The organism is Sphingomonas cynarae, assembly GCF_039537815.1.
In the GTDB taxonomy this organism is placed as follows: domain Bacteria; phylum Pseudomonadota; class Alphaproteobacteria; order Sphingomonadales; family Sphingomonadaceae; genus Sphingomonas; species Sphingomonas cynarae.
Window position 1 is genome coordinate 1 of record NZ_BAABBF010000014.1, and the last position, 49220, is coordinate 49220.

At 65.5% G+C, this 49220-nt stretch carries 38 protein-coding genes; 16 read left to right on the forward strand and 22 right to left on the reverse strand.

All coding sequences use genetic code 11. From position 1 onward, the window contains the following. Positions 1–424: penicillin acylase family protein (locus ABD719_RS18120; protein WP_344694766.1), on the forward strand; the 424-nt coding region annotated here is incomplete at its 5' end. Between the two features lie 82 nt (positions 425–506). Here the strand turns inward: ABD719_RS18120 and ABD719_RS18125 are convergent. From ABD719_RS18125 to ABD719_RS18150, 6 genes are all read right to left on the reverse strand, one after another. Further along, complete coding sequence (locus ABD719_RS18125; protein WP_344694767.1) at positions 507–1616, reverse strand: acetate/propionate family kinase; 1110 nt, start codon at positions 1614–1616, stop codon at positions 507–509. After that, entirely contained in the window at positions 1604–4018 is a 2415-nt protein-coding gene (locus ABD719_RS18130; RefSeq protein ID WP_344694768.1) for a phosphoketolase family protein, read from the reverse strand. The genes ABD719_RS18125 and ABD719_RS18130 overlap by 13 nt, the downstream gene beginning before the upstream one ends. Positions 4019–4020: 2 nt before the next feature. After that, entirely contained in the window at positions 4021–4191 is a 171-nt protein-coding gene (locus ABD719_RS18135; protein WP_344694769.1) for a hypothetical protein, read from the reverse strand. Between the two features lie 319 nt (positions 4192–4510). After that, entirely contained in the window at positions 4511–6919 is a 2409-nt protein-coding gene (locus ABD719_RS18140; RefSeq protein WP_425567217.1) for a glycoside hydrolase family 3 N-terminal domain-containing protein, read from the reverse strand. Positions 6920–7141: 222 nt separating this feature from the next. After that, positions 7142–8722 carry an MGH1-like glycoside hydrolase domain-containing protein gene (locus ABD719_RS18145; protein ID WP_344694771.1) on the reverse strand — a complete coding sequence of 527 codons (1581 nt, stop codon included), beginning with the start codon at positions 8720–8722 and terminating at the stop codon, positions 7142–7144. Next, positions 8719–10386: a glycoside hydrolase family 43 protein gene (locus ABD719_RS18150; protein ID WP_344694772.1), complete on the reverse strand. Its 1668-nt coding sequence runs from the start codon at positions 10384–10386 to the stop codon at positions 8719–8721. Before ABD719_RS18150 ends, ABD719_RS18145 begins: the two co-directional genes overlap by 4 nt. Positions 10387–10598: 212 nt before the next feature. Here ABD719_RS18150 and ABD719_RS18155 point away from each other — a divergent pair, with 212 nt between their 5' ends. After that, the gene (locus tag ABD719_RS18155; RefSeq protein WP_344694773.1) at positions 10599–13724 is read left to right on the forward strand and encodes a TonB-dependent receptor domain-containing protein; all 3126 of its coding nucleotides are present in this window, start codon (positions 10599–10601) and stop codon (positions 13722–13724) included. 47 nt (positions 13725–13771) lie between these two features. Next, complete coding sequence (locus ABD719_RS18160; protein ID WP_344694774.1) at positions 13772–15337, forward strand: rhamnogalacturonidase; 1566 nt, start codon at positions 13772–13774, stop codon at positions 15335–15337. Here ABD719_RS18160 and ABD719_RS18165 read toward each other — a convergent pair. Beyond that, complete coding sequence (locus tag ABD719_RS18165; protein WP_344694775.1) at positions 15334–16461, reverse strand: endo-1,4-beta-xylanase; 1128 nt, start codon at positions 16459–16461, stop codon at positions 15334–15336. The genes ABD719_RS18160 and ABD719_RS18165 overlap by 4 nt on opposite strands. A 118-nt stretch (positions 16462–16579) precedes the next feature. Here ABD719_RS18165 and ABD719_RS18170 point away from each other — a divergent pair, with 118 nt between their 5' ends. The 3 genes from ABD719_RS18170 to xylB are packed head-to-tail and all read left to right on the forward strand — an operon-like array spanning position 16580 to position 19733. Then, a complete protein-coding gene (locus tag ABD719_RS18170; RefSeq protein ID WP_344694776.1) occupies positions 16580–17785 on the forward strand; it encodes a polysaccharide deacetylase family protein in 1206 nt (401 codons plus the stop codon). A gap of 26 nt (positions 17786–17811) precedes the next feature. After that, complete coding sequence (locus ABD719_RS18175; protein ID WP_425567220.1) at positions 17812–18954, forward strand: fumarylacetoacetate hydrolase family protein; 1143 nt, start codon at positions 17812–17814, stop codon at positions 18952–18954. A gap of 8 nt (positions 18955–18962) precedes the next feature. Continuing rightward, the gene (gene xylB, locus ABD719_RS18180; RefSeq protein WP_344694777.1) at positions 18963–19733 is read left to right on the forward strand and encodes a D-xylose 1-dehydrogenase; all 771 of its coding nucleotides are present in this window, start codon (positions 18963–18965) and stop codon (positions 19731–19733) included. 39 nt (positions 19734–19772) lie between these two features. Here the strand turns inward: xylB and ABD719_RS18185 are convergent, their stop codons facing one another. Together ABD719_RS18185 and ABD719_RS18190 are read right to left on the reverse strand one after the other, a co-directional pair. Further along, entirely contained in the window at positions 19773–21194 is a 1422-nt protein-coding gene (locus ABD719_RS18185) for a sugar porter family MFS transporter (RefSeq protein WP_344694809.1), read from the reverse strand. Positions 21195–21240: 46 nt separating this feature from the next. After that, positions 21241–23022 (reverse strand): IlvD/Edd family dehydratase, encoded by a 1782-nt coding sequence (locus ABD719_RS18190; RefSeq protein WP_344694778.1) that lies wholly within the window; start codon positions 23020–23022, stop codon positions 21241–21243. A 574-nt stretch (positions 23023–23596) separates the two neighbouring features. Between ABD719_RS18190 and ABD719_RS18195 the strand changes: the two genes are divergently transcribed. After that, positions 23597–24622 carry a DNA N-6-adenine-methyltransferase gene (locus ABD719_RS18195; RefSeq protein WP_344694779.1) on the forward strand — a complete coding sequence of 342 codons (1026 nt, stop codon included), beginning with the start codon at positions 23597–23599 and terminating at the stop codon, positions 24620–24622. 45 nt (positions 24623–24667) lie between these two features. On the opposite strand, the gene ABD719_RS18200 is transcribed toward ABD719_RS18195, so the two are convergent. The 3 genes from ABD719_RS18200 to ABD719_RS18210 form a co-directional block, all read right to left on the reverse strand. Beyond that, complete coding sequence (locus ABD719_RS18200) at positions 24668–25168, reverse strand: hypothetical protein (RefSeq protein ID WP_344694780.1); 501 nt, start codon at positions 25166–25168, stop codon at positions 24668–24670. 55 nt (positions 25169–25223) lie between these two features. Continuing rightward, positions 25224–25742 (reverse strand): hypothetical protein, encoded by a 519-nt coding sequence (locus tag ABD719_RS18205; protein ID WP_344694781.1) that lies wholly within the window; start codon positions 25740–25742, stop codon positions 25224–25226. Positions 25743–25850: 108 nt separating this feature from the next. Then, positions 25851–26126 (reverse strand): hypothetical protein, encoded by a 276-nt coding sequence (locus ABD719_RS18210; RefSeq protein WP_344694782.1) that lies wholly within the window; start codon positions 26124–26126, stop codon positions 25851–25853. A gap of 406 nt (positions 26127–26532) precedes the next feature. Here ABD719_RS18210 and ABD719_RS18215 point away from each other — a divergent pair, with 406 nt between their 5' ends. Together ABD719_RS18215 and ABD719_RS18220 are read left to right on the forward strand one after the other, a co-directional pair. Further along, positions 26533–28797 (forward strand): S8 family serine peptidase, encoded by a 2265-nt coding sequence (locus ABD719_RS18215; protein WP_344694783.1) that lies wholly within the window; start codon positions 26533–26535, stop codon positions 28795–28797. 133 nt (positions 28798–28930) lie between these two features. Beyond that, positions 28931–29599, forward strand: coding sequence for a hypothetical protein (locus ABD719_RS18220; protein WP_344694784.1), 669 nt, complete (start codon positions 28931–28933; stop codon positions 29597–29599). Between the two features lie 57 nt (positions 29600–29656). Here the strand turns inward: ABD719_RS18220 and ABD719_RS18225 are convergent, their stop codons facing one another. The 5 genes from ABD719_RS18225 to ABD719_RS18245 form a co-directional block, all read right to left on the reverse strand. Continuing rightward, positions 29657–30298, reverse strand: coding sequence for a hypothetical protein (locus ABD719_RS18225; protein ID WP_344694785.1), 642 nt, complete (start codon positions 30296–30298; stop codon positions 29657–29659). Between the two features lie 97 nt (positions 30299–30395). After that, positions 30396–32615, reverse strand: coding sequence for a relaxase/mobilization nuclease domain-containing protein (locus ABD719_RS18230; RefSeq protein WP_344694787.1), 2220 nt, complete (start codon positions 32613–32615; stop codon positions 30396–30398). Beyond that, positions 32612–32989, reverse strand: a complete 378-nt coding sequence (locus ABD719_RS18235) for a hypothetical protein (protein ID WP_344694789.1) — start codon at positions 32987–32989, stop codon at positions 32612–32614. The genes ABD719_RS18230 and ABD719_RS18235 overlap by 4 nt, the downstream gene beginning before the upstream one ends. A gap of 171 nt (positions 32990–33160) precedes the next feature. Next, positions 33161–34951, reverse strand: a complete 1791-nt coding sequence (locus ABD719_RS18240) for an ABC transporter ATP-binding protein (protein WP_344694790.1) — start codon at positions 34949–34951, stop codon at positions 33161–33163. A 232-nt stretch (positions 34952–35183) separates the two neighbouring features. Then, positions 35184–36092 carry a LysR family transcriptional regulator gene (locus ABD719_RS18245; RefSeq protein WP_344694792.1) on the reverse strand — a complete coding sequence of 303 codons (909 nt, stop codon included), beginning with the start codon at positions 36090–36092 and terminating at the stop codon, positions 35184–35186. 89 nt (positions 36093–36181) lie between these two features. Here ABD719_RS18245 and ABD719_RS18250 point away from each other — a divergent pair, with 89 nt between their 5' ends. Continuing rightward, a complete protein-coding gene (locus ABD719_RS18250; protein WP_344694793.1) occupies positions 36182–37216 on the forward strand; it encodes an aldo/keto reductase in 1035 nt (344 codons plus the stop codon). Between the two features lie 17 nt (positions 37217–37233). After that, positions 37234–38397 (forward strand): MFS transporter, encoded by a 1164-nt coding sequence (locus tag ABD719_RS18255; protein ID WP_344694794.1) that lies wholly within the window; start codon positions 37234–37236, stop codon positions 38395–38397. Between the two features lie 204 nt (positions 38398–38601). Here the strand turns inward: ABD719_RS18255 and ABD719_RS18260 are convergent, their stop codons facing one another. After that, positions 38602–39222: a class I SAM-dependent methyltransferase gene (locus ABD719_RS18260; RefSeq protein ID WP_344694796.1), complete on the reverse strand. Its 621-nt coding sequence runs from the start codon at positions 39220–39222 to the stop codon at positions 38602–38604. Continuing rightward, positions 39219–39623 carry a VOC family protein gene (locus ABD719_RS18265; protein WP_344694798.1) on the reverse strand — a complete coding sequence of 135 codons (405 nt, stop codon included), beginning with the start codon at positions 39621–39623 and terminating at the stop codon, positions 39219–39221. Before ABD719_RS18265 ends, ABD719_RS18260 begins: the two co-directional genes overlap by 4 nt. 341 nt (positions 39624–39964) lie before the next feature. On the opposite strand from ABD719_RS18265, the gene ABD719_RS18270 reads away from it, so the two are divergent. After that, the gene (locus tag ABD719_RS18270; RefSeq protein WP_344694799.1) at positions 39965–42007 is read left to right on the forward strand and encodes a hypothetical protein; all 2043 of its coding nucleotides are present in this window, start codon (positions 39965–39967) and stop codon (positions 42005–42007) included. 180 nt (positions 42008–42187) lie between these two features. Beyond that, positions 42188–42472: a hypothetical protein gene (locus ABD719_RS18275; RefSeq protein WP_344694800.1), complete on the forward strand. Its 285-nt coding sequence runs from the start codon at positions 42188–42190 to the stop codon at positions 42470–42472. Here ABD719_RS18275 and ABD719_RS18280 read toward each other — a convergent pair. Then, positions 42469–43599 carry a GGDEF domain-containing protein gene (locus tag ABD719_RS18280; RefSeq protein WP_344694802.1) on the reverse strand — a complete coding sequence of 377 codons (1131 nt, stop codon included), beginning with the start codon at positions 43597–43599 and terminating at the stop codon, positions 42469–42471. The genes ABD719_RS18275 and ABD719_RS18280 overlap by 4 nt on opposite strands. A 481-nt stretch (positions 43600–44080) precedes the next feature. Here ABD719_RS18280 and ABD719_RS18285 point away from each other — a divergent pair, with 481 nt between their 5' ends. From ABD719_RS18285 to ABD719_RS18295, 3 genes are all read left to right on the forward strand, one after another. Beyond that, positions 44081–44341: a hypothetical protein gene (locus ABD719_RS18285; RefSeq protein WP_344694803.1), complete on the forward strand. Its 261-nt coding sequence runs from the start codon at positions 44081–44083 to the stop codon at positions 44339–44341. Positions 44342–44557: 216 nt separating this feature from the next. Beyond that, the gene (locus ABD719_RS18290; protein WP_344694804.1) at positions 44558–45556 is read left to right on the forward strand and encodes an alpha/beta fold hydrolase; all 999 of its coding nucleotides are present in this window, start codon (positions 44558–44560) and stop codon (positions 45554–45556) included. Positions 45557–45630: 74 nt separating this feature from the next. Continuing rightward, the gene (locus tag ABD719_RS18295) at positions 45631–46605 is read left to right on the forward strand and encodes a serine hydrolase domain-containing protein (RefSeq protein WP_344694805.1); all 975 of its coding nucleotides are present in this window, start codon (positions 45631–45633) and stop codon (positions 46603–46605) included. Between the two features lie 470 nt (positions 46606–47075). Here the strand turns inward: ABD719_RS18295 and ABD719_RS18300 are convergent, their stop codons facing one another. Both ABD719_RS18300 and ABD719_RS18305 read right to left on the reverse strand, forming a co-directional pair. Next, positions 47076–48287, reverse strand: coding sequence for a hypothetical protein (locus ABD719_RS18300; protein ID WP_344694806.1), 1212 nt, complete (start codon positions 48285–48287; stop codon positions 47076–47078). A 1-nt stretch (position 48288) separates the two neighbouring features. Then, positions 48289–48723, reverse strand: a complete 435-nt coding sequence (locus ABD719_RS18305) for a hypothetical protein (protein WP_344694807.1) — start codon at positions 48721–48723, stop codon at positions 48289–48291. Positions 48724–49220: the final 497 nt, after the last annotated feature.

The window sequence follows — 49220 nt, forward strand, 5'->3', positions numbered from 1 at the left end:
GGCGGTCGGGCAACTGACGCGCGATTTCGGCAGCTGGAATACGCCATGGAACGCGATCAACCGCTTCCAGCGGCTCGACGGTGCCATCCGACCGCACTTCGACGACGCGAAGCCGTCGACGCCGGTGTCCTTCACCTCGGCGCAGTGGGGTAGCCTCGCCTCTTTCGGCGCGAAGACGTGGCCGGGAACGAAGCGCTATTATGGCACCAGCGGCAACAGCTTCGTCGCGGTGGTCGAGTTCGGCCCGCGCGTGAGGGCGATGGCCGTAATGGCGGGCGGGCAGAGTGGTAATCAGGCCTCATTGCACTTTGCTGACCAGATCGACCGCTACGCCACTGGTCGCCTTCGGCCTGTCTACTTTTATCCCGACGAACTCGCTGGTCACGTCGAGCGGGTCTATCGTCCCGGTGGCGACGCTCCTTGATCGCCGGCGACTGCGTTGAAAGCACGCGCGACTGGTTGGACCCAGAAGCGGCCGGTCTACCCGATTTACCGCCTTCCCAACTTCAGCCATTCGGTAATCGGCGCGCTGAGACCGGCAGGTGATGCCACGCCGCCGTATCATGCGCCACGCCCGCCCGCATAAGCGCCGACGCATTCCACGCGATCTGCTCTTCCTCGTTGGGCGAGCAGGCTCTGACGTTTCCCGCATCCGCGCCCTGCGCGACCCCGGCCCAGGCAAGATCGGCGCATATCGCGTTCCGCGTCTCGGCATCATGCTCGCCGATGCCACCGCTGAAGACGAGTAGATCGAGGCCGCCCAAGCTGGCGATCATCGCCGCGATCTGCTTGGCGACCGATCGGCAGAAGATGTCGATGGCGAGCCGGGCGTCGGGAAGTGCGGGTGCCAACCGTCGAAGTATCTGCAGATCGCCGCTCCGGTCCGAGATGCCTAGGAGGCCAGACTCGCGATCGAGCAATTCCTCCAGCCGGCCAGCCGTCATCCCGTGCTCGCGCAGCAGGAACAGCAGCAGGCCCGGATCAAGGTCGCCGCTGCGGGTGGCCATCACGACGCCCCCCGAGGGCGTCAGCCCCATCGAGGTGTCGACCGATGCGCCGTCCAGAACCGCCGTCACGCTTGCCCCGCTGCCGAGATGAGCGATCACCAGCCGCTTGGGCAGGTCGGCGCCGAACTGGCGCACGATCGACTGGCAGGACAGGCCGTGAAAGCCGTAACGCCTGACCCCTGCGGCCTGAAGCGCCCTGGGAACGGGCAGGACGGCGGCGATCGCCGGCAGGTGTTCGTGGAAGCCCGTGTCGAAACAGGCGATCTGCAGCGTGCCTGGGTAGCGGCGCCGCGCCGCCGCGATCAGGTCCAGCGCGACCGGCCCATGCAGGGGCGCAAACGCGCATGCCGCCCTGAGGTTGGAGAGAACACGGTCGTCGATCAGGGTCGGCCGGAACAGCGTTGGCCCGCCGTGCACGATGCGGTGGCCGATCGCATTGGGACGCGCTCCGCCCAGCTTCGCTGCGATCTCGTCGAAGCCGGCGGTGTGATTGGGTCTACTTTCGACCGCGCCGGACACCACTGTTTCCGCCCGGCACTCCCCAACGACGAACGCACCGTATTTCAGTGACGACGACCCGCCGTTGATCGCCAGAATCAACGTTTCCATCGCCAGTCCCGGACCTCAGGCAAATCGTCTCCCTCTTCGGCCACGTAGAGTTTGTGACGCTCCATCATCGCCCAGTAGCGGGCGGTCTCTGCGGGCACGCGATTCTTCAGCCGCGGCACGCGCTCGATCGCGTCGAGTGCGAGCCGGTATCGATCCAGGTCGTTCATGACGACCATGTCGAACGGCGTCGTCGTCGTCCCCTCGCCCTTGTAGCCGCGGACGTGAAAGTTGTGGTGGCCGTGGCGGGCGTAGGCCAACCGATGCACCAGCGAGGGATAGCCGTGGAAGGCGAAGATAACCGGCCGGTCGGTGGTGAACATTGCGTCGAACGCGCGATCGTCCAGCCCGTGCGGGTGTTCCGACTGAGGTTGCAGCACCATGAGATCGACGACGTTGACCACCCGGACCCGGATGTCAGGCACATACTCCCGCAATAGGGTCGCCGCCGCGAGCGTCTCGAGCGTCGGCACATCGCCCGCGCAGGCCAGCACCACGTCGGGCTCGCCGGCGTCGCTCGCCCAATCCCAGATGCCGGCACCGATCGTGCAGTGGCGCACCGCTTCGTCGATCGTCAGCCACTGCCATTCGGGCTGCTTGCCGGCGACGATCACGTTCACATAGTTGCGGCTGCGCAGGCAGTGATCGGCAACCGACAACAGACAGTTGGCATCGGGCGGGAGATAGATGCGGGCAACCTCCGCCGTCCTGTTTGCCACATGGTCAAGGAATCCCGGATCCTGGTGCGACGAACCGTTGTGATCCTGCCGCCAGACGTGCGACGTCAGCAGGTAGTTAAGTGACGCGATCGGCTTGCGCCACGGGATCGCGCGCGTGGTCTTCAGCCACTTCGCATGTTGGTTCACCATCGAATCGACGATGTGGACGAACGCCTCGTAGCATGAGAACAGGCCGTGGCGGCCGGTGAGGAGATAGCCTTCCAACCAGCCCTGGCAGAGATGCTCGCTCAGCACCTCCATGACGCGGCCGTCCTGGGCAAGGTCGGTGTCATTCGGTCCGACTTCCGCCATCCACGTCTTGCCGGTCACGTTGTACACCGCCTGCAGGCGGTTCGAGGCGGTCTCGTCGGGGCCGAATAGCCGCATGTTCGACGCACCCAGGTTAAGGGCCATCGCCTCCTTCAGGTAGCTGCCGAGCGTCGCCGTGGCGGCCGCTCTAACGGCACCCGGCGCAGCGAGCGCAACCGCGTGCGACCGAAAATCAGGCAGCGCGAGCGCCCGCATCAGCTCGCCGCCATTGGCATGGGGGTTGGAGCCCATCCGGCTGTGCCCGGTCGGTGCCAGCGAGGCGAAATCTTCGCGGAACTTGCCGGCGGCGTCGAACAGCTCCTCCGCTTTGTAGCTCCTCAGCCAATCTTCCAGTTGCACGAGGTGCTCAGGATCGGCGAAGTCGGCGATCGGCACCTGATGCGCGCGCCAGGTGCCCTCGACCGGCTTGCCGTCAACGATCTTCGGCCCGGTCCACCCCTTGGGCGTGCGCAGCACGATCATCGGCCAGCGAGGCCGCAACCCGCTTGGCGTGGCCGACCGGGCCTCGCGCTGGATCGTGCGGATATGGTCGAGCACCGTGTCGAGCGCCCCCGCCAGCTGCTGGTGGACGAGCATCGGGTCATCACCTTCGACGAAGAACGGCTCGTGACCGTATCCGCGCAGCAGGCTGGCAAGCTCCTCGTCGCCGATCCGGGCGAGCACGGTCGGGTTGGCAATCTTGAAGCCGTTGAGGTGCAGGATCGGCAGCACCGCGCCGTCGCGCGCGGGATTGAGGAACTTGTTGCTGTGCCAGCTCGCTGCCAGCGCCCCCGTCTCCGCCTCGCCGTCGCCGATCACGCAGCCGACGATCAGGTCCGGATTATCGAACGCGGCACCGTAAGCGTGGGCAAGCGAATAGCCAAGCTCGCCACCTTCATGGATCGAACCCGGCGTCTCCGGCGCGACATGACTCGGGATGCCGCCAGGCCAGGAGAACTGGCGGAACAGCCGCTCCATGCCGCCACGGCTACGTTCGATGGCGGGGTAGCGCTCGGTGTACGACCCTTCGAGATAGGTATTCGCGACGATACCGGGGCCGCCATGGCCGGGGCCGATGATCGCGATCATGTCGAGGTCGTGCTCGACGATGAGCCGGTTAAGATGGACGTAGATTAGGTTCAGCCCCGGCGTGGTGCCCCAATGGCCGAGCAGCCGGGGCTTGATGTCGGCCATCGTCAGCGGGCGTTCCAGTAGCGGGTTGGCGCGCAGATATATTTGGCCGACTGAGAGGTAGTTCGCCGCCCGCCAATAGCCGTGCATCCGCTGCAGCAAATCCGGCGACAGGGGCGACGCCTTTGCCACGCGGATGTCTACATGAGGATCGGCGAAGGGCGGGCGTTGCAGCAGCGCATCCATGCTCAAACGACCTCGCCGTCGACCAGCGGTTCAGCGGGGCGCGCTTGGCCGGCCGCCGAATGTAGGTCGGCCAGTTTGTTATGAATGATGCGTTCGACGTTGCTGGCCGACTGATCGGCCATCTGCCGCTCGTTGCGTGCGCGCGCCAAATGATTGCTGCGGATAATCGGCATGACCGTCTCCCAAATCAAAGCGGGAGCGCTAGCGGTCTCTCAGCCGTCGCGGTGCCCAGGGCGGAAGCGACGATGAACCTCATTACCACGTCGTCGCTGTGTGGACTAACGATCTCTGAGCCTGCGAACTGGCGGACAGCTCGGTCGCTGGCGAAACGACCCACAATCAGACGTTCACGCCCCCTTCTCCGCTGCCCAACTCCAGACGCCTGTTCATCTCCACGTTATGACGGTGGCTCCTTACGCAGAGGGGGCCAGGGCCAGGATCGATACGCTCCAAAATCTCGAATCCTAGTTGGCGCGAGGAGAACGATATGGATCAGTGAACCGTCAGCGTCGTCGTATTTAGCGCGGCTGAACTGTTGCCTGCGCTGATCGTGAACGTGCCCGGTTCGACGACCCGCTGCATCGCGACGTTCCATAAAGAGAAGTCGGCAGTCTTCAGGTCGAATGTGACCGTCCGCTTTTCACCTGGTTGCAACGTTACACGCTGGAAGTGCTTGAGTTCGAGCACTGGCCGGGTGACTGTCGCTTCATCGTCGTGAACATAAAGCTGGACGACCTCGTCACCGGCACGTTGACCAGTGTTAGCGACGTCGACCGCCACGCGCACCGTCTCGTTGCGGCCAATCGTCGACCGGGCCAGCCGCGGAGCGCCAACATCGAAGCTAGTGTAGGACAGGCCGTAGCCGAATGGATAGAGCGGGGCGGTGGTGTCAAACAAATAGCCGCGCCGCGCTGTCGGCTTGTGGTTGTAAAAAATCGGCAACTGGCCTTCGCTACGCGGAACCGACACGGGCAGCTTGCCGCCGGGGTTGGCTCGGCCGAGCACGATGTCGGCGACAGCGTTGCCGGTTTCCTGGCCCAGATACCAGCCCTCGATAATTGCGGGGGCGTTTGCATCCAGATAGGTAGCGGCAAGCGGACTGCCGTTGAGCAATACTACCACCACCGGCTTGCCGATCGCAAACAGGCGGCGGGCCAATTCATTTTGGTCACCGATCAGGTCGAGCTTCTGCCGGTCGCCGAGATGCTGGTCGGCCCAAGCCTCGCGGCTAAGCTGTTCATTCTGGCCCAGCACCAGCAGAATCGTGTCAGCCTGCGCCGCCTTGGCGACCGCTTCCTCGATCAGCGGCGCGTTTTCGGTCGGCGCGACCAGTTCGACCTTGTCAGCGGCCCATTGGCGATTGCGGGTCAGGCGGACGCCCTCTGCATAATCGACCAGGAAACGGCCCCGCGCGGCCTGCTGCATTCCTTCCAAGACACTCACAACATGCTTTGGCACGTCCGAATATCCACCGATCGGGGTGTCGCGGGCATGGGTACCGACGACCAACATCCGACCGACCCTAGCCGCGTCGAGCGGGAGAAGGTTATTTTGGTTCTTGAGCAGTACCACCGAACGGACAGCGGCTTCGCGGGCCAGCGCGATCGCATCGGGCGTAGCGGTCTTGGCGTCGGCGGTGCGGGCATCGGCATACGGGTTTTCGAATAGCCCCATCCGGAATTTCATGGTCAGGATGCGGCGTACCGCCTTGTCGACCTGTTCCTGCGGCACCTGTCCGGACCTGACCATCTGTGCCAGCGTCGTCCAGCCCTCAGCATCGGGAAGCTCCATGTCGACCCCGGCATCGAGCGCGCGGCGGCCGGCGGCGGCCATGTCAGTGCCATACAGCTTGTGGCGGGTATTCAGTTCCTTGATCGCGAAATAGTCGCTGACCACTGAGCCCTGATAGCCCCATTCGCGGCGCAGCACGTCATCGAGCAACCACTTGTTAGCGTGGCTAGGGATGCCGTCAATCTCATTGTACGACGCCATCACCGCCTGCACCGGCAGTTCCTTCACCGTGCGTTCGAACGGCGGGAAGAAGATTTCGCGCAGTGTCCGTTCGGATATGTTAGCCGGGCCAACATTGGTGCCGTTCTCTGGTTGGCCATGGCCGGTCATGTGCTTCAGCGTGACCATCACTTTGTCGCGCTTGAGTGGTAGGGTGGCGCCTTGGAACCCGCGGATCGCGGCCAGACCCATTTCACTGACCAGCACTGGATCCTCGCCATAGGTTTCCTCGATCCGGCCCCAGCGTGGGTCGCGGGCGACGTCCACTACGGGGGCGAGCGCCAGATTGGCGCCACGGGCGCGCATTTCGCGGGCAGCGACGCTAAACACGCGTTCAACCAATGCAGGGTCCCACGATGATGCTAGCGCGATTGACTGTGGGAAGCTGGTGGCGCCACGTGCGACATAGCCATGCAATGCCTCCTCATGCATAATCATCGGGATGCCAAGCCTAGTCTGTTCAACTGCCCAGCGCTGTGCGGCATTGACATAGTCGGCGGTTTCCCGCGCAGTGCGGTTGACCGCGTCGGCAACGGCGCCGGCGGCGTTGTTGCTGGTGGTGACGCCACGCTTGTCCGAGGGACGGGTGATCTGGCCAAGACCATTGGGAAAAACGCGCGATGCCTTCGACCCGGAAAAATTGCCACTCGCATCCTGGATGCTGCCCTTCTTTTCCCAGACGCCGATCATCTGGGCGACCTTTTCCTCCAGCGTCATGCGGTGCAGCAGGTCCTCGACCCGGATCGCGACTGGCTGCGAGGCGTCCTTGTACGGGGCAAATTTGGCCGGAGCGGGCCGATTGGGGCTGGTCTGCGCCACGAGAGTGCCAGTCGCTGCAGTCACTAGTAGACAGGCCAGCACTAGGCGAACAGGCTTAGCCCGCTGATTCATGATTTTTCTCCCATGCGATGCGGCATACGATCCGACTACCGCCCACATGTGGTAGCGCTATAATCTATCTCGTGATGTGATATCCGTCAACGCATCGCCCCTTTTAACTTGATTAGTTCGGCGTCAGTGGCACGACCCACTGCCGGCCATTTGCCGTGGCCCTTCTCCAAAATCAGACGTTCATTCATGTAAACTTATCAGTGAGTACCCTGCTTAGTTTTGTCAGGCGGGCTCAGGCGGCAGATCACGATTGGCGACGATGTCGAGCCGGCGGGGCGGACGCCCCGGCAGTCGCAGCGTCGGTCGTTGGCGTGTCGTTTCGATCCCGCGCAGCGACAGTAGTTGCCCGTCCGCAGCAGTGACGAGGCGTACCGCACCGCCGTTGACCCGTGCGACGGTCTTTCCTGCCAACGTCAGCGTAGCGCCCTCGCCATCATAATCGATCGTAGCCAGCCAGCCGTTGTCCATAGTCCGGGCAAGCCGTGTGCCGCGCGCGGCGGCATGGTGCGGACGAACGTTCCAGTGGATCGTCGCCCCCTCCTGCCGCACTCCGACCAGTCGCCAAGTATAATCCACCATCACCAGCGCGGCGGGCGAATAGCCGGCCTGGTCCGCCTGCGTGAACCGCCCGGTCAGGGGATCGAGCTGCTGGCGCATCGACGGATCGGCTTGGATCGCGTCGCACCACGCGTTCATCATCGTCGTGAAGTCAGCAGATCGACGGTAATGATCAAACCACCGTCCCGCCCGCAGCGCCGTCAGCGCCTGCGACGCGCCGCCCCAGCTGTTGGCGGGGATCGGCCGCACGAACCCCGGATCGTCGAGTGCAATCGAGGTCAGCGGCACTGTCGCCCAGAACGCCTTCGGATTGCCGAGCTGGCGTTGCCAGATCGTATCAAACATAGCTTGGTCGACGACGTGTTCGCCACAGACCCGGCTGATCACGTCGCTGCGCACGCGCACGAACGCTTCCTGTGGATCGCGGTCGTAGAACGCAGCGTCGCCGGCATCATAGAGGCGGGTGAGGATCAGGTGACGGATCACGTCGGCACGCTCCTCCCACCGATCGGCCTCGGTCGCCTTGCCCAGCGCACGCGCCATCGCGGCGAGCGCCCGGCGGCCGCCGAACACCGTCGCAGACAGGTCGGGGCACAGCCGCGGCAGCGCCGGCAGCGGATGATGCACGGCAGCGTTCTTGTTCGGGCATTGGTTGGGCAGCCCGGCCCAGCGCGGGCTGTTGTCGTGGCCGGTATCGTACGTGCAAAACCCCTCGATCAAGCCGGTACCGCGCGTGTTCCGGAAACGGACCAGCCAATCGTCCCATGCCGAACAGGCCCGATAGGCCTGAGCCAACAGCGCGTCGTCTCCCGTCGCGCGCGCCAATTCCCACGCCGTTGCGGCGATCGGCACGACCATCTGAATTTGGCCGAAGCCAGTTTCAATGATCTTGTTATTCGCGGGCATTTGGCCGTTCGCACGTTGCAGGTCAAAGAAGGTAGTATGGCTGTTCCGCGCGACATCGGGCCGCCAATGCCGATAGACGAGCGCCTCGTGAGGTCCGCATTCCTGCCAAATACCTTGATAGGTCGCCCCTTCGATTAGTACCGGCGCATCGACATAGGGCATGACACGGACATTGGTGGCGAGAACCGCCAGCGCCTTGTCGTAGGCCACCTGCCAACGCGAATTGGCGGTGGCGAAGGTGGGTGCCGGTCCCGCCGGGGCCGCGGCGGATACGGCGTGGGGCAGCGCGACGACCGCGGCGGTCGCTGTCGATCCGGCAAGGAAATGGCGGCGGTTCATCGGCTGCTTCCGGTGGGTGGCGGGGTGTCGACGGTGACGCGGTCGATATCTACCGATCCCCCCGGCATCCCGCGGGTGAAGGTGAACAGCGCCGGCCGCGACCCTTTCCACCATGAGAAACGCGCTAGCGCAACGGCGCTCCCGATCGGCGCGAAGGTCCGGCCGTCGGTGCTATAGCTATAGGCCACGCGCTGATCAGGGGTCACGACCGCCCGCAGGTCGATCTGGTCGCCGGTGAACACCGGGCCAACCTTCTCTGCCCCCTCGACGGCCAGCGTGACGCGAGTAACGCCACCGGTGCGGACCAGCCCAACCCAGCTCGGGCGGACGCCGAACAGCGAAAGGCCAGCGCGTTGCCCGTCCGCCATGGCGAGGGGATCGAGGCGTGCGGTGATCCGGCTCGACGGGCCCTGCAGTATCTGGGTCAGAGTGTTACGTGCGGTGACGAGATGCTCGGCCCGCCCGGCAATGAGACGGAGGTGGCCGGGCCTAACGGATAGGCTCCATGCCCGGTCATCGGGATTGTGATTCCATTCCCATTGCGGCCCCAGCGTCCGTGCCGTGAAATCATCGGATGCCTGGATGTGATAGCGCGAGCCCGTGCCCGTGTCGGGGACGGCATGTCGAGCGACCGGCTGACCTGCGGTCGATCTGGGGATCGGATCGCCGATCAGCGGCCAGCCGTCGACCCAACGCAACGGTTGTAGATGCGTGATCCGCCCGAACGCGCCGGTGGAATTGAAATGCAGGAACCACCCCTGCCCCGACGGCGTCTCCACCCACCCGCCCTGATGCGGCCCCTGCAAGGCCGTCGCGCCCTGTTGCAGCACTACGCGTTGCTGATAAGGGCCACGGATGTCGCGGGCACGTAGCGCCGCCTGAGCGCCCTTCTCCACCCCGCCGAAGGGAGCGAGGATGTAGTACCAGCCCTCCCGCTTGTATAGCTTCGGCCCCTCCAAGATCGGCAGGTTTATCTTGTCCTCGACGATGGTAGTGCCGGCATCAAGCACCCGACTACCGTCCGCGCTCATCCTGTGCAGGATGAGCGGTCCGGCGCCGTGGCGCGAATGGACCAGCCAGGCCGTGCCGTCGTCGTCCCAGAACGGGCACGGGTCTTCCAGCAGCGGTTGGTCAATCACCTTCACCGGCGCGGTCCACGGCCCCGCCGCCGCGGCGGCGGTCGCCATGAATATGCCCTCGTCCGGTGTCGCCCAATAGACGTAGAAGCGGCCGCTATGGTGCCGTATGGACGGTGCCCAGACACCACCGGCATAGCGCGTGCCACCTACCGGTTTTGAGGTCGAGTCAGTCAGCGTGTGCGGTCCTGGCATGTCATATTGCGGCGCGAACGGCAGTCGCGGCAGGACATGGCTTAGGATGCGCCAATGGACGAGATCGCGTGAATGCAGCACCGGGATGCCGGGCGAAAAATGAAAGCTGGAGGCGACCAGGTAATAGTCCCTGCCGACGCGGATGACGTCGGGATCGGAATAGTCCGCGAACAGCACCGGATTGGTATAGGTCGCCAGCGATGCCGGAACGGCAGCGGTCACGGGCATGGCGATCACCACGAGCGCCAGCAACCTGATGGGTATCGCCGACCCGACCCTGGGGTAACGATCGAACCAATGCCGTGCCACGGCGACGATCGTGGATTTGCCCATGCATCTCTCCGTGTCGGCCTCCCCGCTAATCAGGAAGACTGACGTGATTCGGGTCTGATCAGCACTGCGCCTTAGCAGGAACTGATCGTCCCAATTTCTATTGACCGTCAGTGATAACGGTATCATACGAAAGTCACAAGAGCGGGCCATCCCGCCGAACGTAAGCAGAAGCCATCATTGCGATAGCGACGATGAACAAGAGGGAGGATAGCATGAAAGCCACGATCCATAAGCGCCGCCTACTCACAGGCACCATCCTTACCGCCATCGTCGGAACAACCCTTACGGCGACTGCCGCTGCACAGACGGCACCACAGCCTGGCGCTGTGCCAGCGCTGGCACAGACTGCTGAGTCGACGGAGTCGGAGGCACAGACCGCCAATCCTCCTGAGGGCGAGGACATCGTCGTTACCGGATCGCGCATTGCCCGCAACGGATTCGATGCCTCGACCCCGGTCAGCGTGATCGGTGCGGACGACATCAAGCTGTCAGGCAATGTCAATGTCGAGCGCACTCTGGCGCAGATCCCGCAAGCGGTAGGCTCCCAACTAGGTGGAGCCACGTCGAACACGGTGCCGGGCGGCTATGCCGACGTTAATCTGCGCGGCTTTGGGTCGCAGCGGAACCTCGTCCTCGTCAACGGCCGGCGCTTCGCGATCTTCGGGCCGGAGCAGGTTGTCGATCTCAACACCATTCCCTCCACGCTCGTGCAGCGGACCGAAATCGTCACGGGCGGTTCGTCCGCGGTGTACGGATCGGATGCGATCACCGGTGTGGTGAACTTCATCATCCGCGACGATTTCGAGGGCGTGGAGGGACGTGCGCAGCTCAATATGGATCGACCGACCGGCACCCCGACCTATAATTTCGACCTGACGCTCGGTGGAAACTTCGCGGACAATCGCGGCAATCTCGTGGTGTCGGGCAACTACCTCAAGCGAGGTGCGATCACGCGGGGTGAGCGCGGGAGCTTCGCCTACGATTCGCTGGTCGACGGTTGCGTAGTGCGAGGCAGCGGCAGTGCCAACGGTGCGGGCACGCCCTTCACTCAGACCGGTACCAACGGCTGCGTCACGGCCGGCGGCGAGCTGGGCTTCATCAGAAGCGGCAGTGGGGACATTCCCAATGGCCGCTTCTCCGGCATCCCGGCGGCGGGCGGCGGCAACGCGGCGCTTAACGCCGCCTATGCTGCGGCGGGGCTCTCGGGTCTGGGTAGCCGAGGCTTCACCTTCAATGACGCCGGCACTGCCGCACGGCCAGCCCTGACCCCTCAGGACGATTTCAACCTAGGGCCGTTCAACTACCTCATCCAGCCGCAGGAGCGGTGGATGATAAACAGCTTTGGTCACTACGACTTCACGGACAGCATTACCGGTTATACCGAGCTGCATTACAGCAACAACGTGGTCGATGCCCAACTCGCGCCGACCAACATCGGCACGACTACGCTGTTCGACGTCAACAATCCCTATCTGACCCTCGCGCTGCGCGACGTGTTCCGCCAGCTCGACCTCAGGGAGACGGGCGTCACGACCGTCACGGCTGGCACCGCGACACTGACCAACCGTCCCGGCGACGGGTTGGCCGCCATCACCGCCGGCCGCCGCTACGTCGAGGTCGGCCCGCGCCTGGCGACCGAGCGGCGCAACGTGTTCCGCGGCGCCTGGGGCGTGCGTGGCACGCTGGGCGACGTATCGGAGAACTTCCTCACCGATCTCAAATACGACGTCTACTATACCTATGCCCGCAGCGAGGACACGTTGCTGCTCCGGAACGCCATCTCGCGCAGCCGGCTGCAGGCGGCCTTGTTGCCGGTGAACGGCGCGGCCCCGATCTGCAACATCTTCGGCGCAAACATAACCGACGCCTGCGCCTCGGCGATCCGGATCAGCGCCACCAACTCTACGCTGGCGACCCAGCAGGTGGCACAAGGCAGCCTGACCGGCACGCTGTTCAAGCTGCCCGCCGGCCCGGTCGGGTTCTCCTATGGCTATGAATGGCGCAAAACGAGCGCGCAGTTCACGCCGGACAGCTTCCTCGCATCGGGCGACGTCGCCGGCTTCAACCCTGGCCTCCCGACCCGCGGCTCGACCACCGTAAAGGAAGTGTTCGGGGAGATCCGCGTGCCGATCATCCACGACACGCCCTTCATCGAAAGTCTCGTCGCCAACGGCGCGTTCCGCTACTCCAGCTACAATCTATCGGGCGTCGGCGGCCAGTGGACCTATCTGGGCGGGGCCGACTGGAAGGTGAACCGCGACATCGCCTTTCGCGGCCAGTATCAGCGCGCCATCCGTGCACCGTCCGTGGCGGAGCTGTACGGCGGCACCAGCCGCGTGGTCGGCGTGACCACCGATCCCTGCTCCAACCGCGCGGCGGTAGCGCAGCAGACCGCGGCAGTTCGCGCCCTCTGCATCGCGACCGGCGTGCCGGCGGGACAGGTGTTCAGCTCCCAGGTACAGCCAAATAACATCTTTGCGGCGGATTTCGGTGGCAACCCCAATCTTGGCGCGGAGAAGTCGGACACCTACACCGCAGGTGTCGTCGTCACCCCCACTGCTGTGCCCCGCCTGTATCTCAGCATCGACTACTTCAACGTCGGACTGAAAGGCGCGATCTCGGCGCTGGGGGGCGGTGCCCAAAACACGCTCAACCTCTGCTACAATGTCCTCCAAGACACGAGCAGCGAGTTCTGCCGCGCTATCAACCGTAATCCTGCGACGGGCGAGATCAACGATCCGTTCGTGCTGAAGGTACTCAACGCCAATACCGGTGAACTGAAGACCTCGGGTATAGACTTTGCCGCGCGCTACTCGATCAATCTCGGTTTCGGTCTGCCCGGCTTCGGCGAGTCGAGCCGCCTCGATTTTGGCACCAACTATAGCTGGCTGGCCGAGTTCAACTCGGTGCCAGTCGCGGCGCTGCCGCAGATAGAAAACAAGTGCGCCGGTTCGTTTGGCACAACATGCGGCCAGCCGCTGCCGCAGTGGCGGGGCACGTCGCGGATAACGTGGACCACGGGTGATCTCGGTCTGTCGCTGCGCCATCGTTACATCGGCCCGGTGACCACCGACCGCTACACGCTGCCGCTGCGCCAAGGCTCGGCGACGACGCCGACGCTCGACAGCCTGGTCTATCCCAAGCTCGGCGACGAGAACTACTTCGACCTATCGTTCAATTATGATGTCGCCAAAGGCGTGCAGGTGTTCGGCGGGGCGAACAACGTGTTCAACAACAATCCGCCCATCACCACCCAAGGGCCGAGCGCCAACACCTTCTCAGCAACCTACGACGTGCTGGGCACCGAATTCTTTCTTGGTGCGACGCTGAAGTTCTAAGTAGCAACCGTCGCCCCGTCCTGTCCGTCGACCAAGGAACCGCTGTCATGCCCCCTGCCATCACCGATCGTCGCGCCTTGGTCACGGGGGGCGTGGCATTGGCGGCGATGGCAGCGGTGCCGGCCTATGGCGCGGGCGAAGGCTGGACGAGCGTCGGCCGCTACGGGGCGAAGGGCAACGGCGTCGCGATCGATTCCGATGCGATCAACCGTGCGATCGACGACGTCGCGAAGCGGGGCGGCGGTACGGTGTACGTGCCCGCCGGCACCTACGCCTGCTACACGATCCGGCTTAGGAGCCGGATCACGCTGTATCTGGAAAACGGTGCCGTCCTGCTGGCCGCCGCCCCTACCCCTGCCCGCGGCTACGACCTTGCCGAACCGATCGACCCGGCGATCGCGGGGTATCAGGATTTCGGCCACAGTCACTGGCGCAACAGCCTGCTTCATGGCGAGGGGTTGCACGACGTGACGATCGCCGGGCCGGGACTGATCTGGGGCAAGGGGCTGGGGCGCGGCGACGGCAAGGACAACTGGCTGTCCGATCCCAACGGGCCCGGCACCGCCAACAAGGCGATCGGGCTGAAGAACTGCCGAGGCGTGACGCTGCGCGATTTCCGCATGCTTGAGGGCGGCTGGTTCGCGATCCTGGCGACCGGCGTTGACAACCTGACGATCGACAACCTGTTGATCGACACGAACCGCGACGGCATCGACATTGATTGCTGCCGCAACGTGCGGGTCAGTAACTGCACCGTCAACGCGCCGTGGGACGATGCGATCTGCCCCAAGAGCAGCTATGCGCTCGGCGAGGCACGGATCACCGAGAACGTCACGATCACCGGCTGCGTCGTGATGGGGAATTATCAGGTCGGCTCCGTCCTTGACGGCAGCTGGCGGCGGATGCCGCCCGAATTCGCACCCCGGATACACGGCCGGATCAAATGCGGCACGGAAAGCAATGGTGGTTTCCGCAACGTCGCGATCACCAACTGCGTGTTTGAGGACAGTCGCGGCCTTGCCTTCGAGACGGTCGACGGCGGTGTGATCGAGGAGGTCGCCGTCTCCAACATCACGATGCGCGGCATCGTCGACGCCCCAATATTCTTGCGGCTGGGCAAGCGGATGCGCGGTCCCGCCGGACGGCCGATCGGATCGCTGCGTCGCGTCGCGATTGACAATGTCGTCAGCGCCGGCGCGACGATGCTGCCCTCGGTGATTGCCGGATTGGCGGACCACCCGATCGAGGACGTGCGGATTTCCGACAGTCATTTTCATCATGTCGGCGGGGCGGCCGCAGCGATGGCGGCGCGACGCCCTCCCGAAAACGAGCTGGGCTATCCGGAGGCGACGATGTTCGGCGACCTACCCGCGACCGGTTTCTTCGTGCGTCACGCCCGTGGCCTGTCGATGCGCGGGGTGGAGGTGGTGACCGCTGCACCCGATCAACGACCGGCGATCCGGCTGGAGGATGTCACCGATGTCGAATTCGCCGGGATGCGCCTGCCCCGTGGTGTTGGCTATTCGCTCGACCGGGTCAGCGACTTCGCCAGCACGGGCGCGCGGGGGCGCGACGACCGCCGGATCGCCGGCCCATTTACGGGTGCTATCTAGGCGCGGGCGGGTGTCCGCGGTGCCGCGGCGGCGAAGGCGGCCGCGATCGCGTCGCGCATAGGCTTGGGCGCGAAATCGGCATCATAGGGCAAGGGGCGTTTCGGCAGGCCATCGGGCCTCGGCCGCAACGGCTGCAGCCAACTATACCGGTCGCTCAATCCCCAGCACATCACCGTCCGGCACTGTGGATAGGACAGCATCACGTCGAGATAGGCACGGGTGTGCGCCGCGACCTGCCGGTCGCGCGGGCCGATCGCACTGGGCAACGGATTGTCGTGAACATCCAGTTCGGTGACTAGCAGGTCGAGACCCATCCCTGTCACCTCGTTCAGGAAGCGCCGCCAGGCTGCCTCGTCAACCGCGCCCAGACCGGTGGGGGCCTCGCTGTACTTGCTGCCGAGATGGCTCTGGATGCCCAGCGCGGTCACCGGTGTGCCACGTCTGCGCATCCCATCCAGCAGCCGCAACACGGCATCGCGGTGGCGACCGTCGTCCGTCCGCCAGCTCATGAAATCATTATATACCAGTTCCGCCCCTGGTGCCGCGGCGCGGGCGGTGTGGAAAGCGAGATCGATCGTCGCCTCCGCCCCCAGCGGCTTCGACAGAACAGTGTCACGCAGCAGACCGGTATCGGGATCGATCGCCTCGTTGACCACGTCGAAGCTGTCGATCGCCGGAGCATAGCGCCGGGCGACCGTGTCGACATGCTCCACCAGCAGGCGTGTCGCCTCCGCCCGTGGATTGGCACCATAATCATGGATGCGGGTCCATTCCGGCATCCAGCGCTCGAAATGCCACAACAGGGTATGCCCCCGGATGCCTTTCCGATTACTTCGGGCCCAGTCGACGATCGCATCCGCCGCACGGAAATCGAACCGACGAGCATTGGGGCGCAACGCTTGCCACTTCATTTCGACTTCCGGCACCACCAGCCCGCATTGCGCGGCATTAAGCTGGCGATAGCCGGGGTCGGCGAAGTTGCCGATGCCGATCGTGCTGCCGAAACGGATACCCTTAGCGCGCGCCGATGCCGCCAACGACCGGGAGGATGCGGCGCCGACGCCGGTTGCGGCACCAAGTGCGACCGCCCCGCCGCCCGCCATCAATGTCCGTCGATCGATCATTATTTTCTCCCGGTCGTTGCTGTCACCCGCGCTGTGCTTGAGCCCCAGCCAAACGACAAGCTTGCGATATCCAATTCTAACACGCTACTGATAGCGCTAACTAGGGGGGGGGGGGATCATGACGTCGCGCTGGCTGCAGAGATGGGCAATGGCGGCGTTGCTTTTGGCGGGACTAGTGCCGAAGTTTGGCGCCATTGCCGATGCCCGTGCGCGGTCTCGCGCTTCGCCGACGTCCCACTGGCTCGCGAGATTGGGGAGCACGCAGATCATCCCGCACAAAGCCAACGTTATGCCGGAAAACCCCGCGTCGCGGGTGGCGTTGCGGCATTTCGACGCAATGTTCGATTTCGACTGGCGCTTCCGCTACCCCGTCCAGCCTAGCCAACACGCCTCCGCGCCTGACTCCGTCTACCACCTCCATCTGTCGGATGTAGATTACCGGATGATAGGCAAGGCCGTGCCGCTGACCCTGTTCGGCGAAGTGGACAACGGCACCGTCCGATCCGCGTTACCCACGATCGCGCTGACGTTCGACGACATTCCCGCCCATGGTCTGCTGCCATCCGGAGAGACGCGGGTCGGCATCATCCGGAAAATTGCCACCGCCCTGAAGCGCGCTGGGGCCCCAGCCTTCGGTTTCCTTAACGCCGGGTTCGGGCTCAACGACCCTACCGCCACGGCGGCTACCGCGGCATGGCGCGCCGCCGGCCTGCCGCTAGGCAACCACGGCTATTCGCATTACGATCTCGACCGGGTCGGCGCGGCCGCGTTCGCCGCCGACGTCGCGCGCAACGAAGCGCCGCTCGTCGCCGCGGCCGGTGAAGCGGACTGGCACTGGTTCCGCTATCCCTTCCTGTCCGAGGGACAGTCGCCCGCCATGCGCGACGCAGCCCGGGCCGATCTCAAAGCACGGGGCTACCGGATCGCAGCTGTCACGATGGGGTTCGACGACTTCAAATGGAACGAGCCCTATGCCACTTGCACCGCACGCGGTGACCGGCGGGGTATCTCCGCACTTGAGAAGAGTTTCCTTGCCGATGCCCGCACCGCCGCCCAGAATGCACGGACGCGTGCCCATGCAGTAGCGGGTCGCGACATTCCCTATGTGCTATTGATGCACGTCGGCGCGTTCGATGCGCATATGCTGCCCCTGCTGCTCGACCTTTATCGGCGGATGGGCTTCCGGTTCGTGACCCTGCCGGCGGCGCAGGCCGACCCGTTCTACGCCGCCGCGAACGACCTGTCGCTGCCAGGGCCGACGCCCTCGCTCGCCGGGCCGGCCACCCTTCCTCTTTCCGGCCCCGCGCCCGGCCTGTGTTCCTGATTTCGGAGACCCATCACGTGACGCTCATCTTCGACCCCGCCGACGCGCTTGGCGGCGACTGGCGGACCGGCCGCTGGCTTGGCCGGATCGATTTCGGCGACGGGCCCTCCCCCGTCATGGTCGTCGACGGCATCGTCCATGACATGAGCGGCATCGCCCCGACCGTCGCGGCGTTGGTGGCACACAGCCTCCCCGATGTCGGGACGGGGCGTGCGGTCGGCGATCTCGCCGGACTGGGCCTGTCGGTCGACGGCACGCCACGCCTGCTCAGCCCGATCGATCTGCAATGCGTGAAGGCCGCCGGCGTCACCTTTGCGGTTTCGGCGCTGGAGCGGGTGATTGAGGAGCGCGCACGCGGCGATGCCGGCGCTGCCGCCACCGTACGCGAGCGGCTGGAGGCACGTGTCGGCGGTGGCCTCGCCCGCGTAGTGCCGGGTACCGACGAGGCCGCGGCGCTGAAGACGGCGCTGATCGACGAGGGGCTATGGTCGCAATATCTGGAGGTCGCGATCGGCCCGGATGCGGAAATCTTCACCAAGGCGCCGGTGCTCGCGACGGTCGGCTGGGGCGCGCCAGTGGGCGTACGGTCGGATTCGACCTGGAACAACCCGGAGCCAGAGGTCGTGCTGTTGGTCGACACCGCCGGCCACCCGATCGGCGCGACGCTGGGCAACGACGTGAACCTGCGCGATTTTGAGGGTCGCTCTGCGCTGCTGCTGGGCAAGGCCAAGGATAACAACGCCTCCTGCTCGCTCGGCGCGTTCGTTCGCCTGTTCGACGATCGCTTCACGATGGACGATGTCCGCGCTGCCGAGGTCGATCTGCGGATCGAGGGCGAGGACGGCTATGTCCTCGACGGCAACAGCCATATGAACCAGATTAGCCGCGACCCTGAGGAACTGGTGCGGCAGGCGCTCAGCGAACATCAATATCCCGACGGTTTCGTCCTGTTCCTAGGCACACTGTTCGCGCCGACCAAGGATCGCGACGATGTCGGTCGCGGGTTCACCCACAAGGTCGGTGACACCGTCTCGATCGCCTCGCCCCGGCTCGGCCGCCTCGTCAATCCCGTCACCACCTCGAGAGACGCCGCACCCTGGGCGTTCGGCGTCGTCGCGCTGATGCGCAACCTCGCCGGCCGCGGCCTGCTGTCGGCACCCGCACGATGAAAGAATCCATGCAACAGACTTCCTCCGCAACGACCTATCCTTCGCTGCGTGGCAAGCGCGTGATCGTCACCGGCGGCGGATCGGGGATCGGTGCCGGTCTGGTCCAGGGGTTCGTGGCGCAGGGCGCACGGGTCGCCTTCGTCGACGTGGCAGAAGCCGATGCGCAGGCGCTGGTCAACCAGCTGTCGGCAGCCGCGATCCCGCCCGTGTTCTGCCGGCTCGACCTGACCGATCTGGATGCCTTGCAGGAAACGTTCGCGGCGCTGATCGAGAAACTGGGCGGCGTCGACATCCTAGTCAACAATGCCGCCAACGACGACCGTCATCGTATCGAAGAGGTCACGCCCGCCTATTGGGATGAGCGGATGAACGTGAACCTGCGCCACCTGTTCTTCGCCGCACAGGCGGTGGTGCCGACGATGAAGGCAGCGGGCGGCGGTGCGATCATCAACTTCGGGTCTGTCAGCTGGCATCTCGGCCTGCCAGACCTCATCCTGTACCAGACTTCGAAGGCGGCAATCGAAGGGCTGACGCGCAGCCTTGCTCGTGATCTTGGCCGGTCGAACATCCGCGTCAACGCGATCGTGCCGGGGAACGTCCAGACGCCGCGGCAGGAGAAATGGTACACGCCCGAGGGCGAGGCGGAGATCGTCGCGGCGCAGTGCCTGGACGGGCGCATCCAGCCTGCGGACATCGCGGCAATGGCGATGTTCCTCGCCTCCGACGATGCCCGGATGTGCACCGGGCACAATTACTGGGTCGATGCCGGCTGGCGATAGGCGATGACGGGGGCGGCGTGTTCCCGCCCCCGTTTCGGTTCAGCCTGCCATATCTTCCAGTTCGCGGCCCCGTGTTTCGTTCACCATCGCCTTCACGAAGAAGAACGACACCGCCGCGAAGAATGCATAACCGAAATAGGTGACCGACAGTCCGGGCGATACCACCAGTGCCGGAAAGCTGACCGAGATCGCGGCATTGGCGATCCACTGCGCGAAGCCCGACACCGCCAGTCCCGATCCGCGAATCTGGTTGGGGAACATCTCGCCCAGCATCACCCACATCACCGGGCCCCAGCTGGCGTTGAAGAAGATGACGTAGAGGTTCGCCGCGACCAGCGCGATCAGGCCATTGTTGCCCGGCAGGCTCACGGCCCCGTCCGCCCCCGTAACCGTGGTCGAGAACGCGTATGCGACCGTTGCCAGCGTCACCGCCATGCCGGCCGATCCCACCAGCAGTAGCGGCTTGCGACCGATCCGATCAACGGTGGCGATCGTGAACAGGCACGCCGCGATCGACAGCACGCCGGACAGAATGTTGATTTGAAGGGCGTTGTCTTCGGTGAAACCCACAGCTTCCCATAGCACTGCGCCGTAATAGAAGACGACGTTGATGCCGACGAACTGCTGAAATACCGCCAGGCCGATCCCCGCCCACAGGATCGGGCGCACCTTGCCGGTCGTCCGGTCGATCAGGTCGGACAGCTTGGGCTTGTGATGATCGGCCGCCAGCGAACCCCGGATATCCACTACCTTGCGATCCGCCTCAGCCGACCCGAACAGACGGGTCAGCACGCTGTGCGCCTCCGCCTCGCGCCCCTTGGCGACAAGGAAGCGAGGACTTTCCGGGATTGCGAGCAGCGCCACGAAATAGATCGCTGCCGGGATCGCTTGCAGCCAGAACATCCAGCGCCAAGCCGAATAGCCCATCCAAAATTCGGCGGTCGAACCCCCGGCATAGCGTGCGATCGCGAAATTGGCGACGAACGCACCGGTTAGGCCGGAGATGATCATCACCTGCTGCACGCTGGACAGCCGGCCCCGGATCGAGGCTGGGGTCACCTCGGAAATATAGACCGGCGAAATCACGCTCGCCGCGCCGACACCGAGACCGCCGATGATGCGCGCGAGGATGAAGACCGCCGATCCGGTTGCCGCCCCTGCCAGCAGGGCGCTGACGAGGAAGAGGCCGGCGGCAATCATCATCACGTTGCGCCGGCCGATCGCATCTGCCAGCCGCCCCGCCCCGAACGCGCCGATCGCTGAGCCTACCAGAATCGCGCCGACATTGACGCCGATCCCCAGCCGCCCCAGTCCGAACGCGGCCTCCAGCCCCTTCTGCGTGCCGTTGATGACGCCGGAATCATAGCCAAACATGAACCCGCCGATCGTCGCCACCACGACGATGGCGGCAATGAAGCCATGGTTCACCATCGCCTTCCCGCCACCGTCGGCCCGTATCATATCGCTCATCCTTCTCTCTCCCCCGCCGGCCATGCCGGTCTGATTCTCAGTGATTGTGCCGCGGCGTCCGCGCAGCGATACCGCGATATTTCAGCGCGAAATCCAGCACCCCGCCTTGCGCAAGCTGCCCGGTCTTTTCCCGGTACAATTCCTCCCAAGGCGTATGACTGGGGGGCACCGGCGGTATCGGATCGTCGCGACGACGCCGTGCGATCTCATCGTCCGGCACCAGAGCGTCGCAACGGCCCGCCTCCAGATCAATGCGGATCACGTCGCCGGTGCGCAGCCACGACAATCCGCCGCCCACCGCGCTTTCCGGACTGGCGTTCAGGATCGACGGGCTGTCGGACGTGCCCGATTGCCGGCCGTCGCCAAGCGTCGGCAGCGCCATGATGCCGCGCTGGATCAGATAGTCGGGCGGTTGCATGTTGACGACCTCCGCCGATCCTGGCCAGCCGATCGGCCCCGCGCCGCGGATCACGAGGATACAGTTCTCGTCGATCGCCAGCGCCGGGTCGTTGATGCGGTGGTGATAGTCGTCCGATCCGTCGAACACGATCGCGCGCGCCTCGAACGCGTTCGCGGCCCCCTCCCGCTCCAGATAGCGGGCGCGGAAGCTGGGGGAGATCACGCTGGTCTTCATGATCGCCACGTCGAACAGGTTGCCGGTCAGCACCAGAAATCCGGCCTGTTCCTTCAGTGGATCGGCAAAGGCACGGATCACCTCGCGGTCGGTGGCATGGCGGCCGGCCAGATTGTCCGCGATGCTTCGCCCCGTCACCGTCAGGCAATCGCCGTCGAGCTTTCCGGCTGCCAGAAGTTCGGTCATCACCGCCGGCACACCGCCAGCCCGGTGGAAGCGTTCGCCCAGGAACCGGCCGGCGGGCTGCACATCGACGAGCAGCGGCAGATCGTAGCCATAAGTGGACCAGTCGGCAGGCTCGATCTCGATCCCGGCATGACGCGCCATCGCGTGGATATGCGGGTGCGCGTTGGACGATCCGCCGATCGCAGTGACAACGCGGATCGCGTTCAGGAAGCTGTCGCGGGTCAGGATGCGTGAAGGACGCAAATCGTCATAGGCCATTTCGACGATCCGGCGACCGGTCTCGTACGCATATTGGCCGCGTTCGCGATAGGGCGCCGGGATCGCAGCGCAGCCGGGCAACGACAGGCCCAACGCCTCAGCAACGGCGTTCATCGTCGACGCGGTGCCCATTGTGTTGCAATGCCCCGCCGATGGCGCGCTGTCGGTGGCGCGTTTGAGGAACTCCTCCTCGTCGATCTCGCCCGCGGCCAGCTTGCGCCGCGACCGCCAGATCACCGTGCCGGACCCGACCAGTTCGCCTTCGTGCCAGCCGTCCAGCATCGGCCCGCCGGACAGGACGATCGCGGGAATGTCGACAGTGGAGGCGGCCATGATCCCCGACGGCGTGGTCTTGTCGCAGCCGGTAGTCAGGACAACGGCATCGATCGGATAGCCATACAGCGTCTCGACCAAACCCAGATAGGCCAGGTTGCGGTCGAGCGCCGCAGTCGGCCGGCGACAATTCTCGAAGATGGGATGGACCGGGAACTCCATCGCGATGCCGCCGGCGTCGCGGATACCGTCACGCACCCGGGCCGCAAGATCGAGATGGATGCGGTTGCAGGGGCTGAGGTCGCTTCCGGTCTGCGCGATGCCGATGATCGGCCGGCCCGATCGCAGTTCGGCCGGGGTCAGCCCGTAATTCATGAACCGCTCGAGATAGAGCGCGGTCATGTCCGACCGGGCGGGATCGGCGAACCAGTCGCGCGAACGGAAGGGGCGGACCGATTGGCGTTCCATGCGACTGCTCTCCTGCCCCGGCGTCATGGAAGTCGCCGATGATCCATTATCCTGATGATACCGCTATCATATGGGTTGTGTTCGTCAAGTCCGCGTGAAGATGTTTGGGTGGGGAATATCCGTGTGGGGGCGCTACCGCGGTGTGGCGTCGGACTGCCAACGGATCGGCGTGAAGTCGAGCAGGCTGTGCTATTCGGTCGCCTCCTTCATACGCTGGCGCCAAACGGTCTGTACCCAGAGCTTCATCGCCGCCCACGACATGTCGGCGGTCGGCTGGTGGATTATCGTCAGCTTCGGCTAGATTGCAGCCGTCAGCGCGACGTCTTCGAACCGCACATCATCAGGTCGCCCGGCACGTCCAGTCCGCAGCTATGAGCGACCGCGACTGCAGCCGCCGCAACGTCGTCATTCAATGCGAAGACCGCGATTAGCGGTTCCGGCAAGAATCAGCCGATCGGCCTCCTACTCTGCTACCTGAACGAGCGCCTATTTACTGCAATCGTCGCCCGGAAGCGGACAGGCGGCTTTCCACCAAGCGTTGCCGAAATGCGGCCTGTCTGCATCCGCCAATTGGGTGGACAGTGGCGGTTTGGGTGCACGGTGTGGCCACTGGTCTTGTCGGTGCCGCACAACATTAGATACCAGGACAGAATGTGAACCCAAACAGGATCATATTCTGATACACCAACTACGTGATGCGCGCCGGGCGTCCGGCTGGTCGCAGCGGACCCTGGCGGACCGGATCGGTGTCGATGCGCAAACCATCAAGCGGCTGGAGAACGGCGTCGGCTCGGTGCCGACCCTTATCGCGGCCATGGCGGCCCTAGACTTTCGCCTGACCGTTATCGCAGCGGGCAAGACGTTGCCCGAGCAGTTGCGCGCGGAGCGGCGCAAGCGGTCGATGTCGCTGAGGAGCGCAGCGGAAAAGACCGGCCTGTCACCGACCACCATCGCCAGCCTCGAGCGGGGTGGCGGATCGGTCGCCAGCCTGCTGCGCCTGCTGGCCGTGATCGCACCGAACGCCCGCCGCCGCGCGCCCGAGCGATCCTATTGGGGTCAAGGCGACAAGGACGATCGCGACATCCGCTTCACCCCGGCCGACTTCATGGCCGGCATCTACGCGGCGTTCGGCGAGATCGATCTCGACCCGTGCGGGCATCCGCTTAGTCCGGTCATCGCGCATCGACGGATCCTGCCCAGCGAAGGCGGCGACGGGCTGGTCGACGATTGGTCGGGCAAAGTCGCGTTCGTCAATCCGCCTTACTCGCAGCTCCTGCGCTGGCTGCGGCGCGCCCATGATCAGTGGCGGGCCGGCAAGGTGGAGACAGTGGTCTGCTTGGTGCCAGTCCGAACCGACTCCGCCTGGTTCCATGAGACGCTCAGCGCGGACGCGGACATCTACCTGCTGCAGGGCCGCGTCCGGTTTCTGGATATACGGGGAGCAAGCCAGCAGACCCCGTTCTCGCTGATGGTGCTGACATTGGGCGCGACGCCCGAGCAGAAGGACCGCTATGCCGAACTGGTCGCGGGGTTCTGGCTGACCCGCAGCGTCACGGCGGCATCCGGTGCACACCGCGTATCGCCAGCCATCGTTCGGTAACCCTTATCGGCGGTCGCGCCTCAATGATCGGTGTCGTCGCCACCGTTACGCCGCCTGCGACCAGACCTGGTATCGACCATCATCGGTGCCGTCGTTGCCGAGCGCCAGCTGGCGGGCGAGCCAGGCCTCGGCGCGCGCCATGCCGTCGGTGACGTCGCCGGTGGGCTTACCGTCGATGTGGAGGATCTCGCCGGGCGCCAGGCGGTAATGGCCACGGGCGCCGGCCTGCGGCAGGACGACGCCGCGGGTGCCGCCCTTCGACAGGAACAGCCGGCACTGCGTCTGGATGTGGCAGATGTCACCGCGCACCATGAAGACGACCATGCCCGTCAGCCCATAGCGGCCATCATCGTCCGTGCCATATTCAAGGTGCAGCACATCCGTGTCGCTCGTCCGTGCTTGCCGGGCGAGCCGGACCTTGCCGTCCAGGTCGAGCCGGTTGCCGCCGGTGAGCACGATGCCCTCCTTCAGCTTGCGGTTGCCGAGCAGCAGCCGGGCGACGGCCTTGGTGCAGGTGGTCTCGAACGCGTCGTTGGTCATGGTCATTGTCTTGCTTCCTTGTTTCATCCCCGCATCGGGGCCGCTTGCCCTCCTCCTCATCTCAACCCCGGTTCCTGCGGCGGCAGGCGAGCACGATCTGCGCAGCCGCGCTCTCCAGTCCGGCGGCGCGGTCCCACGCGCTGTCCCAGGGCGGCCGGAGGCCGAGCTCGAGACCGCCATCGCCGATCTTCACGGATCGGCCGGCGTCGTCGGGTACGAGGTGCAGGCTGCGGTCGCGGTGGCGGAAGAAGCTGAGGTCGGTCAGCAACAGCGGGCCGCCGACCGAGTGCAGCACGACATCGACCCGGACAGGGTCGATGGTCTCCGGATGGAAACCGTGCCGGATGAGCATGACGTCGCGCTGGCGGGCCGCGGCACAGCGCAGCAGCGCCTGATCAAAAAGCCGGGCGGTGACGGGCGTCACCGAGACGATGACGTCGTGGACCGGGAAGTCGACCGCGGCGGGCAGGCCGGTGTTGCCGTAGAGCTGGTCGGGTTCGTCGGGTTCGAGTTCGGCAAGGACATAGTGCATGAGCGCGACCGACGCGGTCGGCAGCGTTTCGTAGATCATGTTGGACATGGGGGCCTTCGGGTTTTGGCGTGATCCCCGGACCGGATCGGTCCGGATCAGGCCCCTTCGATTTTCATTCTCGTCAGGGGCTTCGCTTCGCCCCGACCGTCTTCTCCCTCAGCCCTGCCGCCGGCAGCGGTCGCGGCCATCGTGGCGGACGAGCTCGATCAGCCGCGCATAGCCCCAGCGGTCGAGCGCGCGGGCGCTGTCGGCGACGCTGATCCTGCCATTGTGCTCGTCAACCGCAGCAGGGCAGTGCGCGGCGATGATCGTCAGCATGGCGAGGCTGAACTCACCGGCGGGCTGGCGCTGCCACCATTGCCCGGCGACCACGCTGGCCAACAACAAGGCCGCGGCAATGCGGAACACCCAGGGATACCGGCGTTGCTTCATCTTCTTTCCTCCAGCGGATCAGTCACGCTGGCGGCTCGCCAAGTTCCGAGAATTGCTTGCTAAATCTACCGCTGGTTTCTGCGGGTCCGGCCTATGACGAGGCGCATGCGTCGCATCACCTGCACAACATGACTTGGTTCGTTAACCGCGCCGGCATATGAGTGGACCGTTCGCCAGCAGGCGAACCGAGGCGTGATAACCTCGCTCTTAGTAGCCGAATGCCCGGCCCGAACCAGTTTCGGCCGGGAGGCGGACGCGTATGTCCAGGGCCCTTCGGGGCCTAAAGGCGTTCGCGCTCGTCTAAGAGCGAGTTATCAACTTCCGGCTCACGGGCCGGCACCGCCTCGTTTCATGGGGCGGTGCCGCCGGCTGGAGAAGCCTGCACCGCCGAACACGGGGGGTGTGCATGGTTGTGGGATATCGCCGGCGATGGCGCGCGGCGCTTCATACAGGATCGGTCGTCTCGGGCGCATTGCTGCTTGCCGCATGTGGCGGCGGTGGCGGCGGCGTCAGCACGCCCGGCACGAACGCGCCGCCGGTGGCTACCCCCGCGCCGACGCCCGCACCAACCCCGGCACCACCGCCTACGCCTACACCCACCCCGCCGCCGACAGCTGCCGATGGCGCAGAACACAAGGCGTCGGCCGCCGTGGTCGGCGCCAGGGCCGCCTCTGCCTATGACAGAGGCGTCACCGGCAAAGGCGTGACCATCGCCGTCATCGACACCGGCATCGCGGTGAACGGTCCCGAGTTTACCGGCCGCATCTCGCCCGACAGCAAGGCGTTCGAGAACAGGATCGCGCGCTGCCCGACCTGCGCGCCCGAGACGGTGACCTTCACGCTCGACGATCTGCAGGGGCACGGCACCGAGACCGCCTCGGTCGCGCTGGCGGCGAGGAACGGCAACGGCATGCACGGCATCGCTCTAGACGCCACGCTGCTGGCGCTGAAGATCAGCGGTCCCGATCTCGAGGGCGTCACCGCGACCTCGGTTATCAAGGAGAGCAGCGCCGCCAACGCCATGAACATCGCGCCCGCGATCCGCTACGCCGTCGACAAGGGCGCCTTCGTCCTGTCGCTCAGCCTCAACGGCGTATCGAGCGGCCAGGCCGCCGCCGAACAGAGGGCGGCGATGGATCAGGTCGCCCGCGCCGACCGGCTGCTGGTCGAGTCCGTCTCCAACGATATCAACGACGACAGCGCCGCGGCCGGCAGCATCGCGCGCAACCTCGTCGGCGACACTCTCGAGCACCGGGACTGGTTCCTGTTCGGCATCCGCGTCGATGGGGCGCTACGCGCGCCCGCCGGCAACGGCCGCCCCGGCGATCTCGCCGACCGCACGCTGGCGGTAGTCGCCACGAACGTGCAGGTCGTCGGCAAGGACGGCAGCTTCGTGACGACGACGGGCAACAGCTTTGCCGCGCCGGCGATCGCGGGCGCCGCGGCGCTGCTCAAGCAATACTGGCCGCAGCTCGGCGGCAAGGCGATCGCGCGCATCCTGCTCGATACCGCCACCGACCTCGGCGACCGGGGCGTCGACCAGATCTACGGCGCCGGGCTGCTCGACATCCAGCAGGCGATGAAGGCGCAGGCGCCCGCCAGCGCCTTTGCCGCCGCCGACACGGTGCTGGCGCGCTATTCGTCGCTGACGCTGTCTGGACCGTTCGGCAATGGCGGTGCGCTCGCCCCCACCACCGCCGCCATGACGGTGCTCGACCGCTATGGCCGCGACTACCGGATGACCGGCTCCGCCGCGCCGCGCCGCCGCAGCTCGGGCCTGCTCGCCAGCGCGATGCTGGCGCCGGTCGACCCACCCTGGCTGACGCCGACGCCGACCGACATGCGGCTCGGCTTCACCTCCGCCACGACCGGACCGTGGCAGGGCACCCGGTCGAACCGCCCTGCCTCCATCGCCTTCTCGCCCGCGCCGGGTCAGTCGGTGACGCTCGCTACCAATGTCACGGTAGGCCAAGGCACAGGGTTCAGCGGCTCGGCACTGCGCGGCGTGGTCGCGACGCCGGTCGGCCAGTCCTTCGCTTGGGTAAGCAGCGGCTGGTCCGCCGGCTTCGCATCCGGCACCGCGCGCGATGGTCGTGCCGCGCTGCGCACCGTGTCGCTGACGACACCGGTAGGCATCAGTGTCGAGCTGTCGGACCTTGCCGAACAGGGTCAAGTGCTTGGCCTGCGCGGCGCCAGCGGCTTTGCACTGTCCGGTGGCAGGACGACGCTCGCCACGCTGACGGCCAGCCGAGGCATCGCCGGTCTGCTGCTTTCCGCCCGCGCCACCGCCGCGACGACCAGGGTAGAGGGCGGCTCCGATTTGCTGCGCTTCACCGGTCCGCTCGTCGGCAGCGCCTTTGCGTTTGACGCCGCCCGACGGCTGGCTGGTGGCACCGCGACGTTAGGACTCTCGTCACCCCTGCGGCTGGAACGCGCCCGTGCCACCGTGCAGGCACCGGTTGCCTACGACCTGATGAGCGGCGCGCTTACCACCCGCACCGCGAGCATCGACCTGATGCCGACCGCCCGCGAACTCGATGTCGAACTCGGCTGGTCAACGGCCTTCGGCCAGGGCCGGTCCCTGCGCCTCGGCATCGCGCACGCCGTCAATGCCGGCCACGTTGCCGGTGTTCACGACACCGCCGGCTTCGCCACGCTGGTGTTGCGGTGATCCGCGCCTTCCGGGCTCGCTCGCCGCCCACGCGGGTCGCCGCCGACCAGTAGACCACCACCGACATCGGACCTGCCACGCCGGGATGCCTCCCGGCGAACGGCGACGCACGTCCCACGCCTAAGGACCTATCATGATGACCAGAATCACCGCCACCGCCGCCCTGGTGTTGCTCGCCGCCTGCGGGTCGGCCTCCGTCGCCGAACAGGATGCCGCCGCGCAGACCAGGGTCGCCGCGAAGCCGCTGGCGATCGCGGGCGTGCGGATCGGCATGCCGGCGACCGAGGTGCAGACCGCACTCACCCGCGACGGCTGGAAGGTCGAGACCTTCCCCGGCTATGACTGGGCGACCGCCGTCGAGGAGCAGAAGCGCCAGCAGCGCGGCGCCTCCTCGTTCGACCTGCCGCGCACCGGCCTCGCCACCATTCAGGCGAAGAAAGGCGACGAGGGGTTGAGCGTCGAGTTCCGGCCGGTGCCGGCGGGCGCCGAGGTCAAGGTCGTCAAATACGAGGCACCGATGGCGGGCCGCACGGGTGCGCAGCTCCGGGCACAGCTGACGCAGCGCTATGGCGCACCGACGCGCGCCGCTTCACCGCAGCTTCCCCTCGATCTGACCTGGTGCAGCGCCGGGGAGCCGTGCCGGTCGGCGTACGGAGCCGCCAAGCCGGCGCTGCATGCGCAGGAAGACGTCTACCACAAGGCCAAGCTCATCTTGATGGAGGGCGGTGACACCGAACGCGTATGGCAGGCACAGCTGCAGCGCGCAGCCAGCGGCGGGGCGCCGGCCAAATCGTCGTTCTGACGCCACTATCACACAGGCATGGCAGACGGGGCGGCGCCAGCCGCCCCGTCGATGCGGTCATGCCGCCGCCGCGATCCGCTCCCAGCCGGCGCGAAACGCTGCCCACTCTTCCGCCCATAGGCCGTGTGCGGTGTCGGTCAGATCTTCATGCTCGGCCAGCCAGCCGCTTGGGGCATGCTGGCGGGCGAGGATGCAGATATGCGCGTGGGGCAAGGCCCTGCTCAGCTCGTCGCCGGGCGTATGCAGCGCGACCACGCTGGTCAGCCGGCGACCCCGCGCCAGATGGATGGTGGCATAGGTTGCTGCCATGTCGAGCAGGTCGTGCGCGGGCATGTCCTCGTCACCGCGCACGGTGATGACCGCCGCCAGCAGCCGCTGGTGCGGGCGCACCGCCGCGTCGTAATCGTCGAGCAGCCGGGTGAGCGCGGTGTCGGCGACGCCGCGCGCCAGCACGACCCGGTGATCGCGCGCGGTCACCGGCATGCCGCACGCTGTCGTCGGCGTGCTGCCCGCCGGTTTGATCGGCGACAGCTTTGCGCCGATCAGCGCCGCGACGCTGTTCGCCTTCTGCTTGGCGCGGGGACGCAGCAGCGCGAAACCGACACCGTCACAGCCGGGTTCGCGGACATCGAACAGGGTGTCCATCACTTGCGCCGGGCTCTGCCACGTCGTCGTCACAGCCGTCTTCTTGGTCTTCATCAGGGTATTTCCGTCTTCAAGCGGCGCGGGGCTGTTCACGCGTCGCCGGGGTCAGTTTTTCACCATCATGGTGCAGCCGACAGGCTTACCCTTCCTCTCAGCGTCCGGGCCCGGTTCTCCCGCCGCCGGGCGGGGTGCCGGTCACATCATCTGGTCCCCTGCTCAGTATTGGCGGAATGCGCCGTTGCTGTCGGTCGGCTTGCGAACCAGCAGCCTTGCCGGACGGTGCGATCGGCGAAGGTTTTGGCGTAGCCAACCTACCGATTTCGCCATGCTGCGCCGTTCCACGCTCGCGCTTGGCGCGGTCGGCAGCTATCTCGGCGAGCCGCTGTTGCGTCTCCGCCTCACGGTCCGGATTGGACAGCGCGCGTCGCTCGGGCAGCGACAGACCATCGGTGTCGATCGTCCACCGTCCAGCCTCGTCGCGCACCGGCAGGCGTTCTATCTCCTCCAATTTCGTAAAGGCGTGAGCCCATGACCGTTTTAGAATTTCAGCCTCGCGAGCACGAACAGCCTCCCGAACATCGGGCCGGTCGCCAGCAGGTTTGGGCGGCGGGGCGGAATCTGAACCGATCGTGCGTCCCGATCCATTCGGCGCTGCCGGCCGTAGCGCTGGTTTGGCAGGCGGCGCAGTGACGACGGGGTCCATCTGGTTTTTCGTCGCAACTTTGGGTCTGTCGGCAATCTTGCCTTTGGCCAGTTCCCCCTCCCTCCTTCGCACATCCGGCTCGGTGATGGCCGGCGATATCGGGACCACCCGAGATGGTGACTTGGGCTGCATGGCCTGCCACCGAGCAGCCAGATCGGGATTTGTCAGGACATGACCCAGCCCGTTCCGCTGGGCGAGCTGAAAGGTGCGCTCGCGGAACTGCTCGTCGCCGTTGACGGACACCTTGCCGTCAAACTTCAGCGCCGCCAACCGTAAGGCCGCCAGCATCGCCTGGTCATCCTGAATGACGACACCGATCCTCGTGCCGCGATCGACGAACGCGGTCGGATCTTCCGGCCCTCGCGCGTAGCGCACGCCGTCCGAACACGGATAGCCGTGATAGCCATCGATCTCGCTGGGTAGATGTGTCGTGCGGATGGCGGCGCCGCTGAAGTGCGGCAGCTCCGTCACCCGCAGGCGATTTCGCCAGCGCGAAACGAAGGTGACTTCGCGGCGATCATAATACCAGCTTTCCAGATCGGGCGGCGGTGGCATCAGCCTTGCCCGACGCTCCCGCGCCGCAGGACGCACCTGTTTCTTCTCATCCAGACTTTCACGGACCAAAGCTGCGCGCTGCTCACGACGAGCCTGCTGGTGCCGGCGCCAGCGTTCGCATTCGGCGCGATATTCGTCTGCACGGAACGCTTCGGCCAGCCGATCACCATTCGGGTCACGAGGCACGTCGTTGATCGCCGCCTCACGTGGCTCGAACGCACCGAGCCGTTTCTCGACCTGCGTCCGGGTGATGGCCCGATCCACGCTCGACGCCTTCACCCGCTCGTCGCCGACCGTCAGCGTCACGCCATTGGTGCCAACGAGGTCGTAGCGGATACCGACCTCCGCCAGCGCAGCATGCAGGTCGCGCCATGACCGCGCGGCCTTGATGCGCGGCACCGCCTCCTCCTGCACGATCCGTTGCGCCGAGCGATAGCCGGTCCGGTTCTCATACGCCGCCGCCTTCGCGCCGATCGGCTTGCGCCCTTCCGACTGCCGTGCCGCGGCACCGGCGGCCATGACTGGCCTGCCGTCCACGACCGCATAGCGGGCATCGGCTTCCGCCTGCCAGCCGAACCGATCGACGATCAGGGCGACCGCCTGATGCGCCGCCTCGCGGGTAAAGCCGTCGTTGATCTCGATCATCCGCCGTGACAGCGGGTCATAGCGGTTGAGCGCGAGATGGACGTGGCGATTGTCGGTGTCGCCATGGCAGGCATAGATGCAGGGCTGGCCATCGACGCCAAGATGCTCGACGAACATGGCGACCGTCTCGTCGATCTCCGCCGGCGTCGGCAATTCGCCTTCGCGCCAGCTGAGCAGCCAGTGATCGATCGGGTTTGGACTGCGACTGGCCGCCTGAGCCACGGCGATCATTTCGGCGCGTTGCCCGTCGATGTCGGTGCTGACGAAGTTGCGCGCACCGATATGGAAGAGGCGCTCGCCTTTCGTGTCGCCGAGCTTCTCGCTCAGCATATAGGCGACCTGGTAATCCTTCTCCGCGCCCTGCTTCTCTGGCTGCCGGAGATAGTCGACGAGGTTGCGGGCATGTCTCGCCCGTTCGACCGTCGCATTGCGTCCGGCAGGCCGTGCCGGGATATGTTTCACGATCACGGGGCGGGCGCCTTCTCGTCGTCACCTACCACGTCGTCCAGTTCGTCGACGAGCCCACGGATCGCGGCGCACACGTCGCCGAGCGTATCGGCGATCACGAACTCATTGACACCCGGCTTTTCGGCAAGCTGCTGAATGCGGCGGCCCGCCACATGCAGCGCGGCGATCTTGCGCAGCGCATCGCGATTGCGCACGCCCCCGCCGAACAGTCGCGCGCGAACATAGGCGGAGATGCCCAGTTCGCCCGCCTCGCTGACCAGACGCTGCCGCTCCTCGGCATTGACCCGGAAGACGATGCGATCGCCGGTATCGACCCGTGGCGCGCGCTTGCCACGTTCCTGACGACGCGGTCGAGCACCTTCGTCCTGGCTCACTGCCCCCTCCCCTGCGACAAGCCCCGGCGCGGAGCAGGTCTGCGATAGCAGATCGTGGTGTCATACACCACCCATCCTGCTACCTCCTTTCCTCCTTCGACAGCGCAGGCGTAGGCCGGAGCTGCTCCTTTCCTTGTTACTCCCTCATGACTGCCGTGGAGCGGATGAAGGTCAGGCGATTTCCGGCGTCGCCGCCCCTGTCTGCCGCTCGAACAGGCGGCGATAGTGGCCGTCATCGACCACCAGCAGATCATCATGCGATCCATCCTCGACGATCCGCCCCGCCGCGAACACGAGGATGCGGTCGAGCGCACGAACGGTCGACAGCCGGTGCGCGATGACGATCGCGGTGCGGCCGACCATCAGCCGCTCCATCGCCTGCTGGATCGCGGCCTCGGATACGGAATCAAGGCTGGAGGTCGCCTCGTCCAGGATCAGGATCGGCGCGTCGGCGAGAAAGGCCCGCGCGATCGCCACGCGCTGGCGCTCGCCGCCCGACAACTTCACGCCTCGCTCGCCGACCAGCGTGCGATAACCCTTCGGCAACGCCGCGATGAAATCATGCGCATTGGCGAGCCGGGCGGCCTGCTCGATTTCCGCCTGGCTCGCTTCGGGACGACCATAGCCGATATTCTCGGCCAGCGTGCGGTGGAATAGTACCGGCTCCTGCGGCACGATCGCGACCTGCCGGCGCAGCGACGCTTGCGTCGCCAATGCCACGTCCTGCCCGTCGATCGTCACCCGGCCGGCATCGACGTCGTAGAGTCGCTGGATCAGCTTCACGAAGCTGGTCTTACCGGAACCCGATGGCCCCACCAGCCCGACGCGCTGCCCGGCGGGAATGGTGACGGTCAGATGCTCGTAGAGCGGCCGGTCCTGTCCGGCATAGCGGAGGGTCACGTCCCCGAACCGGATCGCGCCCGCCTCGATTACGATCGGACGCGCATCGGCGCGATCGGCGACACCCAGCGGCTCTTCGTGAAGCGCGACCAGTTCCTCCATCTCGTTCACCGACCGCTGGAGCTGATGGACATACTGGCCGATGTCGCGGAGATAGCCGTTCAGCACCAGATAGCTGGTGACGACATAGGCCATGTCCCCCGCGCTCGCCTGCCCGCGTGACCATAGCCACAGCGCCGCCCCCGTGGCCACGATGCGGATGAGCCACAGCAGCGCGAGCTGGCCGGAGCCGGCCCAGGTGAACGCCATCCAGGTCCGGCGCGTGCGCCGGTGCCATTTGGCGACGGTCCGCGCGAGCAGCGCTTCTTCCTGCGCCTCACCGCCGAAGGCCTTTACCACCGCGTTCGTGCCGATCGCATCGGCCAGCACGCCGCCCATCTTCGTGTCCCACTGGTTCGACAGCCGCGCGATCGGTGCCAGCACCCGCGTCGCCAGCCCGACCGTCAGCCCGATATAGGCGAGCGCACCCACCCCCATTACCAATCCGAGCAACGGCCAGTGCGCGGCGAGCAGAACCACCGTCCCCACCAGCACCGTCAGCGACGGCAGCAGCGAGAGCAGCAGCACGTCGTTGAGCGTATCGAGCGCCCACATGCCGCGCGTGATCCGCCGCACGGTCGATCCGGAGAAGGCGTTGGCATGCCAGTCGGTCGACAGCCGCTGGACCCGCGCGAACGCCTCCTGCGTCACGTCGCGCATCATGCCGAGCGTCAAAGGCGTGATCGCCCACCAGCCGAGATGGCGGAACACCACCATGGCCACACCCAGCAAAGCGATGGCACCGAATGCCAGCCATGCCGCACCGGCATCGCCGCCACCGACGGCATCGATCATCCGGCCCGCATAGAGCGGCACGAACACCTCGGTCAGTGTCGACAGCAGCATCGCCGCGAGACAGGCGGCGGCGAGCAGCGGCGTCCGGCGCCACAGGCGGAAGGTGAAGGACAATACCTTGCGCAATACGGAGGCGCGCGGAAACAGGTCTTCGTCGTCATCGGTCATGGAGAGATTACCGCACCATAGGGCGCGGTCCTTGCGTCAGCGATATAGGAAACGGCTCTTATCGAAAGCCGCGCAGGTCAGCGGCGGAGCAGGCCGCCAATGCGTTGAACCCCACGGAGGAGCGTGATCTGATCGGTCATCGTCGCCCCTTCCCTGTGAATCGCTGGACGACACGCTGATAGCAGATGATGCCGTGCATCTCCATCCCGACAGGCGCGACGACGCTGCGCCGTCAATGCGCCAGTCGTTCGGCGAGGAAATCCACGAACGCCCTGACGCGCGCGGGCACGGTCGCGCCGCCCACGAACACCGCATGGATCAGCTCCACGTCGCCGGGATTATACTTCTCCAGCAACGGCACCAGCCGTCCCTCGGCGATCGCATCCACCACGCTGAACCGGCCGACACGGGTGATGCCGACGCCCGCCGCAGCGAGTTGCCCGAGCGTCTCGCCGTTGTTCGCCTCGATATTGCCCCTCACCGACAACGACATATCTCGACCGTCGCGGCGGAACGGCCAGCTCGGTTCGACCCGGCGGAAGTCGAAGTTCAGGCAGTTATGCCCGTGCAGATCCTCCGGCACCACCGGCGTCCCACGGAGCGCGAGATAGTCCGGTGCTGCGACGATCACCCGCCGGCTCTCGCCCAGCTTGCGCGCGGTCAGGCTGCTGTCCGACAGCGGGCCGAAGCGGATCGCCACGTCGGCCTGCCCACCAGCGACGTCGACCAGCGCGTCGGTCAGCGCGATGTCGATCAGGATGTGCGGATAGAGGTGGGCGAAGTCCTTGAGCAGCGGCACGACACACAGCCGGCCGTGCGACAGCGCCGCACTGATCCGCAGCCGGCCGCGCGGCGCCCCCTGATCGGCGATCTGCTGCTCGGCATCGTCGAGGTCGGCCAGGATCCGCCGCGCGGCCTGGAGATAGGCCTGCCCCTCGGCGGTCAGTGTCAGCATACGGGTCGAACGCAGCAACAGCCGCACCCCGAGACGCGCCTCGATCCGATCGATCGCGCGCGCGACCGCCGATGCCGTCAGGCCGACCATCCGACCAGCCGCGGAGAAGCTGCCCTGCTCCACCACTGCGGCGAACAGCGCGAGCGAGCGGGCACGATCGGTTTCGCCGGTCAGCTTTGCATCCAACGCACAGCTCCTTCGCCTCTCCGCCGGGTTATGGCCCGGCGGCGTTCCCGCCATTTATGCGCCTGAGGGAAAGCATGGAAGGGTGGCAGATGGAATATCGACAACTGGGCGCATCGGGACTGCGGGTGCCCGCGCTGTCCTTCGGCACCGGCACGTTCGGCGGCACCGGACCGCTGTTCAGTGCATGGGGGCAGAGCGACGCAACGGAGGCGCGGCGGCTGGTCGACATCTGCCTCGATGCAGGTGTCACGCTGTTCGACACCGCCGACGTCTATTCCAATGGCGCGTCGGAGGAGGTGCTGGGCGCGGCGATCAAGGGTCAACGCGACGCGGTAATCCTCTCGACCAAGACCGGCCTGCCGCTCGGCGACGGGCCGCAGGATTGGGGCGTCTCACGCGCGCGGCTGATCGGCGCGGTGGAGGCGTCGCTGCGCCGGCTCGGCACCGATCATATCGACCTGCTTCAGCTCCACGCCTTCGATGCCTCGACGCCGGCCGAGGAACTGATGGGCACGCTCGACGGGCTGATCGCGGCGGGCAAGGTCCGCTATGCCGGCGTCTCCAACTATCCCGGCTGGCAATTGATGAAGGCGCAGGGCCTCGCCGACCGCCATGGCTGGCCCCGCCTCGTCGCGCATCAGGTCTATTACTCGCTGATCGGCCGCGCCTATGAAACGGACCTGATGCCGCTCGGCCGCGACCAGGGCATCGGCGCGCTGGTCTGGAGCCCGCTCGGCTGGGGCCGCCTTACGGGACGGATCGGACGTAACCGCCCGATCCCCGCGGGCAGCCGCCTGCACGATACCGAACAGTTCGCCCCACCGGTCGAGGCAGAGCATCTCTACCGCGTGATCGATGCGCTGGAGGCGGTTGCGGTCGAGACGGGTAAAAGCGTGCCACAGATCGCGATTAACTGGCTGTTGCGGCGGCCGACCGTCGCCTCGGTCATCATCGGCGCGCGCAACGAAGCGCAGCTACGCGACAATCTTGGCGCGGTCGGCTGGTCGCTCACGGCAGAGCAGATGACCGCGCTGGATGCGGCAAGCGCCGTGCTGCCGCCCTATCCGCACACGCCCTACGTCCAGCAGGAGGGCTTTGCCCGCCTGAACCCGCCGCTCGTCTGACGACAGGGATTAATTCCATGAAGCTCAATCCCCCTCTTCTCGCGCTCGCCATGGGTGCGTTCGGCATCGGCGTGACCGAGTTCGCGCCGATGGGCATGTTGCCGGGCATCGCGTCCGATCTCGGCGTCTCGATCCCTGCGGCGGGGCTGCTGGTCAGTGCCTATGCGATGGGCGTGCTGATCGGCGCGCCGCTGATGACGCTGACGACTGGCCGCGTGAACCGGCGGACGCTGCTGGTCGGGCTGATGGCCATCTTCACGCTCGGCAACGCGCTGTCCGCGCTCGCGGACGGCTATTGGACCCTGATGGTCGCGCGGGTCGTCACCTCGTTCAACCACGGTGCCTTCTTTGGCGTCGGCTCGGTGGTCGCCGCCAGCCTCGTGCCGCCCGACCGGCGCGCGGGTGCGGTCGCCGCGATGTTCACCGGGCTGACGGTGGCAACGATCGGCGGAGTGCCCCTTGCTACCTGGGCCGGCGAGGCGCTCGGTTGGCGCACCGCCTTTGCCGGGATCGCCGGCGTCGGTGCGGTGGCGATGCTGGCGCTACGCGTTGCCCTGCCCTCGTTACCGGCGTCGACCGATGGCGATATCGCGGCCGAACTGCGCGTGCTGACCCGCGGACCGGTGCTGGCGGCGCTGGCGCTGACCGTGGTGGGCGCCAGTGCGATGTTCACCGTCTTCACCTACATCGTCCCGATCCTGCGCGAGGAAACCCACGCTTCGACGGCGTTCGTGACAGCGATGCTGGTGCTCTACGGCATCGGGCTGACGATCGGAAACACGCTCGGCGGACGGCTGGCAGACCGGTCGATCGGGCGGACGCTGGTCGCCAGCTTCACCGTCCTCGCCGTGGCGCTGATCGTGTTCGCGGGCGTCATGCACTGGCCGTGGCCCGTTGCCGCCACGATCCTGATCTGGGGCATCGCCAGCTTCGCCATCGTGCCGCCCTTGCAGATGCGGGTGATGGAGGCGGCAGCCGACGCGCCCAACCTTGCCTCGGCGATGAACATCGGTGCGTTCAATCTCGGCAACGCGATCGGTGCGGCGCTCGGCGGCGGGGTGATCGGTGCGGGGCTCGGCCTGCCGGCGGTGTCGCTTGCCGGTGCCGGCATGGCCGCCGCCGCGCTTGCGATGCTGCTGGCGTTCCAACGCCGGCCGCGTGCCGACGCCTGCCCCGCTTAAGTTACGGCCGTCACCCCTCGAGCGAATTCGCCACCATCTTCCTGCGGTTCGGGATACCGCTTCATCGTAATAGGGTGAGCGGTATTCCGCTTTAAGTTCGCTGGACGAGCATCGGTCGAAGACATTGTCGCCACGCCTCGACGGGGCGACGCTCGCGAAGGGGGTTCGTGGCAGATCCGCATCCGGCTCCGCCCATGGGCTGGCTCAGCCCCTTCCGGTGGGACGCTGGCGCGCCAGCCAGACGGTGCGATTTCCGCAATCCGGATCCTCCACCACATGCGCGACGACATCGAAGCCGTTCGCGTCCAGCAGCTTGCGATACTCCTTCGGATCAAGGCTGCCGTGATAGAGCGGCTCACCCTCCAGCGCGCCGATCGCAGCGCCTTCCGCATTGCCACTGGTGAACATCAGCGCTGCATCTGGATTGGCATGCGCCGCGAAGCGCGGAAACATGCCGCGCTGCTCGTCTGGCGACAGATGGAAAAAACTGTCCCAGGCGAGCAACCCGGCGAACCGTCGGCCCAGTGCAAGCTCGCGCATGTCGCGGCGATAGGCGGTCATGTCCGGGAAGTTCTCGCGAAACAGCGCCAGCATCGTTTCCGCCGCATCCACCCCGGTCACGCCGAACCCGCGGCGCGCGAGGTCCCGCGCGATCGGCAATCCGGAACCACAGCCGATATCGAGGATCGCCCCGCCAGCGGGCAGCAGGGCGCAGAAGCGATCCAGCCATTTGGCTTCAACCAATCTGGTAGTCCGCAGCGCGGCCCATGCGGCGCCATGGCGCTGGTAGAGGTCGACGACGGACCCGCTCTCGCGCACGGTCACGCCGGACCACCTTCACGGACCGGCTGGATCAGATCCCAGCGGTTGCCATAGGGATCTTCGAACACCGCCACCGTGCCATAAGGCTCGTGTCGCGGCGGTTCGGTGAAGCGAACACCACGATCGATATAGCCCTCATAGTCACGGGCGAAGTCGTCGGTCTCCAGAAACAGGAAGACCCTGCCGCCTGCCTGATCGCCGATCGCGCGACGCTGGCGGTCATCGACGGCACGCGCCAGCAGCAGGCCGCTCGCAGCCCCCGGCGGCGCCACCACGACCCAGCGCTTGGCCGCGGCGACCGCCGTATTCTCGCGCAGTTCGAAGCCGAGTGAACCCACATAGAAGGCGATGGCGTCGTCATAGTCATCGACCAGTAGCGCGGTCAGGCTCAATCGCTGGGGCATCTTGACTCCGGCGGGAGGGAAACGGGGGCCTAGATTTTCTCCGACAATCGTCCCGGAAGCGCCAGCCTCCCCAGACGGCTTGGCTCTCGCTTGCGACGGGCGGTCGATGCCGAACGGCCGGAACCGGCTTGCCGTTTTGTACCCATCGTTGTACCCATCGCTGTGCAACCCGCCAACAGACGGGTTGAGCGATGACGTGAAATCAAGCACTTAGCTTGAGATGAAATTAGGTCGGGAATCCTGTCTCCCCGACCAACTCACACTAAGTCATTGATTTCACGTCGCCAACCCGGCGATCGGGAACCGTTGTACCCCTCGTTGTACCCATTGGGGGCTGAGGCGTGGGATTGCCGAACCTGAAACTGCGCGGCGGCAGCTATCATTGGCGGCGGAAAATCATGGTGGCGGGCCGGCCGCTGCCGCTCTCGATTTCGTTACGGACCGGGAATTTTTACCGCGCCCGCCTTATGTCTGACCGACTGAGCGTCGCAGTCGAGGGTTTGCGCATGGCCTATGGTCAGCTCACCGGCATGAGCCGCGAGCAGATGAAGCAGGTGTTCGGCGACGCCCTGCGCTGGCAGTTGCAGCGGATCGAACAGGATCAGACCGGCAGCCTGGCGGACCCGGGCGATCACGCCACCGCCAATTCGCTTCACGCCGAGGCGTGGGAGTTTCTCGCCCGCAGCGGCGTCGAGGCGCGCTGGACGCTCGACGAGCATCAGCGCCTCGTTGCGAACGGCTGGAGCCCCGCGCAGGCCAAGACAGTCGCGAACATCGTCTTCGATCTTCAGAACGGCGGCGCCGTCTCCGGTGAACAGCTGGCAGCCTATAGCGCGGCCTTCGACTTTCCCGTCACGGCGGAGAATGTCGGGCGGGTTCGACGCTTGATCTGCAAGGCCAAGGCGGCGGCGTGCCGCGAGGCGACAGCTCGGCTTTCCTGGCAGGAGGACGAGGGCGAAGCTTGGATCGACGAGGCACTCGGCGACGAAACCCCCTTCGCTTTCGAACAATCCGGGCCCACTGCGGCGCCCGAGGTCGTCACGCCTGCCCCGGCCGCGGAAGACGAACCGACGCCGCCGCTACCGATCCGTCCGAAGAAGGATCTGATTGAAGCCAGCGAGGAAGCGATCGCCGAGCACCAGAAGGCCGGCGACTGGGACGCCGACACGGTCAAGCAGGTGCGGACAGCGATCCGCCTGTTCGATTATGCCTGCGGCACCGGCATCATGATCGAAGACCTCCAGCAATTCCACGTCCGCGCCTTCACCAAGCTATGTGCCACCCTGCCGAACCGCTGGGGCCGAACCCGCGAGGAGCGCGCCGGCGGCTTCGAGGCCAGCCTTGCCCGTGCCGCGACCCTGCCCGCGTCCGAAGTCGGCCTCGGCCAAGTGACCATCAACAAGCATCTGACGTGGGTGACGTCGGTCCTCGACCATGCCGCGGGCGAGGATGGCGATGAAACAGGGCATCGCCCTGCGATCCCGCTTCTGTTCAAGACGGCTCGGAAGGGCGCGGGCAAAGGCCCGCGAAAGGACCGCAAGCGCAAGCGCAAGCGCAAGCGCAAGCGCAAGCGCGACAAGCGCGCCAACTGGACGAAGGCCGAAGTCGCGTGTCTACTGTCCGCGCCGATCTGGGCGGGCACGAAGGGTATCGATCATCGCCTGACGCCCGGAACCCAGATCATCCATGACGCCTGGTACTGGTTGCCGCTCATGCTGCCCCTGTATGGCGGCCGCAGCTCCGAACTCGCTGGCTTGGGGCTGGCCGAGGTTCACGAGCAGGAGTCGATCCCCTATTTCGTCATCGACTATACCGAGGATCGCCCGCTCAAGAACGTCCAGTCGATCCGCAAGCTGCCGATTCATCCCGAACTGATCCGGCTCGGCTTCATCGACTATATCGGTGAATTGCGGCGCGCTGGCTGCACGATGCTCTTCCCCGAAATGGGGTCGGCCGACTCGTCCAGCTTCGCGAGCACCTTTTACAAGACGATCTTCAGCAAGCTGCAGCGTTGGGCGTTCCCCGAGGGCACCGACTGGCGTCGCCGGATCGGCGGGGCGTGGAAGGACAAGGACGTCCACAGCTACCGCGGCCTTGCCACCACCGCGCTGAAGGGCCGCGTAAGCGATAGCGTGCGCTGCGACATCTTCGGCCACGAAGGCGAGACCGAAACCGCCAGCACCTATGACGACCAAGCAGACCTGCAATTGAAGTTTGATGCGCTGACGCTGCTGACGCCGTTCACCGCGCATATTGAGCCGCATCTGCCGGTCAGGATGAGGCCGCAGGATCGTCTTCGCCACGGTGCGTCGTGGCGGCAATCTCGTCTGACGAAGGCACGTTCTGGAAGTACGGCAGTTGCGACGGCGACACGTAAGACGTAGATTACGCGGCCTCGCTGGGTGTTTGTCGGGGCAGTGTAAAAAAGACCCAAAAACGGTCATTCAGCTGCTTCTCGACGTTTATGCAAAGCGGACGCTTATTCATGAGTCAGGCGGCAGCGGCGGCTCACCATATATCCAGCGCATAAAGAGCGAGCGCAGGTCGCGGCCGCTGCAGCTTCCATGGCGCGCTTCAGATCGCTACTGGTGACTGTGCCGTCGGCATGGGCGGCGGGCGAGCGGTTCCACAACGCAAAATGGAGCGCGATGGTCACCGCAGAGTCCGGCGCCGATGAGCGCGGTCGTTTCGATCGGCTGATCCTCCACGGCACCGACACGCTTGATCCGCGCAGCGACGTGTTCGGGGCATGCTTCAGGCCGGCGGCGACGACGTCCGACAAGAACGGCAAGGCGATCCCCGGCTTTCGCTGGGTCCGTATGCGGGGAATCCCCAACCTGCGATGCTAGGCGGCGTCCCGCACGAGGCTGACTTGATTGCGGCCGGCGCGCTTGGATCGATACAGCGCCTCGTCCGCCTCGGCGAGCAGGCGGTCGAAGCCCTCGCCCGCGACATTGCCGCTGGCGACGCCGATGCTGGCGGTGACGGGCGGCAGATCGCCGGACCGGCCCGAGTCGCTCCGCCGGTGGGTCAGCACCGCTTCCTCGACCGCCGCACGCACCCGGTCCGCGGTCTGCGCCGTGAGGGCCAGCGAGCGGCCCGGCAGGACGAGCAGGAATTCGTCGCCGCCCAGCCGGGCGAAGCGCGAGCCCGGACCGCCCACCTCGCGCACCGCCGCGGCCACTAGCTGGAGCGTGCGATCACCTTCGGCATGGCCCATCCGATCATTGAGCGCCTTGAAATGATCGAGGTCGATCATGATCAGCCCGCCGCGCCCCGTCATCCGCGCCCGCAGCCGATCGAGGCCGGTGCGGTTCAGCGCGCCCGTCAGCGCATCCTCGGTGGCGAGGCGCAGCAGCGCGCGCTCGGCCCGCTCGGCCGCGACCAGCGTCGGCAGGTTGCCGCGCATCGGCCAGCAGGCGGCCAGCGCCATCGCCATCCAGATATTGTTGATGAAATCGAAATGCGAATTCATGCCGAGCGCGACCGCCGCCGACAGGCTGCCGCGGCCGAAGCCGATCGCGGCGGTCAAGACGAAGGTGCCGCCGAGCATCCAGGCGGTGCGAAGGCGTTCCTGCCGGGCCAGACGCAAGGCCGTCACCGCGGCCCAGATGTCCGCGATCATCATCGTATAATCGATATAGGCGATGCGCTGCAGGCGATGTGCGGGGTCATGCGACAGCAGGGGTACCAGTGAGACGGCCAGCAGCGCCGCAACCAGCCGCGGCCAATGGGGATTGCACCCGGCTAGAAGCCGCACGCCCTGCGTCACCAGCACCGCCCCGCACAGCGACAGGATGGCGCCGGCGGAGACGCGGAAGGCGCGATCGAGGGCCGGCAGGTCGAAGACCGCCATGCCGATGCCCAGCATGACATAACCGCCGCCCCAGAGACTCCGCCAGCCCGCCACGCCCTCCCGCGTGCCCGATGCCAACGTGACGACCCCTGCGACGATCGTGAACAACGCCGTCAACACGTAGATTGTCATTTGATCGAGCTGCAATCGTCTGCTCCCATGCCTCGTCACGAACCTGTTACCCGATCCAGCTTAACCAATCCTGCGTGGGCGCGAGCGTCGCCCGGTGCGCGATCCGTCCGGACGGACGATCGGCCGTCGGCGGCTAGCTTCTGGCAGCTTCCCGGCAGCAGAGACCCAAAAGTGGACATTCATGCCTCTTTCCCCGCTGACCAACTTCGGCCGCTCGTTCATCTCCGCGTGATGACCGCTTTTGGCGCCTAACTTGGCGTCCTCGAATGTCATGATTTGGTGGGGTCGTGATGCCGTCGTGTCGATCACAACACAAAGCAGCCGGCAACGGACTCCAGCATGCGGTCCACGAGCAGGCCACGTTCGGCGGTGGGTCGCGTCGCCAGTTGTATGCCGCTGGCCAAGTGAACAACCGTTCATATCAATTGTTCATCTGGCGCAACGTTCTGTTGTACCTCGGGAGAATACCATGTTGTTCAAAAACCTAGCGATGGCTTCGGCTGGTCTCGCGTTCATCGCAGCCCCGGTTGCCGCGAGTGCCGCTCCGGCCAACCCGGCATCCACGCTGTCGGTTGCCAAGTCGGCACGTGCAGGGTCGGCTACGTCTAAGAAGAGCAAGCTCGGTGCCGGCGGCGTGGGTATCGTTCCTCTGGTGATTGGAGCAGGCATCATCGCCGGGACGACGTACCTGATCATCGATCACGAAGACGACGATTCCGACAGCAATTGATCACCCGTGAGCAGCATGGCCTAACGCCCATGACGCTCATATTGCAGGACGCCTCGCCTATATCGGCGGGGCGTCTTTTTGTCAGCCGACGAGCTGATACAGGTCAGTCCGTCGGCTAACCAAAAGTCGCCGCTCGTTCAGCATGGCGCAGCACTTTGGATGGGAAGGCATTCCTGCCTGTAGGGATATCAATGCGACAACCGGTGTTACTGGTAGATGCTTCGCTTTCTCGCCGCCGTCGCCTGCTCGGCCATGCTCTCGACCGCTGCTGGAGCGCAAACCGTGTCGCTTGGCGTCAATCTGGAGCGGTTCGGCTATCCCGCGCCAGTGCGCTGGTTCGAAGCGAACTCGCAAGGCCATCCCGTTCGCATGGCCTTTCTCGACTGGCCGGCGACCGCGACCCCCAACGGGACGACGGTCGTCCTCCTGCATGGCAAGAATTTCTGCGCCGCTACCTGGGGCGACACCGCGCGCGGGCTGGCGGCCGCGGGCTACCGCGTCATCGCGCCGGATCAGATCGGCTTCTGCAAATCGTCGAAGCCGAGTGGCTATCAGTACAGCTTCCACGCCCTGGCCGCGCTGACCGCAACGCTTCTCGATCAGGCCGGTGCCGGCAAAGTCGTCCTGATCGGTCATTCGACCGGCGGCATCCTCGCCACGCGGTTTGCACTCCTCTATCCCGAGCGAATTTCGAAGCTGGTGCTGGTCAACCCGCTTGGCCTCAACGACACGCTAAGCGAGGGCGTGCCCTATACCGACCTCGGCAAGCTGCGCGCGGAGGAGGCGAAGACGAACGCCGCGTCGATCAAGGCTTACCAACTCCGCAACTATTATCATGGGGTTTGGCGTCCAGCCTATGATCAATGGGTTACCATGCTGGCCGGTCAATATGCCAGCCCCGATGGCAACATGGTGCGAGACGCACAGGCGCGCCTGTCGGACATGATCCAGACCCAGCCGGTCGCCGCCGAACTGCCCCACCTGACGGTCCCGACCACGCTCATCATCGGCCAGCGCGACCTGACCGCCTTTCGCGCAAACAGCGCGCCGGAGGATCGGCGCTCGCGTGTTCGCACCGTGCCGCAAGCGGCCGAGGAGGCTGTGAAGCGTATCCCGAACGCACGCTTGATCCGTCTCGACGATCTCGGCCATTCGCCGCAGGTCGAGGCACCCGCCGTTTTCCTGCGGACCCTCCGCTCCGCGATGACGCCGTGAGGCGGATGGCCTGCGCGCTGGCGCTGCTACTCACCAGCAGTTGTGATGCTGCCCCTGCGCCCCGGCAACCGCCAGTGTCCCGCCCGGTCGAGACGCGTGGCCTGGACAGCGCCATTCTTGCCGAAACCGTGGCGCAGGCTCGACGTCTGCCCCGGCTCCGCTCGCTGTTGATCTTGCGTGACGGCCAGGTACTGGCGGAGCAACGCTTCAACGGCGGGCCACCGCTCGACCGGCCGGTCAACATCAAGTCCGCGTCCAAGTCGGTGCTGTCCGCGCTGGTCGGCATCGCGATCACGCGGGGCGTGCTGACCGGCGTCGACCAGCGTGTCCTGTCGGTGCTCGGCAGGGATGCGCCGCCCGATCCCGACCCGCGTCTCCATCGCCTGACCGTCGAGGATCTGCTGACGATGCGCGCGGGGCTGGAGCGGACGTCGGGCGAGAACTACGGGCGCTGGGTGTCCAGCCGCAACTGGGTCCGCTTCGCGCTGGCGCGCCCGTTCGTCGACGAGCCGGGCGGCGCGATGCTCTATTCGACCGGCAACACACATCTGCTCTCGGCGATGCTGACCCGTGCGTCGGGTCGCGACACCCATGTTCTGATGCGCGACTGGCTGGCGGCTCCGCTTGGCATCGCGATCCCGCCATGGTCGCGCGATCCGCAGGGCATCTATTTCGGCGGCAACGACATGATGATGTCGCCGCGCAGCCTGGCGCGGTTCGGCGAGCTTTATCGTCTGGGCGGCGTGATCGACGGACGAAAGATCATCCCCGCGCATTGGATCGACGAAAGCTGGACTCCGCGCACCGTGTCGCCGTGGAGCGGCGGGCGATATGGCTATGGCTGGTTCGTCGGCACCAGCCGCGGCCACCCATTGCGTTTCGCCTGGGGGTATGGCGGGCAGATGCTGTTCATCGTGCCGGACCTGAAGCTGACGGTCGTCATGACCTCGGATCCCAACGGGGCACGGGACAATGGCCATATCGCGGCGCTCCACGCGCTCCTCGGTGACGGGATCGTGCCCGCCGCCGAGCGGGGTGGTGCACCATAATACTCACGGCGGTGAGGATGCTGCGGATCAAAGGTGGCAATCCAGTAGCGCGTTCAAAGCAAGATCGATTGTGAGATCGCGTCGAGTTTGGCTACAACCCGATTGAGTTTAAAAACTCCGCCAGAATTTGAACCTCGCTAATGCCGCGCAATACTGTTTCAATGTCCGCCATACTTTCGCAATTTGGCTACCTTTTATAATTTCAGTTGACCAATGGTTTCGCAGCGAAGGCCCACAATCTGCCTTGTGGGAGTTTTTCAACACAATCATCCAGTTGCGGACACTCACGCCCTCTCCCCGCTGCCCAAATGCAGCCGGTCGTTTATATCCGTACCCCGACAGAATATGGCCTATGACTTGCGGGTCTTGAATGTCGCGACGTGGTGAAGGCCAGACAATCTCCTCTTATCGGAGAGGCTTATCACCCTCGCTATGGTTCGTGCGTAAGCAAGCTCGCTTCAAGCTATGGTCTACTGCCCTGCCAATGCCGCCAGTTCCGATCGCTGACTATCGCTCAGGCGAAAAATCACCGACTGGCCTGCAGTTGCTGCAATGTCGCCGCCCCGCATCGTCCGGTCGGTACCAGGTGACGGGTCACCCGACCGCCATATCAAGTTCGATCCGCTACGATCAGCGAAAGCGCGCTGCCGTTCGGCGTCCAGACCAACCGAAGCTGCGGCCTGCATGCTCGCTCGTTGGATAATCGTCTCAGGTGTATCATCACGGCGAACTACAATTCTGATTTGTTCGACGACGGGCAGCGTAGTTCCCGTGCGAGAAGACGACGCCTTAGTCGGCAACCTTAGTGGATCTACTGCCATCCCGTTGCCGAGGTCTGTCGCCGTCGGTACGTGATCCTCCGGATAGACGAGGCGATCAACGATGACGCCACCCGCGATACCGCCAACCAGGCCGACCGCCAGCACGAGCCAGCCGGGTGGCGTGGCGAGCAGCAGACCCGCGCCGATGGTGAGCAGACCGCCGGCGACCTCTGCACCAATGAGTCCCCCGGCGAAGCCGACGCCGTGACGGGTCAACACCTTGCCTCGCTGATCGGCAGGAGCCTGCCAGATGTCATGTGCGGTCACAGCAAGGCCCGCTACCGCCAGTACCCCGCCACCGCCTTTCAGCAGCTTAGCGCCCCTGGCGATCTTGGCATTGTATTCGGGGTTGGAGCGGGTCGCGGAACCGAGCATGTTCTCGTAGGCCGCCATGCCGGTTCTGCCCTGGCGCGCATTCCTGTCGAGGAGATTGTCGAAAGTTCGACCACCAGCCCCGTATTTCCGCCAATCCCGGAGCTCGAGCCCGGCGCCCGTCACAGGCAATGGAATACGCCATAGCCGCGCGGTGTTTGTTCGCTGCCGCGCCGCCCATTGTGCCAGACCGCGCAGCTCGTATTCCGTCGGATTCTTACCAAGCAAAGCCCGGCGACGGCGGATTTCCAGTTCGACCTGTTCGAGCTGGCGTTTGTAACCACTTCGGATCGGCTCAAGCACACTGCCCCAGACGACCGCGGCGGGGACGCCGTCTGCTATGCTGCCTAGCAGGCGATAGGCTTCGGCCTCAGTGGCGGCGGGAACGTGCATCCGCTCAGGTGGGCCGCTCGGATCGAGGCGGACCATGATCTCGACGGTACGCAGGGGCGGCGTAACCGAATATCCGATCGGCGGGCTGGAAGCCATGTCAGGCCACCACAGGCATGTCGGTGATCTGGCCGACCGCTTCGACGGTTCCTTCGGCGTATAGCGATGTAGCGGCCGTTGGATCCAAGCGCACGACGCCGTCACGAGCGGCGCGTCCACGCATTACCGATGGCCGTGACGCCAGAAAGAGGATGGACTTGTCGGCGACCCCCTCGATAGCGGGAACTTTGCCGTCGCGAAGGATCGAGTCCAGGCCGAAGCATTCGTCGCTCGCCACGATGGCTCCGGCTGGTGTACCGATCATCCACCAGCCCTCGAATACGGGGGCGGAGTCCTCACCGATTTGGACAAAGGTGATCGACGTCGTCTGGTTGAGATCGATGACGACATCGTCCTCATTCGATCGGATCAGGCAAAGCCTGTGGCCGTTTAATATCTCCGCTTTGGCTTTTTCCGTTCTGCCGAACCAGATCATAAGCGTCTCCATGTAGATATATTGGAGGCGCTTACCGCGTTTGTCCAACGACGGGATATGCATAACGACACCTTATGACGTGACCTCGCAAAAATGGTAGGAGGGCCGGTACGGCCGGAAGGATGGTGACGACATCTGCCGTTGCCAATCCAATCGCCTTGGTGTTTTCTAAAAACGCAAAAACATCGACGCCTAGGCTTTCAAACAGCTGGCTACGGGCCGTCCGCCGTTTAATAGGCGGCGGTCCCGATCAGGGGATCGTTCGTTCGGCACGAATTTTGCTAAATTACGATCAGACCTACTTCCGGTCGTTCGTGACTCGTTTTCCGCTTCCCAACTTCTTCCCAACTTCGGTCGCCCGTTAATGTCGCTAGGTCGTGTCTGCATTCAGGGATTCCGTTTGATGTGAAGTTCTGGTTCAAGGCTGGAGGAAGGAGCCAGCGGTGAGCAGACGGACACTGACGGATGAGCAATGGGCGCGGATCGAAGGTCACCTT

Excerpts from the sequence above, each read along its gene's own strand:
- ABD719_RS18125 (WP_344694767.1), bottom strand. The coding sequence starts at position 1,616 with ATGGAAACGTTGATTCTGGCGATCAACGGCGGGTCGTCGTCACTGAAA.
- ABD719_RS18130 (WP_344694768.1), bottom strand. The coding sequence starts at position 4,018 with ATGGATGCGCTGCTGCAACGCCCGCCCTTCGCCGATCCTCATGTAGAC.
- ABD719_RS18135 (WP_344694769.1), bottom strand. The coding sequence starts at position 4,191 with ATGCCGATTATCCGCAGCAATCATTTGGCGCGCGCACGCAACGAGCGG.
- ABD719_RS18140 (WP_425567217.1), bottom strand. The coding sequence starts at position 6,919 with ATGAATCAGCGGGCTAAGCCTGTTCGCCTAGTGCTGGCCTGTCTACTA.
- ABD719_RS18145 (WP_344694771.1), bottom strand. The coding sequence starts at position 8,722 with ATGAACCGCCGCCATTTCCTTGCCGGATCGACAGCGACCGCCGCGGTC.
- ABD719_RS18150 (WP_344694772.1), bottom strand. The coding sequence starts at position 10,386 with ATGGGCAAATCCACGATCGTCGCCGTGGCACGGCATTGGTTCGATCGT.
- ABD719_RS18155 (WP_344694773.1), top strand. The coding sequence starts at position 10,599 with ATGAAAGCCACGATCCATAAGCGCCGCCTACTCACAGGCACCATCCTT.
- ABD719_RS18160 (WP_344694774.1), top strand. The coding sequence starts at position 13,772 with ATGCCCCCTGCCATCACCGATCGTCGCGCCTTGGTCACGGGGGGCGTG.
- ABD719_RS18165 (WP_344694775.1), bottom strand. The coding sequence starts at position 16,461 with ATGATCGATCGACGGACATTGATGGCGGGCGGCGGGGCGGTCGCACTT.
- ABD719_RS18170 (WP_344694776.1), top strand. The coding sequence starts at position 16,580 with ATGACGTCGCGCTGGCTGCAGAGATGGGCAATGGCGGCGTTGCTTTTG.
- xylB (WP_344694777.1), top strand. The coding sequence starts at position 18,963 with ATGCAACAGACTTCCTCCGCAACGACCTATCCTTCGCTGCGTGGCAAG.
- ABD719_RS18185 (WP_344694809.1), bottom strand. The coding sequence starts at position 21,194 with ATGATACGGGCCGACGGTGGCGGGAAGGCGATGGTGAACCATGGCTTC.
- ABD719_RS18190 (WP_344694778.1), bottom strand. The coding sequence starts at position 23,022 with ATGGAACGCCAATCGGTCCGCCCCTTCCGTTCGCGCGACTGGTTCGCC.
- ABD719_RS18200 (WP_344694780.1), bottom strand. The coding sequence starts at position 25,168 with ATGACCATGACCAACGACGCGTTCGAGACCACCTGCACCAAGGCCGTC.
- ABD719_RS18205 (WP_344694781.1), bottom strand. The coding sequence starts at position 25,742 with ATGTCCAACATGATCTACGAAACGCTGCCGACCGCGTCGGTCGCGCTC.
- ABD719_RS18210 (WP_344694782.1), bottom strand. The coding sequence starts at position 26,126 with ATGAAGCAACGCCGGTATCCCTGGGTGTTCCGCATTGCCGCGGCCTTG.
- ABD719_RS18215 (WP_344694783.1), top strand. The coding sequence starts at position 26,533 with ATGGTTGTGGGATATCGCCGGCGATGGCGCGCGGCGCTTCATACAGGA.
- ABD719_RS18220 (WP_344694784.1), top strand. The coding sequence starts at position 28,931 with ATGATGACCAGAATCACCGCCACCGCCGCCCTGGTGTTGCTCGCCGCC.
- ABD719_RS18225 (WP_344694785.1), bottom strand. The coding sequence starts at position 30,298 with ATGAAGACCAAGAAGACGGCTGTGACGACGACGTGGCAGAGCCCGGCG.
- ABD719_RS18240 (WP_344694790.1), bottom strand. The coding sequence starts at position 34,951 with ATGACCGATGACGACGAAGACCTGTTTCCGCGCGCCTCCGTATTGCGC.
- ABD719_RS18250 (WP_344694793.1), top strand. The coding sequence starts at position 36,182 with ATGGAATATCGACAACTGGGCGCATCGGGACTGCGGGTGCCCGCGCTG.
- ABD719_RS18255 (WP_344694794.1), top strand. The coding sequence starts at position 37,234 with ATGAAGCTCAATCCCCCTCTTCTCGCGCTCGCCATGGGTGCGTTCGGC.
- ABD719_RS18265 (WP_344694798.1), bottom strand. The coding sequence starts at position 39,623 with ATGCCCCAGCGATTGAGCCTGACCGCGCTACTGGTCGATGACTATGAC.
- ABD719_RS18275 (WP_344694800.1), top strand. The coding sequence starts at position 42,188 with ATGGCGCGCTTCAGATCGCTACTGGTGACTGTGCCGTCGGCATGGGCG.
- ABD719_RS18285 (WP_344694803.1), top strand. The coding sequence starts at position 44,081 with ATGTTGTTCAAAAACCTAGCGATGGCTTCGGCTGGTCTCGCGTTCATC.
- ABD719_RS18290 (WP_344694804.1), top strand. The coding sequence starts at position 44,558 with ATGCTTCGCTTTCTCGCCGCCGTCGCCTGCTCGGCCATGCTCTCGACC.
- ABD719_RS18300 (WP_344694806.1), bottom strand. The coding sequence starts at position 48,287 with ATGGCTTCCAGCCCGCCGATCGGATATTCGGTTACGCCGCCCCTGCGT.
- ABD719_RS18305 (WP_344694807.1), bottom strand. The coding sequence starts at position 48,723 with ATGATCTGGTTCGGCAGAACGGAAAAAGCCAAAGCGGAGATATTAAAC.